The sequence below is a fragment of the Streptomyces sp. NPDC006326 genome (genome assembly GCF_040612915.1).
GTDB lineage: Bacteria > Actinomycetota > Actinomycetes > Streptomycetales > Streptomycetaceae > Streptomyces.
In genome coordinates this window covers 54,157-99,165 of the sequence record NZ_JBEXRC010000029.1, presented here as the reverse complement: position 1 = coordinate 99,165, position 45,009 = coordinate 54,157, and the positions used below count along the sequence as shown (strand labels likewise).

At 72.9% G+C, this 45,009-nt stretch carries 37 protein-coding genes and 4 pseudogenes (1 of these 41 only partly in view); 26 read left to right on the top strand and 15 right to left on the bottom strand.

Annotated features, from left to right (window positions below; all coding sequences use genetic code 11):
* Positions 1–151 precede the first annotated feature (151 nt).
* Entirely contained in the window at positions 152–847 is a 696-nt protein-coding gene (locus tag ABZ128_RS22530) for a hypothetical protein (RefSeq protein WP_356850565.1), read from the bottom strand.
* Between the two features lie 365 nt (positions 848–1,212).
* Between ABZ128_RS22530 and ABZ128_RS22525 the strand changes: the two genes are divergently transcribed.
* Positions 1,213–1,671: a ricin-type beta-trefoil lectin domain protein gene (locus tag ABZ128_RS22525; protein ID WP_356850564.1), complete on the top strand. Its 459-nt coding sequence runs from the start codon at positions 1,213–1,215 to the stop codon at positions 1,669–1,671.
* A 68-nt stretch (positions 1,672–1,739) separates the two neighbouring features.
* Here ABZ128_RS22525 and ABZ128_RS22520 read toward each other — a convergent pair whose 3' ends face one another.
* Positions 1,740–2,516: an SDR family oxidoreductase gene (locus ABZ128_RS22520; protein WP_356850563.1), complete on the bottom strand. Its 777-nt coding sequence runs from the start codon at positions 2,514–2,516 to the stop codon at positions 1,740–1,742.
* Positions 2,517–2,574: 58 nt separating this feature from the next.
* Positions 2,575–3,087 carry an SRPBCC family protein gene (locus ABZ128_RS22515; RefSeq protein WP_356850562.1) on the bottom strand — a complete coding sequence of 171 codons (513 nt, stop codon included), beginning with the start codon at positions 3,085–3,087 and terminating at the stop codon, positions 2,575–2,577.
* 64 nt (positions 3,088–3,151) lie between these two features.
* Here ABZ128_RS22515 and ABZ128_RS22510 point away from each other — a divergent pair, with 64 nt between their 5' ends.
* The 5 genes and pseudogenes from ABZ128_RS22510 (at position 3,152) to ABZ128_RS22490 (ending at position 8,573) form a co-directional block, all read left to right on the top strand.
* A complete protein-coding gene (locus tag ABZ128_RS22510) occupies positions 3,152–3,754 on the top strand; it encodes a TetR/AcrR family transcriptional regulator (RefSeq protein ID WP_356850561.1) in 603 nt (200 codons plus the stop codon).
* 102 nt (positions 3,755–3,856) lie between these two features.
* Positions 3,857–4,123 (top strand): hypothetical protein, encoded by a 267-nt coding sequence (locus ABZ128_RS22505; protein WP_356850560.1) that lies wholly within the window; start codon positions 3,857–3,859, stop codon positions 4,121–4,123.
* An 87-nt stretch (positions 4,124–4,210) separates the two neighbouring features.
* Positions 4,211–5,659 carry an amino acid permease gene (locus tag ABZ128_RS22500; RefSeq protein WP_356850559.1) on the top strand — a complete coding sequence of 483 codons (1,449 nt, stop codon included), beginning with the start codon at positions 4,211–4,213 and terminating at the stop codon, positions 5,657–5,659.
* Positions 5,660–5,680: 21 nt separating this feature from the next.
* A pseudogene (locus ABZ128_RS22495) lies at positions 5,681–6,055 on the top strand (hypothetical protein); the annotation flags it as partial.
* A gap of 163 nt (positions 6,056–6,218) precedes the next feature.
* Positions 6,219–8,573 carry an Orn/Lys/Arg decarboxylase N-terminal domain-containing protein gene (locus ABZ128_RS22490; protein ID WP_356850558.1) on the top strand — a complete coding sequence of 785 codons (2,355 nt, stop codon included), beginning with the start codon at positions 6,219–6,221 and terminating at the stop codon, positions 8,571–8,573.
* Here the strand turns inward: ABZ128_RS22490 and ABZ128_RS22485 are convergent.
* Entirely contained in the window at positions 8,570–8,821 is a 252-nt protein-coding gene (locus tag ABZ128_RS22485) for a helix-turn-helix transcriptional regulator (RefSeq protein ID WP_356850557.1), read from the bottom strand. The two genes, ABZ128_RS22490 and ABZ128_RS22485, sit on opposite strands and share 4 nt — an antisense overlap.
* Positions 8,822–8,886: 65 nt before the next feature.
* On the opposite strand from ABZ128_RS22485, the gene map reads away from it, so the two are divergent.
* Complete coding sequence (gene map / locus ABZ128_RS22480; RefSeq protein ID WP_356850556.1) at positions 8,887–9,660, top strand: type I methionyl aminopeptidase; 774 nt, start codon at positions 8,887–8,889, stop codon at positions 9,658–9,660.
* On the opposite strand, the gene helR is transcribed toward map, so the two are convergent.
* Entirely contained in the window at positions 9,641–11,794 is a 2,154-nt protein-coding gene (gene helR / locus ABZ128_RS22475; protein ID WP_356850555.1) for an RNA polymerase recycling motor ATPase HelR, read from the bottom strand. The two genes, map and helR, sit on opposite strands and share 20 nt — an antisense overlap.
* A 190-nt stretch (positions 11,795–11,984) precedes the next feature.
* Positions 11,985–12,172, bottom strand: a pseudogene (locus ABZ128_RS22470) (class I SAM-dependent methyltransferase); the annotation flags it as partial.
* Positions 12,173–12,174: 2 nt separating this feature from the next.
* Between ABZ128_RS22470 and ABZ128_RS22465 the strand changes: the two are divergent.
* The 6 genes and pseudogenes from ABZ128_RS22465 to ABZ128_RS22440 all read left to right on the top strand — a co-directional run.
* A pseudogene (locus ABZ128_RS22465) lies at positions 12,175–12,276 on the top strand (TetR/AcrR family transcriptional regulator); the annotation flags it as partial.
* 229 nt (positions 12,277–12,505) lie between these two features.
* Positions 12,506–14,488: an amino acid transporter gene (locus ABZ128_RS22460; protein ID WP_356850554.1), complete on the top strand. Its 1,983-nt coding sequence runs from the start codon at positions 12,506–12,508 to the stop codon at positions 14,486–14,488.
* Between the two features lie 20 nt (positions 14,489–14,508).
* Positions 14,509–15,039, top strand: coding sequence for a GNAT family N-acetyltransferase (locus tag ABZ128_RS22455; protein ID WP_356850553.1), 531 nt, complete (start codon positions 14,509–14,511; stop codon positions 15,037–15,039).
* Positions 15,040–15,127: 88 nt separating this feature from the next.
* Positions 15,128–15,796, top strand: a complete 669-nt coding sequence (locus ABZ128_RS22450; protein ID WP_356850552.1) for an O-methyltransferase — start codon at positions 15,128–15,130, stop codon at positions 15,794–15,796.
* A 146-nt stretch (positions 15,797–15,942) separates the two neighbouring features.
* Positions 15,943–16,383, top strand: a complete 441-nt coding sequence (locus tag ABZ128_RS22445) for a CU044_2847 family protein (RefSeq protein ID WP_356850551.1) — start codon at positions 15,943–15,945, stop codon at positions 16,381–16,383.
* Positions 16,352–20,602 (top strand): trypsin-like peptidase domain-containing protein, encoded by a 4,251-nt coding sequence (locus ABZ128_RS22440; RefSeq protein WP_356850550.1) that lies wholly within the window; start codon positions 16,352–16,354, stop codon positions 20,600–20,602. Before ABZ128_RS22445 ends, ABZ128_RS22440 begins: the two co-directional genes overlap by 32 nt.
* 21 nt (positions 20,603–20,623) lie before the next feature.
* On the opposite strand, the gene ABZ128_RS22435 is transcribed toward ABZ128_RS22440, so the two are convergent.
* The 4 genes from ABZ128_RS22435 to ABZ128_RS22420 form a co-directional block, all read right to left on the bottom strand.
* Positions 20,624–22,438: an ABC transporter ATP-binding protein gene (locus ABZ128_RS22435; protein WP_356850549.1), complete on the bottom strand. Its 1,815-nt coding sequence runs from the start codon at positions 22,436–22,438 to the stop codon at positions 20,624–20,626.
* Between the two features lie 125 nt (positions 22,439–22,563).
* On the bottom strand, positions 22,564–22,983 hold the full coding sequence (locus tag ABZ128_RS22430; RefSeq protein ID WP_356850548.1) for a hypothetical protein: 420 nt from the start codon (positions 22,981–22,983) through the stop codon (positions 22,564–22,566).
* A 41-nt stretch (positions 22,984–23,024) separates the two neighbouring features.
* Complete coding sequence (locus ABZ128_RS22425; RefSeq protein ID WP_356850547.1) at positions 23,025–24,218, bottom strand: acyltransferase; 1,194 nt, start codon at positions 24,216–24,218, stop codon at positions 23,025–23,027.
* Positions 24,219–24,491: 273 nt separating this feature from the next.
* The gene (locus ABZ128_RS22420; protein ID WP_356850546.1) at positions 24,492–25,460 is read right to left on the bottom strand and encodes a TetR/AcrR family transcriptional regulator C-terminal domain-containing protein; all 969 of its coding nucleotides are present in this window, start codon (positions 25,458–25,460) and stop codon (positions 24,492–24,494) included.
* A gap of 166 nt (positions 25,461–25,626) precedes the next feature.
* On the opposite strand from ABZ128_RS22420, the gene ABZ128_RS22415 reads away from it, so the two are divergent.
* Together ABZ128_RS22415 and ABZ128_RS22410 are read left to right on the top strand one after the other, a co-directional pair.
* Positions 25,627–26,736 carry an FAD-dependent monooxygenase gene (locus tag ABZ128_RS22415; RefSeq protein WP_356850545.1) on the top strand — a complete coding sequence of 370 codons (1,110 nt, stop codon included), beginning with the start codon at positions 25,627–25,629 and terminating at the stop codon, positions 26,734–26,736.
* 137 nt (positions 26,737–26,873) lie between these two features.
* The gene (locus tag ABZ128_RS22410; protein ID WP_356850544.1) at positions 26,874–27,824 is read left to right on the top strand and encodes an NmrA/HSCARG family protein; all 951 of its coding nucleotides are present in this window, start codon (positions 26,874–26,876) and stop codon (positions 27,822–27,824) included.
* A 68-nt stretch (positions 27,825–27,892) separates the two neighbouring features.
* Here the strand turns inward: ABZ128_RS22410 and ABZ128_RS22405 are convergent, their stop codons facing one another.
* Positions 27,893–28,105, bottom strand: coding sequence for a hypothetical protein (locus tag ABZ128_RS22405; RefSeq protein ID WP_356850543.1), 213 nt, complete (start codon positions 28,103–28,105; stop codon positions 27,893–27,895).
* A gap of 324 nt (positions 28,106–28,429) precedes the next feature.
* Here ABZ128_RS22405 and ABZ128_RS22400 point away from each other — a divergent pair.
* The 4 genes and pseudogenes from ABZ128_RS22400 (at position 28,430) to ABZ128_RS22385 (ending at position 31,903) form a co-directional block, all read left to right on the top strand.
* Positions 28,430–29,173: pseudogene (locus tag ABZ128_RS22400) on the top strand (alpha/beta hydrolase).
* 48 nt (positions 29,174–29,221) lie between these two features.
* Entirely contained in the window at positions 29,222–29,941 is a 720-nt protein-coding gene (locus tag ABZ128_RS22395) for a hypothetical protein (RefSeq protein WP_356850542.1), read from the top strand.
* Positions 29,942–30,075: 134 nt separating this feature from the next.
* Entirely contained in the window at positions 30,076–31,275 is a 1,200-nt protein-coding gene (locus tag ABZ128_RS22390) for an amidohydrolase (protein ID WP_356850541.1), read from the top strand.
* A gap of 139 nt (positions 31,276–31,414) precedes the next feature.
* Positions 31,415–31,903, top strand: a complete 489-nt coding sequence (locus ABZ128_RS22385; protein ID WP_356850540.1) for a DUF5709 domain-containing protein — start codon at positions 31,415–31,417, stop codon at positions 31,901–31,903.
* Here ABZ128_RS22385 and ABZ128_RS22380 read toward each other — a convergent pair.
* Positions 31,852–34,089 carry an efflux RND transporter permease subunit gene (locus ABZ128_RS22380; RefSeq protein ID WP_356850539.1) on the bottom strand — a complete coding sequence of 746 codons (2,238 nt, stop codon included), beginning with the start codon at positions 34,087–34,089 and terminating at the stop codon, positions 31,852–31,854. The two genes, ABZ128_RS22385 and ABZ128_RS22380, sit on opposite strands and share 52 nt — an antisense overlap.
* A complete protein-coding gene (locus ABZ128_RS22375; RefSeq protein ID WP_356850538.1) occupies positions 34,086–35,696 on the bottom strand; it encodes a hypothetical protein in 1,611 nt (536 codons plus the stop codon). Before ABZ128_RS22375 ends, ABZ128_RS22380 begins: the two co-directional genes overlap by 4 nt.
* 179 nt (positions 35,697–35,875) lie before the next feature.
* On the opposite strand from ABZ128_RS22375, the gene ABZ128_RS22370 reads away from it, so the two are divergent.
* From ABZ128_RS22370 to ABZ128_RS22355, 4 genes are all read left to right on the top strand, one after another.
* Positions 35,876–36,868, top strand: a complete 993-nt coding sequence (locus tag ABZ128_RS22370) for an SDR family NAD(P)-dependent oxidoreductase (RefSeq protein ID WP_356850537.1) — start codon at positions 35,876–35,878, stop codon at positions 36,866–36,868.
* 57 nt (positions 36,869–36,925) lie between these two features.
* A complete protein-coding gene (locus tag ABZ128_RS22365) occupies positions 36,926–37,477 on the top strand; it encodes an SRPBCC family protein (protein WP_356850536.1) in 552 nt (183 codons plus the stop codon).
* Positions 37,474–39,060, top strand: coding sequence for an NAD(P)/FAD-dependent oxidoreductase (locus tag ABZ128_RS22360; protein ID WP_356850535.1), 1,587 nt, complete (start codon positions 37,474–37,476; stop codon positions 39,058–39,060). Before ABZ128_RS22365 ends, ABZ128_RS22360 begins: the two co-directional genes overlap by 4 nt.
* 102 nt (positions 39,061–39,162) lie before the next feature.
* A complete protein-coding gene (locus tag ABZ128_RS22355; RefSeq protein WP_356850534.1) occupies positions 39,163–40,521 on the top strand; it encodes an NAD(P)/FAD-dependent oxidoreductase in 1,359 nt (452 codons plus the stop codon).
* 47 nt (positions 40,522–40,568) lie between these two features.
* Here ABZ128_RS22355 and ABZ128_RS22350 read toward each other — a convergent pair whose 3' ends face one another.
* The gene (locus ABZ128_RS22350) at positions 40,569–42,077 is read right to left on the bottom strand and encodes an alpha/beta hydrolase (protein WP_356850533.1); all 1,509 of its coding nucleotides are present in this window, start codon (positions 42,075–42,077) and stop codon (positions 40,569–40,571) included.
* Between the two features lie 307 nt (positions 42,078–42,384).
* Here ABZ128_RS22350 and ABZ128_RS22345 point away from each other — a divergent pair, with 307 nt between their 5' ends.
* From ABZ128_RS22345 to ABZ128_RS22335, 3 genes are all read left to right on the top strand, one after another.
* Positions 42,385–43,338: an aldo/keto reductase gene (locus ABZ128_RS22345; protein WP_356850532.1), complete on the top strand. Its 954-nt coding sequence runs from the start codon at positions 42,385–42,387 to the stop codon at positions 43,336–43,338.
* Positions 43,339–43,394: 56 nt separating this feature from the next.
* Positions 43,395–43,820: a VOC family protein gene (locus tag ABZ128_RS22340; RefSeq protein WP_356850531.1), complete on the top strand. Its 426-nt coding sequence runs from the start codon at positions 43,395–43,397 to the stop codon at positions 43,818–43,820.
* 106 nt (positions 43,821–43,926) lie between these two features.
* Positions 43,927–44,748: a hypothetical protein gene (locus tag ABZ128_RS22335; RefSeq protein ID WP_356850530.1), complete on the top strand. Its 822-nt coding sequence runs from the start codon at positions 43,927–43,929 to the stop codon at positions 44,746–44,748.
* Between the two features lie 58 nt (positions 44,749–44,806).
* On the opposite strand, the gene ABZ128_RS22330 is transcribed toward ABZ128_RS22335, so the two are convergent.
* On the bottom strand, positions 44,807–45,009 hold the 3' end of the coding sequence (locus ABZ128_RS22330) for an MSMEG_1061 family FMN-dependent PPOX-type flavoprotein (RefSeq protein ID WP_356850529.1). It continues 463 nt past the right edge of the window; only the last 203 of its 666 coding nucleotides appear in the window; the start codon falls outside the window, past its right edge; the stop codon is at positions 44,807–44,809.

Sequence of the window (45,009 nt, the reverse complement as noted above, 5' to 3'; positions counted from 1 at the left end):
CACCACAACCCCCCAAACCAAAAATACGACACAGCTACTGTAGTAACGACTTTTGCTCATCCGAACCCACCGCCCGTCTGCCCGGCCCCCGCGGGGCCGGGCAAGACGGCATGTGCGGATCTTCCCGGCCGTACGCGCGCAGGCCGGCTCGTCAGCGCCGGGGGATCGCTCCGACGGGGGTGCCGAGCAGGGCGGTGAAGCCCGGCGAGCAGGAGGCGGCGATGGTCGACGGGGCGAACGGCGTCTCGGTGGTGTCGCAGACGGCCTGCCAGATGGTGCCGTTGTGGGCGAGGAGGGAGATGTAGAGGTGGCCGGGGATTTCCTCGGTCGCCGCGACGGAGGCGTCGTAGACGCACGAGGGTGCGCCGGGGACGAGGGCGAGGTTGATCCACACGCCGGGGTTGCGGCTGTCGTTGAGGAAGGCGTGCCCCTCCCGGTCCGTCGCGGCCCGGAACACCGTGTCGACCAGGGGCTCCACCCCCACGTACACCGCAGCGGAATCCACGTCCCGGCTGGTCTCGCACTTCTTGTTCGACGCGATCCCGTCGGTGGTGACAGGGGTCTGGCTTTCGGTCTTCTTCTTGTCGTCGTTCTTCTTGTGCCCGCTCTCCTTGCGGGTGTCCTTCTTGTGCCCGCTCTGCTTGTCGTCCTTCTTCTTGTCGTCCTTGTCCTTGTGTCCGCTCTCCTTGCGGCTGTCCTTCTTGTGGCTGTCCTGTTTCGAGGTCTTGGCCGGGGGCTTGGGGTCGGTGCCGGTGTGTGCGACCGCTGACGGAGCGACGAGCGCCCCCGCGAGCACGGCACCCGACACTGCCGCGACGCCCCGCGCCGCCCAGGCGAGCTTCCTCATGTGATTCCTCTCGTACTGGCCCCCGCGGCGTCCGAGATGCACACGGTGAGGCGGTGGCGTCACGTCGGCCCGGCAGCTGCTTGTCCGTCGCGACCGAAGATCGCACGAGTTTCCTCCGTTAATCGGTCCACCATTCCGGCCCGTCACCCTCCGGGGTGCGGCCTGCTTCCGAATGGAGGCAGGGGGCTGCCCTGCCGGTGGGCGGGGGCGGTTCGCAGGCCCGCGGGCGCTCTCCGGCCGGGGGAGCGCGCCGGCCGCCGTCCGGAATCGTTGATCGTTTCTGCGGTGAACCGGCTGGTCCGAACGGGTGAGTTGCCGTGTCCGTCCCTGGCAGCGGACCGGCCCCGGCCACTACACCCGTGGACATGATCAAGCACCTGCTGCGCGGCCTGCCCGCGCTCGCCCTGGCGGTCCTGCCCCTGCTCACCACGGCCCCGCCGGCGCACGCCGCCACCACTTTCGAGATCGTGACCGCGCTGAACGCCAAGTGCCTCGCCTCCAACGGCGACAACGTCGAGGTCCAGACGTGTCGCGGCACCGGCAACCAGCTCTGGTACTGGGACGGGAACAAGCTCCGCAACCTTGCCGAGCTGCACTGCCTCGACGTCCGCAACGGCGAGGTCGACGCCGCGGCGCAGGTCGTCGGCGACTGCCACGGACTGCCCAACCAGCGGTGGCGGACCGAGGGCGAATGGCTGCGCACCGAGGTCAACAACCAGTGCCTGAGCATCCAGAACAACGGTGACCCGAGCGAGCACGCGGGCGTCAACGTCCGCAACTGCGGCCCGTTCGCCTGGCAGTACTGGCGTCTGCGGGCGAACTGACCCCTTCCCCTCCCGGCCGGCCCGCCGGCCCGTCCGGCTCGGTCGGGCGCGCTCGGCGGGGCGGGGCTTCAGTGGACGGAGAAGCCGCCGTCGACGAAGATCGACTGCCCGGTGACGTAACCGGAGGCGCGGCCGGCCAGGAACACCGCCGCGCCGGCGAAGTCCTCGGCCAGGCCGTTGCGCCCGGCCATCGTGCGCGCCGCCAGCGCCGCCACCTTCTCCGCGTCGGACGAAAGCCGCGCGTTGAGCGGCGTCATGACGAAGCCGGGCACCAGCGTGTTGCAGGTGACGCCGTGAGGAGACCAGGCCTCGGCCTGTGAGCGGGCCAGCGACTCCAGCGCCCCCTTGGAGACCCCGTAGGCGCCGCTCTGGACGAACGCCCGGTGCGCCTGCTGCGAGCTGATGTGGATGATCCGCCCGAAGCCCCGCTCCGCCATACCGGGCCCGAACCGCTCGCCCAACAAGTACGGGGCCTCCAGGTTCACCGCCATCGTGGTGTCCCACACGTCCTCGCCCAACTCGCCCATGGGCGGCCGCAGGTTGATCCCGGCGCTGTTGACGAGGATGTCGGGCTCGCCGAACACCGCGGCTGCCTGCTCGGCCGCCGCGCGCACCCCGTCGCGGCTGCCCAGGTCGGCGCTCACCCAGGCCGCCCGGCAGCCCCCGGCCGTCAGCTCGTCGACGGTGGCGGCCAGCTCCGATTCCCTGCGCGCCACGACCACCACCCCCGCCCCGGCTCGTGCGAGGGCCCCGGCAACGGCTCGGCCGATGCCGGAGCTGCCGCCCGTCACCACGGCGACCCGGCCGTCCAGCGAGAACAGTTCGGAGAGGTAGTCCGAGATCATGTCCGCACCCTAGACGCCCCGTCCCCACCGCCGGTGCCCGGGGCGGGGCAGGGGGCCGTCACCCGGAGGACCGGCGGGCTCCCGCTCGGCGGGCCAGGGCGTGGAGGGCGCGGACGTACGGGGACCAGCGGGCGGGGCGGGCCGGGGTTCCGGTGCAGGCCTGCTCCGCCCGGTCCAGGCTGTCCTCCAGGCAGGCGTCGTGCAGGGGGCGCCAGGAGAGGGGCCAGGTGAGGCGGGCCGGACCGCGGGCGTCCATGGCCAGGGTGTGCCGCAGCACGGTGTGCCCGGGGCCGTCCGGCAGGACCGCGAACTCGTGGAAGCCGTGGAAGCCCCGCGGTCCGGTGAAGGCGAAGCGGACCCAGGTGCCCGGCACGTACGCGGCCACGGTGTAGCGCACCGGCCCGTGGCCGCCCTTGGCGCCGACCGCGAGCGGGCCGTCGAACTCCATCGGGGGCCAGCCTCCGACCGGCCAGAGCCGGTCCTTCGCCCCGCTCGACAGTGAGTCCAAGAGCGCACCGACGCGGCTCCCGTCTGCGGCCAGGCGGCGTTCGTGCACGTTGTAGACGCCCATGGAAGTCTCCCCTCCGTAGTTTTAGAGGCGCTCCTCTAATAAATTGGAGAGTACTCTCTGATTCATGGCGCGACCACCCCGCTTCACCACCGACCAGCTGCTCGACGCCGCCGTGGGCCTGGCCGCTGCCGGCGGGCCGGCCGCGGTGACCATGTCCGCCGTCGCCCAGGCCGTCGGCGCCCCCAGCGGATCCGTCTACCACCGGTTCGCCGGGCGCACGGCCCTGCTCGCCGAGGTGTGGCTGCGCACCGTCGAGCGTTTCCAGGACGGGTACTTCACCGCGCTCGACGGCGCGGACGACCCGTACCGGGCCGCGGTCCGCGCCACCCGGCACGTCGTCGCCTGGAGCCGGGCCCACCCGCAGGAGGCGGCCCTCCTCCTCTACGGAGCCGCCGAGTTCGGCCGCTCCGACTGGCCCGAGGCGTACACGGTGCGCGCAGACGCCGGCAACGGACGCGTCCTCGCCGCCGTCGCCGCCGTCGCCGACGCCCTCGGCGCGACCGGGCCGCAGGACCGCGACCGGATCGCCCTCGCCCTCGTGGACCTGCCGCTCTCCGTGGTCCGCCGCAATCTGAGGGCGGGCCTGCCGCTGCCGCCGCACGCCGAGGACCTCACGGAACAGTGCACGGCCGCCCTGCTGGGCCCGCCCCTGCAGCCGCGTCACTGACCGAGCCGGGCGGGGAACGGCCCCGCAGCCATGTGAGCCGGGCGCAGGCGTGTCGCCCGCACCCCGCCGCAGCGGCGCGGCCCGAACGCCTACCGTGGGGCCATGAGCGAGATTGCCGTGGTGTACGAGCTGGGCCGGCCGGTCACGGCGCACACAACCGCCGAGCGGCCCGTCCTCCGCGTGCACGCCGCCCCGGCCGCCCCGGACCGGCCCTCCGTGCCCGGCCCCCGTACCTTCTGCGGCCGGGACACCTTCGCGATGGAGCGGTCCCCGTACGTCCCCGCCGAACACCCCGGTTCCCCGTGGTACCCGCCCCAGTACGCGAACCTCGTCTGCCCCGCCTGCGACGACGTGGCGGACAGCGGCTGAGCGAGGACTCCCGGAGCGCCTAGTTCCGCAGCCCTGCCCGCTCCGCCATCATGAGTGCCCGTCAGCCATCTGCGGAAAGGACAGGACATGTCGAGGCTGCGGATGGGAGAAGGCGTACTGCGCCGCAAGCCGATCGAGCACATCGAAGAGGCCGAAGGCGCACCCAGCGAACAGCTCACACGCACGCTCGGCCTGTGGCAGCTCACCGCGATCGGCGTGGGCGGCATCATCGGCGCCGGCATCTTCACCCTCGCCGGGACGGTCGCCAACGGCATCGCGGGACCGGCGGTGCTGGTCTCCTTCCTCATCGCCGGTGTGGCCAGCGCAGCGGCGGCCTTCTCCTACGCGGAGTTCGCCGGCCTGATCCCGAAGGCCGGTTCCGCCTACACCTACGGCTACGCCGTCCTCGGCGAGCTGGTCGGCTGGTTCATCGGATGGGACCTGCTGCTGGAGTACACGGCCATCGTCGCCGTCGTCGCCATCGGCATCTCCGGCTACTTCAACTTCCTCCTGACGGACACGGGCGCGGGCCTGCCCACCTGGATGCTGGGCGCGCCGGGCACGGGGGAGGGCCACCGCGTCGACCTGATCGCCGCGGTCCTGTGCCTGTTCACGGCCTACCTGCTCACCCTCGGCATCAAGAACGCCGCACGCTTCGAGACGGCCGTCGTCGTGCTCAAGGTGCTCGTCGTGCTGCTGGTCATCGTCGTCGGCTTCTTCCACATCAACACCGGCAACTACACGCCCTTCTTCCCTTACGGGGTGGGGGGCGCGTTCACCGGTGCCGCCACGGTCTTCTTCGCCGTCTTCGGCTACGACGCGATGAGCACGGCGGCGGAGGAATCCAAGGACGCGCAACGTCACATGCCCAGGGCGATCATCTACTCGCTCGCCATCGCCATGGTGCTGTACGTGCTCGCCTGCCTGGTCCTGACCGGCATGCAGCGCTACACGGACATCGACCCGGAAAGCGGATTCTCCACCGCATTCAAGTCGGTCGGGCTCGGTGTGGTCGCCGACATCATCGCCGTCGGGGCGATCATCGGCATCCTCACGGTCATGTTCACGTTCATGCTCGGCGTGACGCGCGTGTGGTTCTCCATGAGCCGCGACGGGCTGCTGCCCCACTGGTTCGCCAAGACGCATCCGACCCGGCACGTCCCCACCCGCGTCACCTGGATCGTCGGTGTGGCATCGGCCCTCATCGCCGGTTTCGTGCCGATCGGCGAGGCGGCGGAACTGACCAACATCGGCATCCTGCTCGCCTTCGTGGTCGTGTGCGCCGCCGTCATCGTGCTCCGCTACCGGCATCCCGAGCTGCCGCGGGAGTTCCGCGCTCCGTTCATGCCCGTCACCCCGGCCATCGGCGTGATCGCATCGATCTGGCTCATCACCTACCTGCAGGTGGAGACATGGCTCCGCTTCGTGGTCTGGTTCCTGATCGGTCTGGTCGTCTACTTCGCCTACTCCTACCGGAACTCGGAGCTCGCCAAGGACGCCCGGCGCGGAACCGCGGACCGGCCGCCCTCCCCGTAACGACCGCCGGGCGGCGGGGCCAAGGCCGAACCGCCCGTCGCGGAGGGTGCGCATCTCGCCGACTCCCCGCGGAGCGCTGCGGGACGCCGACGTGGTCCGCACGACGGTGCACGACGGCCCCGCCGCCTGGAACGCGCGGGAGCAGCAGCTGCTGTTCTTCGACGCGCCGGTTCTCGGCACCCGGGAGCCGGCGGAGGCCGGCAGCCGCCTCAAACCCCGGCCGCCTGCGCGGTGACCACGGCGGAGAAGGACGCGCGTCCGATCGTCGAGGCCGCACGACAGCGCGGCATCCGCCTCGACGGGGCAGCGGCCGCCGCGGCACGCCTCCACCGCGCCGAGGCCCGGGGCCGCGGCGCCGAGGACATGGCCGCCGCCTACGACGCCGGCTTCGAGGACGCGCCGGTTCCCTGCCGTCGGACCACCCCCGACCTCTCCGAACGCGGCCTTCCGGGGCGGCTCCTCGTACGGGTGAGTGGCCGCCGGTTCCGCCGCGGCACCCCGGTGCTCCAGCCGACACTTGGCCGGTCAGGCGGCTTGGAACCAGGCTCATGGGAGTGTCATGGCGAACGGCAGTGTCCTGCTGGCATTGTGCGAGGACCCGTTGGGCGGCGGGGTCGGCGGCGACCAGTTGCGCCGTATCGGCAAGGAGTTGGAGAACCACGGTCTGGAGGTGCGGTGGGCCCGGACGGCCGGGGCGGCCTGCGCGGCTCTGCGCACCGAAGCGGGCCTGACGGCAGCGGTGGTCGCCTGGGACCTGCCGCCCGAGACCGGCGCGGACCCCGGAACCGGCGAGGCCGCCGAAGGCGGGGGCGCCACCGTCCTGCGGCAGATCGCCCGCCGGTTCAAGGACCTGCCGGTCTTCGTCGTGATGTCCGAGGAGTCCGACCACGGCCTGGACCGGCTGCCCCTGTGGGTGGCCGAGACCGCCATCGGCTACATCTGGCCGCTGGAAGACACCCCTTCCTTCATCGCCGGCCGTGTCTTCAGCGCGGCGCGCGCCTACGGTGACGCCGTCCTGCCCCCGTTCTTCAAAGCGCTGCGCCGGTTCGACGACGCCCACGAGTACTCCTGGCACACCCCCGCGCACTCGGGCGGAGTGGCGTTCCTGAAGTCGCCCGTCGGCCGGGCCTTCTTCGACTACTACGGTGAGCGCCTCTTCCGCACCGACCTGTCGATCTCCGTGGAGGAGCTCGGCTCCCTCTTCGAGCACAGCGGCCCCATCGGTGAAGCCGAACGCAACGCCGCCCGCATCTTCGGCGCCGACCGGACGTACTTCGTGCTGCACGGGGACTCCACCGCGGACCGCATGGTCGGCCACTACTGCGTCACGTCCGACGAGATCGCCCTGGTCGACCGCAACTGCCACAAGTCGGTCCTGCACGGGCTCGTGATTTCCGGAGCCCGCCCGGTCTACCTCGTCCCGACCCGCAACGGATACGGACTGGCCGGCCCGCTCCCCGCCCAGGACACCGCGCCCGCCGCGGTGGCCGCCCGGATCGCAGGCCACCCCCTGACACCGGGCGCCGTCTCCCCCGCCGCCCAGTACGCGGTGATCACCAACTCCACGTACGACGGCCTGTGCTACGACACGGTGCAGACGGCACGCGCCCTGGCACCCAGCACCCCCCGTCTGCACTTCGACGAGGCCTGGTTCGCCTACGCCCGCTTCCACCCCCTCTACGCCGGCCGCTACGGCATGGCGGTGGGCCCGGACACCTTCGAAGGCGGGGAACGGCCCACCGTCTTCGCCACCCAGTCCACGCACAAGCTGCTGGCCTCGCTGTCGCAGACCGCCATGGTGCACGTGAAGTCCTCACCGCGGGCGCCGGTGGAACACCACCGGTTCAACGAGGCGTTCATGATGCACGGCACCACCTCGGCGCTGTACCCGGCGATCGCCTCGCTCGACGTGGCCGGGGCCATGATGGACGGGCCCCAGGGGGAGTGGCTGGTCAACGAGGCGGTCGCCGAGGCCATCCGGTTCCGGCAGGCCGTGGTCCGGACCGGCCGCAGGATCGCGGCCGCAGGGGACCGGCCCCCGTGGTTCTTCGGCGTGTGGCAGCCCGACACCGTCGCCGACCCGGTCGGCGGCACCCCGGTCCCCTTCGCCGACGCCTCGCCGGCGCTCCTGGCCGCCGACCCCACGTGCTGGCAGCTCGATCCCGACGCCGACTGGCACGGCTTTCCCGGACTGAGCCGGGGCCAGTGCATGCTGGACCCCGTCAAGGTCACGCTGACCTGCCCCGGCGTCACGGCCACGGGGGAGACCGAGCCGTGGGGCGTTCCCGCCCGCATCCTCACCGCGTATCTCGCGGGCCGCGGCATCGTCGTGGAGAAGACCGACACCTACACCACGCTCATCCTCTTCTCGATGGGCATCACCAAGGGCAAGTGGGGCACGCTGATGGACGCCCTCATGGACTTCAAAGCCCTCCACGACGCCGACACCCCCCTGCGCCAGGTGCTTCCGGGCCTGGTCGAGCGCCACCCGCAGCGCTACCGGGACACCACCGTGCGCGGCCTGTGCCAGGAGATGCACGAGCACCTCACCCGCGCGGAACTCATCGAGGCCCTGGACACGGCCTTCCGGGAACTGCCCGAGCCGGTCGTCCCGCCCCGGCGCTGCTACCAGCAGCTGATCCGGGGCGGCACCGAACGCCTCCGGCTGGCCGAGGCTTCCGGACGGGTGGCCGCCGCCATGGTCACCGTGACACCGCCCGGCATCCCCGTCCTGATGCCGGGAGAAGCCGTCGGCGCCCCCGACGGTCCGGTGCTGCGCTACCTCGGTGCCCTGGAGGCCTTCGACCGGGCCTTTCCCGGCTTCCACAGCGAGGCGCACGGCGTCACCGTCGACCCCGACACGGGCGACTACCTCATCGAGTGCGTACGCCAGGACAGCCCCATCGGGACCTAGACCGGCGCGGGGGCGCAGCGGCGCATGACGTCGTCCAGCGAGAGCCCGAGCGCCTCGGCGAGGGCGGCGACCGTGAAGAAGGCCGGGGTGGGGGCCCGGCCGGTCTCGATCTTGCGGAGGGTTTCGGCGGAGAGTCCGGCGCTGGCCGCGACCTCGACCATGCTGCGGCCGGCGCGGGCGTCGCGGAGCAGGGCGCCGAGCCGCTCGCCGCGTTCACGCTCTTCGGGCGTCAAGGGGGTACGGGCCATGCCGCCATCCTACCCCGGCGCCCCAATAACTATCCCGGTAAAGTTATACCGGTATAGTTATTGGCATGGTGGAACTGAAGACGGAACAGTCGATCGAAGCAATGCGCGAAGCCGGACGGGTCGTCGCCCGCGCCCTGGCCGCCGTACGGGAGCGGGCCCGGGTCGGGGTCTCCCTGCTGGAACTGGACGGGACGGCCCGTGCGGTGCTGCGCGAGGCGGGAGCGAGCTCCCCCTTCCTGGGCTACCGGCCGCGGTTCGCGCCGGTGCCCTTCCCCGCGGTGATCTGCGCCTCGGTCAACGACGCGATCGTGCACGGCATCCCCGACGGCTACCGGCTGCGCGACGGAGACCTGGTGAGCATCGACCTGGGCGCGAGGCTGGGCGGCTGGGTCGGCGACGCCGCCGTCAGCTTCACCGTCGGCCGGGCCCGCCCCGCCGACCTGCGGCTGATGGAGACGGCGGAGGCGGCCCTCGCCGCGGGCACGGCCGCCGCCGTCCCCGGCAACCGGATCGGTGACATCGCCCACGCCATCGGCACCGTCTGCCGGGCCGCCGGGTACGGCATCCCGGACGGCTTCGGCGGCCACGGCATCGGCCGCAGCATGCACGAGGACCCGGGCGTGCCCAACGAGGGCCGCCCCGGGCGCGGCATGAAGCTGCGGCCCGGCATGGTGCTGGCGATCGAGCCGATGCTGATCGCGGGCGGTACGGACGACTACACCTGCGACGGCGACGGCTGGACCCTGCGCACCGTCGACGGCAGCCGCGCCGCGCACGCGGAGCACACGGTCGCGATCACCCCCACCGGCCCGAGGATCCTCACCGCGCTCCCGTGGTGAGGATGACGAGTTGCCGGGTCGCGCGGGTCATCGCGACATAGCGGTCGACCGCTCCTTCGACGCCCTGGCCGAACTCCTGCGGGTCGACGAGCACCACCAGGTCGAACTCCAGCCCCTTCGCGAGCGTCGGGGTGAGCGACCGTACCCGGGACGTCGCCCGGAACGCGGGATCGCCGATGACGCAGGCGATCCCGTCGGAGTGTTCGGCGAGCCAGGTGCCGAGGACCGCGTCCAGGTCCGCAACGGCCCCGTGGACGACGGGGATGCCGCTGCTGTGGATGGAGGCCGGCACATTGGCGTCCGGGAGCTCGGCCCGGATGACCGGCTCGGCTTCCGCCATGACCTCTTCCGGTGTCCGGTAGTTGATGCCCAGGGAGGCCACGGTGATCCGGTCGAGCCCGACCCGCTCCAGCCGTTCCTGCCACGACTCCGTGAAACCGTGCCGGGCCTGGGCGCGGTCCCCGACGACGGTGAAGCTGCGGGACGGGCAGCGCAGCAACAGCATCTGCCACTCCGCTTCGGTGAGTTCCTGGGCCTCGTCCACGATGACGTGGGCGAACGGGCCGGCGAGCAGGTCCGGTTCGGCGGCGGGCAGGGCGCTCTCGTCGATCAGGGTGTCCTGCAGGTCCCGTCCGCGCAGCATCGTCACCGCACCTTCACCGTCGTCGTCGGCCTCCAGCAGGCCGTCGATGACATCGGCCCGGCGGGCACGTTCGGCGGCGACGGAGGCCTCGCGGCGACGCTCGCGTACGGACGCCTCCGGGTCGCCGAGTCGCTGCCGGGCCGCGTCCAGGAGCGGCAGGTCGGAGACCGTCCAGGCCTGGGCGTCCTCGCGCTGCAACGTGCGAACGTCGTCAGGGCCGAGCCAGGGAGCGCACTTGCGCAGGTAGGCGGGCACCGACCAGAGGTCTGCGACGAGGTCAGCCGCTTCGAGCATCGGCCAGGCACGGTTGAGGGTCCTGTTGAGCTCCCCGTCGTGCAGCAGCGACCTCCGGAGCAGCTCCGGCGGGGCGTCGCCGTCGTCCTTGTCCATCAGGATCGTGACCAGCTCCTCCCGGATCTGGTCACGCGCCTCGTTGTGCGGGGTACCCGGTTCCACTCCTTCGAACGCCGCCGCCCAGTCGTCGGCGCTCAGCCGGATGTCGGACCAGGGGGTCGAAATCGTCATCCCCTCCGTGGGCGGCTCCTCGTAGATGCCGACGGCCGCCTCGATCGCCTTCACCAGGTCCGCGGACGACTTCAGCAGGGCCACGCGCGGATCGGTCTCGACCGCTGCTCCGGCTCCCTCGGCGACGAGGTCGCGCAGGGTGCAGGTCTGTACGCCCTCCTCTCCCAGGCTGGGCAGGACATCGGCGACGTAAGCGAGGTAGGGCTGGTGCGGACCGACGAACAGGACGCCGCCCCGGCGGTGCCCGAGGCGGGGGTCGGAATAGAGGAGGTGCGCGGCGCGGTGCAGGGCGACGACGGTCTTGCCCGTACCCGGACCGCCGTCGACGACGAGGGCGCCGCGGGATCCCGCCCGGATGACGGCGTCCTGGTCGGCCTGGATGGTGGCGAGCACGTCCCGCATCCGTGCCGAACGGTTGCCGCCCAGGCTCGCGATGAACGCGGACTGGTCGTCGAGCGCGGCGTGCCCGTCGAGCCCGTCCGCGGTGAACACCTCGTCCCAGTAGTCGCTGATCCGGCCGCGGGCCCACCGGTACCTGCGGCGGCTCGCCAGGCCCATCGGGTGGGCGTGGGTCGCCGCGAAGAACGGCTCGGCCGCCGGGGAGCGCCAGTCGAGCAGCAGCCGGCGTCCTTCGCTGTCGGTGAGGCCGAGGCGGCCGATGTACACGGGCTCGGAACGGTCCGTGGGGACGATGTGGCCCAGGCACAGATCCAGCCCGAAGCGGCGCAGGGCGCGCAGACGGCCGGTCAGCCGGTGGATCTCCGCGTCCCGGTCCATCGCCTCCCGGCCGACGCCACCGGGCGCCCTGCGCTCGGCGTCAAGACGGTCGGACAGTTCGGCGATCGCCTGCTCAAGGCATTCCGAGATGGCTGCGAAGTGCCGTTCGTCGCCGTCGATCAGCGCCGGGTCGGCCTTGGGGGAGAGGTGGTCGGGAAGGTCGAACGCGCTGGTGGTCAGGGGGTTCATGGCTCAGCTTTCTGCCGGTTGCGACCTCGGCCCGCGATTCTGGCCCACGACGGGGGCCTTGCCGCAAGGCCCCCGGTGCGTTATAAGTTGAGAGTGGCCAGGAGTGTGTTCTCCTCTTCGCCTTCTCCTGCCGCTCCCCCTGTGTCTTCGCCGCTCGTTGTGGACGGAGCCGCGTCAGACGCCGCCGGTTCGCGTCGAACTCCCGGCCGGCCGGGTCCCAGGTCTCGAACGACGACACCTCGACGTCGAGTCCGCGCGGACGCGCCAGTTCGGCCATCCGGGCGTCGACGTCGACCCCCAGCACGCGGCAGCCGGCCGCTTCGAACTGCCGGGCGAGATGCCGGTGCCGCAGCCCACGTCGAGGACGTCCGGACCGGGGCCGGGCCGTCACCACGGAGGCCGGGTGCGTCAAGGGCGTCCTGCACCGGCACTTCACCGACTTCGACGCCTCCCTGGCCGAGCTCGTAGGGGACCGCACCGCCGTCCTCGCCGGCGTCGAGCGGTGACCGCGGTGGGAAACGGCCGTCCGCGGGCACACCGGGGCAGGGGCGTCCCCGGGCGGCGCCGGGTTCCGCCACGGCCGCCGCGTGTCCGTACCGGTGTTGCGCACCCGTGCGCCTCAGGCCCCATACTCGGTGATCATTGCGTCGCCGTTGCCGCGGTGACCGCCGTGACGGGCGTACCGAACAGGTGGAAGGGCTGATGGGGGATATGGCGGATGCGAATCGTCCGGTGATGCCGGAGGTGGTCGACAGTCCTGCTCTGCGGGCCCAGCCGACCGGCAAAGTGGCTCAATGGCTGCTTCGCCACCGGGTGCAGCCGGTCGGACCGGCGGCCGGAGAAGGGCACGCCGAGCCCCACGCCTGGTGGAAGGTGATGTGCCTGACCGGGGTCGACTACTTCTCCAGCCTCGCCTACGTACCCGCCATCGCCGCGCTCGCGGCAGGTGCGGTCTCGCCGCTGGCGACCCTGCTCATCGTGGCGCTGACGCTGCTCGGAATGCTGCCGATGTACCGGCGGGTGGCCAAGGAGAGCCCCCACGGTGCCGGATCGGTGGCGATGCTGGAGGACCTGCTGCCGTTCTGGTGGGGGAAGCTGTTCGTGCTGGTCCTGCTCGGCTTCGTGGCGACCTCGTGGATCATCACGATCACCCTGTCCACCGCGGACGCCTCCGTCCACGTCGTGGAGAACCCCTTCTTCCCCGCTGCCCTGCACGGACACGAAGTCGCCCTCACCGTGGTCCTGTTGCTCGTACTCGGCGGGGTGTTCCTGCTCGGGTTCAGCGAAGCGGTGAGCGTGGCCATCCCCCTGGTCGCGGTCTTCCTCGCGCTGAACGCCCTCGTCATCGCGGTGGGCCTGGTCCACGTGTTCACCACCCCCGGAGCCTGGTCGGCGTGGACGGACGCCCTCGTCGAAGGCGGGGGCGGGTTCGGCGACCTGATGGGACCGGCCCTGCTGGCCTTCCCCCTGCTGGTGCTCGGCCTGTCGGGCTTCGAGACCGGCGTGAGCATGATGCCGCTGGTCTCCGCCGACGGCGCCGACGAGGAACAGCGGCTGCAGTCACGCATCCGCAACACCCGCAAACTGCTGACCACGGCCGCCCTCATCATGAGCGTCTACCTGCTGGCCGCGAGCTTCGTGACGACCGTCCTCATCCCCCACGAGCAGTTCGAGCCCGGAGGGGCGGCCAACGGCCGCGCCCTGGCCTGGCTGGCGCACGAACACGTCGGCGAGGCGTTCGGGACCGCCTACGACATCAGCACGATCCTCATCCTGTGGTTCGCCGGCGCCTCCGCGATGGCGGGACTGGTCAACATCGTCCCCCGCTACCTGCCCGACTACGGGATGGCCCCCGAGTGGGGACGCGCCGTACGCCCCGTGGTCATCGTCTACACCGCCCTGTGCATCCTCATCACCATCGCCTTCGACGCCGACGTCGACGCCCAGGCAGGCGCCTACGCGACCGGCATCCTCGCCATGATGGTCTCGGGCGCCTTCGCCGTCACCTTCTCCGTGGCGCGCGGGCGACGGCGTGCGGCCACCATCGGCTTCGGGCTCCTGACGGCCGTCCTGTTCTACGCACTCGTCGCCAACATCGTCGACAAGCCCGACGGCATCGCGATCTCCGGCTTCTTCATCGCCGGCATCATCATCGTCTCGCTCGTCTCCCGCGTCTCAAGGACCACCGAGCTGCGCGCCGACCGCATCGTCTTCGACGCCGACGCCCGCCGTTTCATCCACGACACCCTCGCCCACGACAACGCCATCAACATCATCGCCAACCGCCGCCAGGCCGGCGACGCCGACGAGTACAGCGCCAAGGAACGCGAACAGCGCGGCACCAACCCGGTGCCCGGCCCGGCCGACGTGCTGTTCCTCGAAATCGACGTGGTCGACCCCTCCGACTTCAGCGACACGCTCGCCGTCCGCGGCGTCGAGGTCGACGGCTACCGCATCCTGCGCGCAGCGGCCCCGGCCGCACCGAACGCCATCGCGGCGGTCCTGCTCGCCCTGCGCGACGCCACCGGCGTCCAGCCGCACTGCTACTTCGCCTGGGCCGAGGGCAGCCCCCTGGTGCACATGGTCCGGTACTTCCTCCTCGGCCGCGGCGACACGGCACCGGTCACCCGCGAAATCATCCGCAGCCACGAACCAGACCCCGAGCGCCGCCCGGGCATTCACGTGGGCGGCTGACGGCACTCTAAGCTTCCGCCGTGAACGACAGCACAGGGGACATACGGATCAGACCGGGCAGCCCGGCCGACGCACCGGCCATGCTGGACATGCTCGACTCGGCGGTGGCCTGGATGAACGAGCGTGGCAACACCGAGCAATGGGGTACGACGCCGTACTCGCAGAAGCCCGGCGGGGTGGCACGGGTCGAGCGGTACACGACCGAGAACACCCCCTACATCGCGGAACTCGACGGAGAGCCGGTCGGAGCCATGGTGCTGGACTCCGGTCCCAGTCCGCAGATGCCGATCGCGCCGGCCGGGGAACCCGAGCGGTACGTGCGGCTTCTGGTATCCCACCGGCGGTACGCCGGTCTGGGCATCGGGGCGGCGCTGCTGGCCCATGCCGTCGAGGAGACCCGGCGGGCCGGTGTGGAGCTGCTGCGGGTCGACTGCTGGGCGGGCGGCGGGGGTGAACTGGTGGCGTTCTACGAGCGCAACGGCTTCACCCGTACCGACCGTTTCCTGTCCGAGGCCTGGCCGGGGCAGGTGCTGGCCCGGCGGGTGGACTGACCGTTCGTCGGGCGCCCGTTGACAGCCCCCGGGGCACCCCTAGTAGGTTCCCTTTCGAAACTTAGTAAGCGTCGAAAGGGAACCCGCTGTGCCTCAGCAGACCTGGACCGCCGTCGACGACTACTTCAACGGTCTGCTCGTGGAGGAGGACACCGCCCTCCTCGCGGCCGCCACGGACAGCGACGCCGCGGGCCTGCCGCCGCAGCAGGTCGCCCCGAACCAGGGGAAGTTCCTCCACCTGCTCGCCCGCATCCAGGGCGCCCGCACCATCCTGGAGATCGGCACCCTCGGCGGCTACAGCACCATCTGGCTCGCCCGTGCCCTGCCCGAGGGCGGACGGCTGGTCACCCTGGAGGCCGACGAGCGCTACGCAGCCACCGCTGCCGCCAACATCTCCCGGGCCGGGCTCGGCCGGACCGTCGACATCCGCGTAGGCAAGGCCCTGGACACCCTCCCCCTGCTGGCAGAGGAGGGGCACGGCCCCTTCGACCTCGTCTTCATCGACGCCGACAAGCCCTCCAACCCCGACTACCTGCACTGGGCCCTCAAGCTCACCCGCCCCGGCAGCGTCATCGTCGGCGACAACGTCGTCCGCGACGGCGCCGTCACCGACCCCGCGGACACCGACCCGCGGGTCCAGGGAGTACGCCGCTTCACCGAGCTCATCGCCGAACACCCCCGCCTGACGGCCACCACCCTCCAGACGGTCGGCGCCAAGGGCCACGACGGCTTCACCCTCGCCCTCGTCACCGCGTAGCAGGCCGCCGCTGCGCACCCGGCCGGGGCAGGTCCGCGCTGTGGCCCGCGACCGTATCCAGGGCCCCGGCATCGGCATCGGCATCGGCCTTGGCCGACAAGGCGGTTAGCCTGCTGAGGTCGGTGGTGCCGAGTGCTGGAGGATTCATGAGTGACCGTCTGGTGCGCACGGTCGAGGTGCCCGTGGGCGAGGACAGCGACGAGTTCGTCCGGGTGCAGATCCACGAAGTGGACGAGAGCCTCGTCCGGGTGGGCCGCGGCAGCCGGTCCATCGCGCGGGCCGAGCAGTCCCTCGACGCGATGCTGGACACCGTACGGCCCGTGGCGGACAGCTTCGTGAGCAGGTTCCGCGGACTGGTCCACGCGCCGGACGAGATCACGCTGGAGTTCGGCGTCTCGCTGTCCGCCGAAGCAGGCGTCGTCATCGCCAGCACTGCGACCGTGGCCAATTTCTCGGTCAGTTTGACCTGGAACCGCAGTGACGCACGGGGCGCGGCTGAGGACAATCCGCAGGGAAGTCCCGCGGGGGACGGCCGAGAGCACGGGGGACAGCACGATGACGTGGGAGTTGCGGACGGGAGCCCGTAGTCCTGACGCGGCACTGGCGGCAGCCGCCGTACGCGTCACGGACGAGGACGGGAACGTGGGCGGCGCCGGCTTTCTCGTGGCACCCGACCTGGTGCTGACCTGCGCCCACGTGGTCTCCGACGCCCTGGGGCGGCCCCGCGACGAAGAACAGGCCGGGTCCACGGTGACCGTGGACCTCCCGCTCGACGAGAACGCGGCCGCCGCGGACGGGCCGCGCCGGTGGCCGGCCGTCGTCGAGCGCTGGGTGCCCATCCGCCCCGGCCGGATCGGCGACATCGCCCTGCTGCGCCTGCGGGAACCGGTCCCCGGAGCGCAGCCACTGCGCATGGCCGACCCGCACAGCGTCCTCGAACACGGGGCGCTGGCCGTCGGCTTCACGGGCGGCGAGCCCGCCGAGACCTGGTTCCGGGGCCGGTTCGGCGGAGCCACCAGTGAGGGCTGGCTCCAGCTGTCCCGCGCCGACGGCGAATCGGCTCACATCAGGCGGGGCTTCAGCGGCAGCCCGGTCTGGGACGGTGAACTGGGCGCGGTGGTCGGCCTGATGGTCGCGGCCCAGCCGGAGCAGGACGCCCAGCTGGGCTACGTCCTGCGCACCAGGGCGATCCTGCGGGAGATCCCCGAGCTGGCCCGGATCGTGCTCCCGCCCTCGCCCTTCCCCGGCCTGGAGCCCTTCCGCGAGTCGGACCAGGACGCCTACTTCGGCCGGTCCGAGGACGTCGAAAGCGTGGTCACGGCCCTCAAGGGCGACCAGCGGGTCGTCGCGGTGTACGGGCCGTCGGGCTGCGGCAAGTCCTCACTGGCGCTGGCGGGAGTGGTCCCCCGCATGCGGGCGGACGGGTACGAGGTGCTGACCCTGAACGCCGGGCAGATCTCCTCGCCGCGCGCCGCGCTCGCCACCGAACTGTCCAGGACGGCGCCCGCAGCCGACCCCGACACGGTGACGCGCTGGCTCGCGGACATCGGCCTCGCGGACACCTACCACCGAGTCGGAGACCGGACGGACGGCAAGCTGCTCGTCGTACTCGACCAGGCCGAGGCGCTCCTTGGCGACGACTCCGAAGCCAAAATGGACGAGTGCGCCGACCTGCTGTTCGCACGGCGCTCCCCGGGCAGTGCGCTGCGCGTCCTGGTGGTGCTCCGCTCCGACTTCATGGACGCCGTGTTGAAGCACCCCCGCCTGGGCCCCGCACTGCACGACGGCACGGCGGTCCCGCTCACCCCCATGACGCGGGAGCAGCTCGAAGAGGCGATCACGAAGCCGCTGGAGCGGATCCCGGCCGTGGCCTACGATCCGGGGCTCGACCGCCGCATCCTCGACGACACGGGCGGCGACCCCGGCATCCTCCCCCTGCTCGGCTTCGTGCTGCGGCAATTGTGGGAGCGGCAGGCCGGCGGGCGCCTGCCGGCCGCCGCGTACGAGGCGATGGGCGGGGTCTCCGGCGCGCTCGAAGCCCACTCCGAGGCCGCCTGGAAGGCGTGCGTGGAAGGCCGGGAGGAGGTGGAGCAGGAGGCCTTGCGGCTCCTCACCGGCCTGGTACGGATGCTCCCCGGCGGCACGATGCCGCTGCGGCGCCGCCTCTCCCGGCAGGAGGCGGGCGAAGCGCGCTGGCGGATCGCCCAGTCGCTCGCAGAGCGCCGCCTGCTGGTCCTGTACGGGGGCAAGGGCGAGCCGGAGACCGCCGAACTGGCCCACGAGTCCCTGATCAGCACCTGGCCGACCCTGCGCCAACGGGTCCAGGAGGACGCCGAGTTCCTGGCGGCCCGGGCCGAGCTGGGTCACGACCGTGACCGCTGGGAGCGGGACGGACGGCCCGTCGGGCTGCTGCCGACGGCCCGGCACCTGCTCGTCCTGGGCAGTCGGCTCCACGGCCGTGAGAGCGAACTCGGCGGTGGGGACCGCGAGTTCCTGGACCTGGCTCGACGCCACCGCCGGCGCCTGCGCAACCGCGTCGTCGCGGCATGGATCGCCGCGTCCGTGGCGCTCGCGCTGCTCGCGGGACTCGGGACCTTCCTCGTCTACCAGTCGGGCGTTACCGCGCTGCGGACCGCCGAAGGGCGCTCCCGTAGCCTGGCCGCCCTCTCCGACGGACTGGTGGAAACCGACCCCGGGCTCGCCTCCCTGGCCTCCCTCGCCGCGTACCAGGTCTCGCCCACGCAGGAGGCACGGAACGCGATGCTGCGCCGGTACGACGCCCTTCAGGACGTGGCATGGGTGCTGACCGGATCCCAGGGCGGCATCGCCACGGTCGCGATGAGCTCCCGGGGCGAGGTGACGCTGCTGACCTCGGACCGGGGGCGGGCGACGCTGTTCGTCCGGACGCCCGACGGGAGGACCACGGTCCGACAGCTCAACCTCGCCGGCAACGCCACCTCGCCGGCGGTCAGCAGGGACGGGCGCAGGATCGCCTACGTGTCGGAGCAGACCGGCTCCCTGGTCTGGCACGAGGTGCACCCCGGCGCGGCCGACGTCCTCGGCCCCGCGCACCCGCTCCGCGGCGGCGAGATCAAGGAGGTCACCCTGGGCGTGACCATGGGGGAACACCACAACGCGGCCTTCTCACCGAGCGGGGACCAGGTGGTGGTGCTGGCGTCCGACCGGCGGCCGAGGGTGTGGGACCTGAGGACCGGACAGCTGCGGAAACTGCCGGACGCCATGCCCGCTCTGCTGCAGGTGTGGTTCGGGCCGGACGAGGACACGCTCGTGGCCCAGGAGGACTCCCGGCCGCAGGAGCTCTACCACCGCAGTCTCGCGGTCGACCTGCGCACCGGCACGGTGCGGGGTCTCACCGAACCCGGCCACCTCCAGGACATCGCCGTGTCGGAGAACGGCAAGGTCGTCGCCGTGTGCCAGCGCGAGGGCAAGGACACCGACGGGGACAAGGCCGTCTACCGGATCGTCGACGTCGCCGACGGGCGGGAGCTCAGCCGGTACACCCCCTCGGGCTCCTACACCAGCTGCGAGAACACCGCCTTCGACGCCACGGGGGAACACATCGCGGTACGAGACGCCGGCGACTGGACCCTCCTCGACACGCGGTCGGGGAAAGCCGGGAAGCACCTCTCGGGGCCGACGGAGAAGGCAGCCGCCCACCTGGCGCTGATGGGCAGCCCGGACGAGCCGGTGCTGGTCACCAGGACGAAGTCCGCGGTGACCGGGTCGCGCCTGTGGGAGTCGGACGGTGCGACCACCTTCAGTCCGCCGCAGCTCCTCGACCACGGCAACGCGATGGTGGTCCGCGTGGGAAGGGACGGCGACCGGCTCCGCATCCTGGAGACCAGCGCGCGCGGCAAGACCCTGGCCGAGGTGAAGACCGACGCGAAGACCCCTCCCTCCGCGAAGCAGGTCCTCCAGGTCAACCGGGCGCAGACGCTGGTCGCCGACGTCGCCGACACGAACCGCATCGTGCTGAGGGCCCTCCCCGATCTGCACAAGGTGGCGGAGTTCAAGGCGGCCGAGCCGCCGGCCGGCAAGGACGGCAAGCCGGCACTGCTGGACTTCGCCTTCCTCGGGAACAGCGACATGGTGACCCGCTCCGGCACCCTGATCGAGCACTGGAACGCGGAGAACGGGCAACGCCTGGCCCCGGCACTCGACGTGGGCGACCTGCTGCGCCGGGACGGGGGCGAGCCGGCACAGTTCTTCATCGGCCGGCACCCCCGGCCGGGGTTCGTGCAGGTCGTCGTGGAGAACGACCCGGTCGCCCACGCCTTCGACCTGCGTACCGGCAAGGAGGACAAGGGCCTGCGGATCGACATGGACCGCAGGGACGTCCTCACCCTGGCGCGGGACGCGGACGGCCAGCACGCCATGGTGCTGACCAGCGGTTCCCTGATCGAGCTGTGGTCCGTGCGGGACGGGCAGCGCGCGCACCGCGTGCAGGGCCCGTTCGGGCCGCTGGTCTCCAACCGGTGGACGGCGGGCGGCCTGCCCGGCTCCGGATTCTTCCTCGCCAACGGGACCTCCGTCCTGTTCCTGCACGGAGACGACCCCGTCCGCAACGACTCCTACGACCTGGGCAAGCAGCAGGGCTTCCTCAGCGGAACCGACGGCGGGCGGGCGATCCTGCTGAACCCCGTCGACGGCGGGCAGATGCGCCTGCTCCGCCTGGACCCGGAGCTGTGGAAACGCCACCTGTGCGCGGTGCTCGGGCGCGACCTCGCCCAAGAGGAGCGCACCGGCCTTCCCAAGGGCCTGCCCCGGCACGTCTGCCCGGCCTGAGCGGGAGTTCGCCCTCCTCCCTCAGTGCAGGTCGGACCCCGCCCGGCTGTCGTCCAGGAAGCCGCCCGACTGGTGCTGCCAGAGCTTCGCGTACGCGCCCTCGCAGTCGAGCAGTTCCCGGTGCGTGCCCTGTTCGACGATCCGTCCGCGGTCGAGGACGACGAGCCGGTCCATGTGGGCCACCGTACTGAGCCGGTGGGCCACCACCAGCGCCGTCCGGCCTTCCATCAGGCGCCACAGCGCCTCCTGGACGAGGATCTCGCTCTCGGAGTCCAGCGCGCTGGTCGCCTCGTCGAGCAGCAGGATCGGAGCGTTGCGCAGGATCGCCCTGGCGAGCGCGACCCGCTGCCGCTGCCCGCCGGAGAGCTTGACGCCGCGCTCGCCGACCATGGTGTCGAGCCCGCAGGGCAGGGCGTCCGCGAACTCAGTGACGTGTGACGCCTCGGCCGCGCGGCGGATCTCGGCTTCGGTGGCGTCCGGCCGGGCGAAGGCTATGTTCTCCCGCAGCGTGCGGTGGAACATGGCCGGGTCCTGCGGTACGTACGCCGTCAGAGCGCGCAGGTCGCTCTGGCGCAGCCGGGTGATGTCCTGGCCGCCGATCAGGATCCGGCCCGCGTCGATGTCCGTCATGCGCAGGAGCAGCCGGGTGAGCGTGGTCTTGCCGCCGCCGGACCGTCCGACGAGCCCGATCTTCGCCCCGCTGGGCACGTCGAGGTCCAGCCCTTCGAAGAGCGGGTCCGCGCCCGCGTGGGCGAAGGTGACCTGCTCGAAGCGGATGTCGGCGCTCCGGGTCGGCGGCGGCTCCGGCAAGGGCGGGTCGACCACCGTCGGCGGCTTCAGCAGCAGCTCCGTGAACTGCGCGGCCTCCGTCATCGAGCTCTCCAGACGGCGGTAGATCTGGTTGAACTCGAACATGATCCGTGTGGCGTTGGAGTAGTAGGTGAAGGCGACGACGACGCCCTCCACACCGTGCCCGTCTCCCGCGACCGCCACCGCGATCAGCAGGCCCAGCGCGTTGGTGAGCACGGACATGGGCGCGACGATGGTGTCGATGCGCAGGTTGCCGTAGTCCCAGGACCGCAGCATGAGCCCCCGTGACCGGGCCACCCGGGAGCGGTGCTCGGCGGCTTCGCGCTCCTCGGCGGCGAACGCCCGGACCGTGTCCATGTTCATCAGGCTGTCGGCGACGTGCCCGGACACCCGGGCGATCGCCTCCTCGCGGCGGTCGACGAGCGCCTGACGGCGGCGGATGAGGGGCAGGACGCACACCGCCGTCACCGCGATCAGGACGAGGAGCGCCACCACGAGCAGTGGTTCGTAGCGCCAGAGCACCACGGAACCGAACAGCAGGGGCACGAACCTGCCCACGACCGAGAAGACCAGCGTGTCGACGAACTCCTCGAAGCGGGAGGCGAAGCTCAGCACGCGCTTGGTCAGCGATCCGGCGAAGTTGTCGTGGAAGAACGCGGCGTCCTTGGCGAACAGCTCGTCCATGCCGATCACGTACAGGCGCTCGATGCCGAGGGCGTCGAGGCGGTTCAGGCAGTGCAGGCCGAGGCGCCACATGCCCTCCGAGAGCAGCAGGACACCGGCGAAGGCGAGGACGTACGGGAGCATCGGGCCGATGGCGGGTACGGCGCCCGAGGCGATCCGCCCGACCAGCTTCGCGACGACCAGCGGGGCGATGTAGCTGATGCCGATGTTGCCCACGGCGGGCAGCAGCATGGCGGGCAGGGTGAGCCACCGCAGCCGGACCAACTCCCGGCCGTAGTGGCGGAACGCGAGGAGAAGCGGGCCCTTGCCGGGCGGGTCCTCGGGTAATGCGGACGGTCCCATGGCAACCCCGTGATCTCGTGCGGAAGACCGGGAACCGCAGTCTCCCGCGAGCGCGCCCGCGCCGTCCAAGCGTTTTCCGTGTGGGCGACCTCCCGTACGCACGCCCGAACGGACTGCGAACGGTCCTACGGGGATGCGTGGCCGGGGACCGTCCGGTGCAGGCCGGAGCAGTCGTGGCCGCCGCTCGGGTCCGGGGCGTACAGCCAGTAGACCGAGAGGAGCAGCACCGGCGCGAGGACCAGGGCGAGGAACGCGCACACCGCCGCGGACCGCCGCTGCCATGCCGCTTGTGCCGGCGGCCCGTACCGGCGCGCGGCGCGGGTCAGGGCGACGTGGAGCAGCAGGGCGCCCAGGGCGCAGAGGAGACCGGACCACGAGGTGACGTACATCCGCGCGGAGGGGCCCAGGTAACGGCAGTGCCGGAACGTGTCGGAGTCGAAGGCCACGCGGGCGGCCAGCAGCGCCGCCGAGGCGGCCGACAGCAGGGGGACGAGCAGCGCGAGGCGGCGCCGGCCGGCGGAGCCCGCGGGGTCGGTCGTGGTCATCGGTACCCCTTCGGGTCGGTCCGGGCGGGGCCCGGGCGGGTTCAGCGGCCGGCGGATATCTGCTCCGCGTCGGGGGCCGAGGCCTGGGCGGGGATTGCGGGCAGCGGTGCCCGGCGCGGCGTACCCGCCCGGATGTCCTCGATCCCACGGCGCAGGCCGGCGCCCAGCAGGCGGCCCAGCGGGCGCTCGACCAGGCGGTGGATGACCCAGGCGAGCACCAGCATGAGGGCGGTGACGGAGAGGGCCAGCGGCACGGGCGCCACCGTGGTGCGGAAGTGGTGGATGATCGTCAGCCCGGCCATCATGTGGATCAGGTAGAGCGGGTACGTGAGGGCCCCGGCGTACGGGAGCCAGCGCCAGCGCATGCCGTCGAAGACACCCAGCGCGATGGCCGCCATGGCGAGGAAGCCGAGCGCGATGACGGTGTGGGCGGGCCAGGCGGGGGTTTTCAGCGCGAGGCCCGGGCCGAGGTTGGAGATCATGCGACCGTGTACGTAGTTCTGCGCGAGCAGGAACTGCACGCCCACGATGCCCCACAGAACGGCGTTCGGCCCGAAGCGCCGCATCAGGTGGAAGGCGATGCCCCCGATGAAGTAAGGGGAGCAGGACGAGACCGCGAAGAAGGACAGCACGCTGTTGTCGATGGCGGGCGCCACGGCAGAGCCCAGGGTCCAGATGCCGCAGAAGAGGACGCAGTTGCGGTACGTCACGCCCCGGGCGACGACGAGCGCGAAGAGCGCGTAGAACTTCAGCTCGGCGAACAGGGTCCAGTAGGCGTCGTCGAGGTCGGGGATCCCGATGCCGTGCTGGAGCATCGACAGGTTCACCACGACGTTGCTGAAGGGGCCCATGGCCCGCACCTCGGGCCAGGTGAAGAGCACCGTGGCGGTGAACGCCACGGCCGCCCAGTAGGCGGGGAAGAGGCGGGAGACGCGGGAGACCGCGAAGTCGCCCAGGGTTCGGCCCCAGGCGCTCATGCAGATCACGAATCCGCTCACCAGGAAGAAGATCTCGACTCCGAGCCAGCCGTACACGGCGAATCTGCCGGCCAGGGGGAAGAGGGTGCTCGGCGGGGTACCCCAGGCGCTCTGGAGGGCCGCGTAGTGGTAGAAGAGCACGGACAGCGCGGCGACCATGCGCACGCCGTCCAGGACCACCAGCCTGTCACCGGGACCCGCACCGGGGGAGCGGCTGCCGCTCGGCTGCCGCTCTCGGGCGGAAATGTGTGCGCCCATCCCTGGATGCCCCCTAGAAATGTGTGACTGCCTGATGATCGCCAAAACGTCAGCGGAACTGTACAGCTCACACCCGGGAAGGCGGCGGTGCCCGCGGAGGTGACCCCGGCCATGTTGTGGCGGGAGCCGGCGAGGTCGGGTGGATCGCCGACCAGCAGGAACGGATCGAGAAGAGCTTCGGCCCCGGCTGGTACGTCAACGAACGGGCTCCCGGACGGCCGGCTTGAGGAGCACTACGTGGTCGACCTCAGCCTCGCCGTCCGGTCCGCGTGATCAGCGGTCGCCCTCGACGAGCGGGGTCAGGCCGTCGAGCAGTGCCTTGAGGCCGAACGTGAAGAGAGCGTCGAGATACATGTCGTAGCCGTCGTCGAAGGCTCCGACCACCCTGGCGAAGGTCGGGAACCGGCCGGATTCCACCAGCTCCCGAAGGACGGGAGCCCGGCTGTCCATCCACTGGTCCTCCGACTGGCCGGTGGAGGCTTCGGCATGCGCCTCCCATTCCAGGTGCACGGCCAGGCCCTGGACGTGGCTGTAGAGCAGGAGGTGGATGTCGAACAGCTCGGTGGTGTCGAGCCCGTGGCCGTCGAGGGCGCTGAGCACCCATTCGGCGTGGACCATCAGGCCGGGGATGAGCAACGGACGGGTGAGGGAACCGAGCTGGGCCAGCCAGGGGTGCCTGCGGTACAGGGTCCACAGCGTCCTGGCGCCGAGCTCGATGCGGGAGCGCCATCCTTCAGGCGCCTCGGCGGGGTACGTCTCCTCTCCGTATGCGGTGTCGGCCATGAGCAGGACGAGGTCGTCCTTGCTGGGGACGTACCGGTAGGGCGTCATGGCGGCGACGCCGAGCCGGGCCGCCACGCCGCGCATGGAGAGCGCCGACAGGCCTTCGGCATCGGCGATGTCGATGGCCGTGCGGACGATCCGGTCGAGGGTCAGCTCCTGCTCGGGAGCCGGAGCCGGAGCCGTAGGCGGCGATGCACGTCTGGGGCCGGGCGGCCCGGTGGGAACGGCTCCCGCGACGACGGTTCCCGTACGCGGGCGGGTCTCGACCAGTCCCTCCAGGCGCAGGGTGGTCAGCGCCTTGGTCGCGGTGGCCAGCGCGACACCCCGTTCCCTCGCGATCTGACGGGTCGACGGAACCCGGTCTCCGGGCGCCAGTTCCCCCTCGCTGATGCGCCGGCGGATTTCGGCGACGATCCGCAAATAGGGCGGCTGACCGGCTGGGCCTGTGGGCTTCGTCACGGGGTGCCGCCTTTCTGTCCTGTACTAGTGCAGAGGCTGGCAGCGGAAACAGCGGGCCGGCCGAGAACTGCCCTAGTACAGGCCGCTTTTGACTCGGTTGAGCGTCCTGCGCGTACGTCGTACGTTCGGTGCGCGTACAGCGTACCGAGCAGTTCGAGGAGCCTCCATGCAGACCGTTCTCATCTCCGGCGGCGGGATCGCCGGCCCCGTACTCGCCTACTGGCTGCACCGCCGCGGCTTCCGGACCACCGTCGTCGAACGCGCCCCCGGGCCCCGCCCCGGCGGTCAGGCCGTGGACGTCCGGGGCGTCGCACTCGACGTGGTCGAGCGGATGGGCCTGCTGGAACAGGCCCGACGCGTACGCACCCGGATGCGCGGCATGTCGGTCCTGGATCCCGACGGCCACGAGATCGAGCGCTCCACCGACGCGACGTTCAGCAGCGGCCGGCTCGACAGCGAGGACATCGAGCTGCTGCGCGAGGACCTGGTACGGCTGGTGTACGAGCACACGCGAGCCGATGCCGAGTACCTCTTCGGCACCGGCATCACCGCCCTCCACCAGGACGAGACCGCAGTGCACGTCGACTTCACCGACGGGGCCTCCCGCACGTACGACCTGGTGATCGGGGCCGACGGTCTGCACTCGACCGTACGGCGGCTGGCCTTCGGTCCCGAGGAGCGCTTCGCCCATCACCTGGGCAGCCACCTCTCGGTGTTCGGCGCGGACAACTTCCTCGGGCTGGAGGACTGGCAGGTGTGGCTGCGGGACGGCGATGCGGGCTTCGGCATCATGCCCGTGCGCGACAACACCGAGCTCAGGATCGCCTTCGGATTCCGGTCCGGGCCCCTCGGCCCCGACCTCCGCGGCGACGGCGCGCTGCAGCGCCTCGTCTCCGACAAGCTCGCGTCCCTGAACTGGGAGGGGGAACGTCTGGCCAAGGCCGCCCGTGACGCCCCCGACTTCTACTGCGACGCCATGGCCCAGATCCGGATGGACCACTGGTCGCGGGGCAGGGTGGCCCTCCTCGGCGATGCCGGCTACTGCCCCTCCCCGCTCTCGGGGCAGGGCACCAGCCTGGCCCTGGTGGGCGCCCACGTGCTGGCCGACTGCCTCGCCCGGGCCCACGGCGACCACCGCGCCGCCTACTCCCGCTACGAGCAGCGGATGCGCCCCTTCGTCACCCTCAACCAGGCCCTGGCCACGGAGAACCCCGGCGGCCCCGCCTCCGAGGCGTCCGTCGGGCACGCCAAGAACGCCCTCTCCTTGGACGGCTGAACCCGGCGGGCCTCAGGGCCGCGCATCCGGGTGCCGCGGGGGCCTGTCGGCGTGTACGGCAACTGCCGCGGCGGCCCCGGCCGTAGGTTCGCTACCAGGCTTTTTCCGGGTGGCTGCGGCAGGGAGAGGTACGGGCGATGGCGGACGGCAGGCGGATCATCACCGTGTTCGGTGCGACGGGCCAGCAGGGCGGGGCCCTGGCCCGGGCGGTCCTGGAGGACAAGGACGGCGGTTTCTCGGTGCGGGCGGTGACCCGCACGCCGGATTCGGACCGGGCCAGGGAGCTGGAACGGCTCGGTGCCGAGGTCGTCCGGGCCGACATGGATGACGAGGCCAGCCTGGGACCGGCGCTGGAAGGGGCCTACGGTGCCTTCCTGGTGACCAATTTCTGGGAGGACATGTCCGCGGCGCACGAGAAGGCGCAGGCCGCGGCACTGGCCACGGCGGCCGGGCACGCCGGGGTGCAGCACGCGATCTGGTCCACGCTGGACGACACGCGCGAGTGCATTCCGCTCGACGACGACCGGATGCCGACGCTGCAGGGTTCCTACAAGGTGCCGCACTTCGACGCCAAGGCGGAAGCCGACCGGTTCTTCACCGATGCAGGCGTACCGACGACGTTCCTGCGGGCCACGTTCTACTGGGAGAACCTGCTGGGCGCGTTCGGCCCCCAGCGCGGCGAGGACGGCGCCTTCGAACTCGTCTACCCGATGGGCGACAGCAGGCTCGCCGGCATCGCCGTCGACGACATCGGCAGGATCGCGCTGGCCGTCTTCCGGGGCGGCACCGACTTCATCGGCGCCACCGTCAGCATCGCCGGCGAGCACCTGCCGGTCGCCGAGATGGCCGCGGCGATGACCGAAGCCCTGGGCGAACCGGTGCGGTACCGCCCCCTGCCCCCGGACGCCTTCCGCGGGCTCGGCTTCCCCGGTGCCGACGAGGCGGGGAACATGTTCCAGTACTACGCCGACTGCGAGCGGATCTTCACCGCCGCCCGGGACCTCGACGCCCTCCGCGCGCTCCACCCGGGCCTCCAGGACTTCCGTACGTGGCTGGCCGCCCACCGCGGCCGGTTCCACCTGTCCTGAGCGGCACGCCGTCCCACGGGCGGCCCGTCCCGGCCGAGCCGGACGGCCTCCGCGGTCGGAGAACCCGGTCAGAGGGCCTCCGCTGCGACGTCCTCCGCCGCCCGGGCCTCGGCGGCGTGCGGGTCGAGTTCGCTCACCGTCAGGAGGGAGACGTCGTCACTGAGCCGCCTCTCCCACTCGGCGGCCAACGCCTCCTGCCGCTCCCGGGGCAGCTGTTCGACGGCCTCCCGCCTCGCGGGGGGAAGTGCCTGGAGGAACCGGGAGAGGGGATCGGTGTCCATGGGTGCGTCTCCGGAGTCCGAGTCGGGTGACTGAGAGGGGTCTGGCACATTCTGACCGGGCACCTCGCCCGGAGGCGTGTCCCGCGCTGGCGGGTCACCCTCCGCGGCGGCCCGGCGGTGTGATGGACTACGCCGTATGGGCGTCAGGCGAGCGTTCCCCGGGTGCACGCGCCTGCCTCGGGACGGTGCCGGCGGGAACGCCGGGCCGTGCTCCGGTGACCGGCCGGGGGTGGGCCGTGAGTGACCGCCCCGCACCCCCCGGGGCCGGCCGTGTTCCGGCGGCGCGGGCGGTGCCCCCCCTTCGACCCCGAACCGGCCGCCGTGCTGGCCGCCCTGGGCGAGGAGTCGAGGGAGCCCGTGACGCCGGAGACCCTTGCGGCCCGGCAGGAGCGGGATGCCGCGACCCGGCCCAGGCCGACGGCCGAGGAGCTGCGCGCCGACGGCCGCTTCGAGGTGACGGAGCTGCAGGTGCCGGGAGCGCCGGACGGGCCGGACGTCACGCTCGTGAGCGGCGCGGCCGGCCGGGCTCGCCGGGCCGCTGCCCCTGCTGTACTACATGCACGGCGGCGCCATGATCATGGGCAACGCATGGTCGGTGCTCCCGCGGATCCTCCGCGAGGGGGTCCTCCCGCTGGAACTGGCCGTCATCTTGGTGGAGTACCGCCTCGCGCCGCAGGCGCCGTACCCCGGGCCGCTGGAGGACTGCTACGCCGGACTCGCCTGGGCCGCCGCCCACGCGGCCGAACTGGACGTCGACGCCTGGAAGGCCCTGCTGGGCGACCGCTACGGCGCTGCGGACCTGCCGCCCTACGCGTCCCCCTCGCGCGCCACGGACCTTTCCGGGCTCCCTCCTGCCTTCGTCGAGGTCGGGTCGGCCGAGATCTTCCGGGACGAGGCCGTGGCGTACGCGAACGCGCTCTGGCAGGCCGGAGGCCAGGCCGAACTGCACGTGTGGCCGGCGCCTACCACGGCTTCGACGGGCTGGCACCGCAGGCCGCCCTCAGCCAGGACGCCCGCAACGCCCGTACGCGCTGGCTCCACCGCCTCCTGGCGCAGTCCGGCGGATGAGCCCGTGTGACCATGACGGTCGGCAATTCCGCATCTCATGGGGGGCCCATGTACACCCGCACCACCACCACCACCACGGCCGGCCTCGCCGCCGCGCTCGCGGCGCTGCTCGTCCTGACCGGCTGCACCACACCGGCCGGGAACCGGCCCAAGGCGGCGCAGTCCCCCGCCTCCGCGCCCGCATCGCCCGCGCACGGCGGCGGGTCCGGGTACGAGGGGCCCCGGCCGCAGGACCAGAACCTGCTGGCATGGACCGGCGACCCCAATGACGCGGGACACGTCACCGCCCAGTCGGCCGCCGGGGTCGGCGGCCGGATCACGCTGGTGCGCATCGTCCTCCGCGAACAGATCACCTGGTCGAACATCTGGCTGGGCCTGGCCGGCATCGACCCGAACGCCCAGCTCACCAACTGCTACCTCGGCGTGTACGACGCCTCCGGAACCCTCCTCGCGGCCAGCGCGGACATCTCTCCCCAGCTGATGACCGACGCGATCGCCAAGCCGCTGCCCCTCGGCAAGCCGTTCACCGCCGCCCCCGGCACCTACTTCATCGCCCTTCTCCTCAACGGCAGCTGGGCCACCAACGCCCTCACCCTGAAGGCCACCGGGGCCGGCATCTCGGTCAATGCCGGTCTCACGCCACCGAGCCTCCGGTACAGCACCCTCCTGACGGGGCAGAACGCACTGCCGGCCACCGTGAACCTCGCCGACCAGTCCACCAGCACCATCAACACGGGCTGGGGCAGCCAGTGGTACGCCATCTCCTGAGCCCCGCTCCGGCCCGTCCGCGGCCGGAGCGCCAGGGCGCGGGGCGCGGCCGCTGGAAGGCATGACCATGCAGGGACGGGACAGGAGCACCTGCGACACCGGCACGAGCAGCAGCGTCGCGAAGAGGAGGGTGCATGTCCCGTCGGCCCGAGGACCTGGATGGCCTGTACGAACGGATCCGGCGGGAGTGCGCCTCGCGGGCGGAGCGCCTGTGGGAGGTGAGCCGCACGCTGCACGCCGACCCCGAGCCGGCGTACGAGGAGCACCGGGCGGCGCGGCTGCTCGGCGGCGAGTTGGAGCGGGCGGGATTCCGCGTCGAACGGGAGGCGGCGGGACTGGAGACCGCCTTCGTGGCCCGCTCGGGCGCGGGCGGCCGCTGCGTGGCGCTGCTGATGGAGTACGACGCGTTGCCCGGGCTCGGACACGCCTGCGGTCACAACCTGATCGCCGCGGCCGGGCTCGGGGCCGCGCTGGCCCTGCGCGGCGTACTCGGTGAGGACGCGGGCCGGGTCCTGGCCGTGGGCACACCCGCGGAGGAACGCGGGGGCGGCAAGGTGGACCTGGCCGCCGCCGGCGTCTTCGACGGTGCCGACGCGGCGCTGATGTTCCACCCCGGGGTCCACGACTGGTCCTGGGCGCCGCTGACGGCCCAGACGCAGGTGCAAGTGGCCTTCCACGGCCGTGCGGCGCACCCGACCGGCGACCCCACCCGCGGCATCGACGCCCTGGCCGGCCTCGTCCAGCTGTTCAACACCGTCGCGGTGGTGAGCAGGCGGCTGCCGCCCGGTTCCCACGTCCAGGGCATCGTGACCCACGGCGGCACCGCCACCAACATCGTGCCGGACTACGCCGAAGGACTGTTCGGGCTGCGTGCGGCCACCACCGCGGCCCTGGACGAACTGGTCCGCGAGCTGGGTGTCTGGGCCGCGGGCGTGGCCGCCGCGACCGGTACCACCGCGGACGTCCGACGCATCGGGAAGGGCTACGCGCACTTCCGCGACAACGATGTCCTCTCGGAGCGCTTCACCCGCCACCTCGCCCGCTCCGGCATCACCCTCACCCAGCCCGTCCCCGGCACCTACCTGGGCTCGTCCGACATCGGGGACGTCAGCACCCGGGTCCCCGCCATCCATCCCTTCGTCGCGATCCTGGGCGAGGAGGCGTCGGACCACACTCCGGCGTTCGCACGGGCGGCGGACTCGGAGCGGGGCCGCGCGGTGATGCTGGCGGCCGCCGAGGCATTGGCCTGCACCGCCGCCGACGTCCTCCTGCGGGACGACCTGTCCGCCCGGGCCTGGGCCCGACTGCGCGAGAAGGAGGCCGCAGGGCTCTGAACCGCCGCACGGGCTGTGAACCGCCGCAGGGCTCAGACGGCGACCGGGCGGGGTTTGCCGGGCCCCCAGCCGGTTAGGCGCCTGGTGCGCCTCGTCCTCGACGGAGGACCTGACCGTGCATGCCCGGAGGGAGGACCCCATGAGCGACACACCGATGGCGGACGACGTGTACCAGCCCACCGGTACCAACGAGGAGCAGGCCGACGCAGCACCGTCCGACCTGCAGGACGCCCTGGACGAGCGGACCTACGACGACATGCTGGACGAGGGGTATTCGCCGCCCGAAAAGCCGCTGGGCGTCACCAAGCACGGGACCACGGCCGCCGAGCAGCTTGCGGGCGAGACCCTCGACGAGAGGCTGGCGCAGGAAGAGCCCGATCTGGAGGTGCCCCCGGGCAACGGCGTCGGGGACCTGCCCGACGGTGAGGGCGAGCCGGTCGATCCGGAATCCGGTGTCGGCAGGGCCGGACGGCTGGTCGCCCCGGACGAAGGCGCACACTCCGACACGACCAAGGAGCTCACCGCTCAGGACCGGGGCATCGACGGAGGCGCCGCGAGCGCGGAGGAAGCAGCCGTTCACGTCATCGAGGCGGAACCGGACGACACCGCGGACCCCGACGCGTTCTGACGGACGTCCGCGTCCCCGGGGGTCGCCGCCTCCACCCCGACGCCCCGGCGTCCCCCGCTGTCCCGCCGCAGGAACCGCGGGCTCCACCAGTTGACGTCACGCAGCAGCGTCATCGTGGCGGGCACGAGCAGACAGCGCACCAGCGTCGCGTCGACCACGACCACGAGGGCGAGCGCGACCGCCAGCTGCTTCATGACCAGCACCTCGCCCATGGCGAACCCGATGAACACCAGGCACATCAGGGCCGCCGAGGAGCTGATGATGCGGGCGGAGCGCTGGAGGCCGAGCTCGACCGCGCGGTCGTTGTCCACCCCGGAGTCGTACAGCTCCTGGATCCGGCAGAGCAGGAACACCTCGTAGTCCATGGACAGGCCGAACGCCAGCGCGAACACCACGACGGGCAGCCAGTACCCGAGCCCGCCCAGGGTGTGCACGCCCAGCAGCCCCGCTCCCCACCCGTCCTGGAACACCAGCACCAGCGCACCGAACGACGCCCCCAGGGACAGCGTGTTCATCACGACGGCCTTCAGGGGGAGCAGGACCGAACCGGTCATCAGCATCAGCAGCGCGCACGTGGTCAGCGCGATCAGGCCGGCCGCGCGCGGTGCGTACTCCACGACCTCGGCCCGGAAGTCGAGGTCCGCGGCGCTCCGCCCCGTCACCCAGACCGGGAAGCCGGTCGGCCGCTCGGCCCGCAGCCGGCGCACCAGCCGCTCCGCCGAGGCGCTCCCGTCGTCGGCCACCGGCACGAGCTTGACCACCGCGACCCCCGGACCCGTGGCGGTGGCCGTGCCCACCGCCTCCGTCCCCGGACGGCCGGCGAACCGGTCGGCCCACGCCTGCAACCTGCCGGGGTCCGTACGTCCCACCACGACCACCGCGTCGGCCCGGTGCTGCGGGAACCGCTCGGCCACCAGCTCGGCGTAACGCCGGGCCTCGGCCCCGGGCGGCAGCTGCCGCTCGCCGACCGGGCTGACCAGGTGCACATGGAGGAACGGAGCGGCGCAGGTGACCAGCAGCGCCGCGACGCCGACGGCGACCGGAAGGGCGCGGCGCCGGGTCCACCGGGCCAGCCGCGCGAACCCGCCGTCGCCGTCGCGCGCGGGGCCGGCCGCACGCGCACCGATGCGGTGGGGGAACGCCGCCAGCAGCGCCGGGGTGAGGGTCAGCGCGGCGGCCAGCGACAGGCCGACCGTCCCCGCCGCGGCCAGCCCGATCGAGGCGTAGAAGTCGCTGGGAAAGGCGGCGAGTCCGCACAGCGCGGCCGCGACCACCAGGGCCGCGAAGGCGACCGACCGCCCGGCGGTGCCCATCGTCCGGGTCACGGCCTCCGGAACCGGATGCCCCGCGGCCCGCTCCTCCCGGAACCGGCTCACCGTGATCAGCGCGTAGTCGACGGCCAGACCGAGCCCGATCATCGCGGTCGTCGACAGGGTGGGCGAGGTGATGTCGTACCAGCGCGACAGCAGGAGCAGCCAGAGCATGCCCGTCACCACCGTGCCCACGGCCGCGAGCAGGGGGACGGACGCCGCCGCGAACCCGCCGAAGAGCAGGTGGACCACCACCAGCGTCACCGGCAGTGTGATCAGCTCGCTGCGCCGGGTGTCGGTCACCGACTGCGTGGCCACGGCCCGGCGCGCCCGGTCGCTGCCGCCCAGGGTCACGCGGACCCCGGGCACGTCCTGGGCGATCTGCCGCAGCCGGGACTCGACCGCGGCCTCGGCGCGCCGGCGCACGCCGTCGGGGAGGTCCCGCCGGAACCGTACGCAGACCAGGGCCGCTCGCCCGTCGGCGGAGACGGCCGCATCGGTGCCACGGTCCGTCCCGCCCCCGGTCTGCCCGCCCGGATCCGCGCCCGCGTCCGGGGGCGCGGCCGGGATGCCGACCGCCTGCACACCGGTGACGGCGGAGAGGTCGCGCCGTGCCGCGGCCAGTGCGCGGCGGAATCCCGGACCGTCCACCGGTGCCCCGTCCGCCACGGCGTCGATCTGCCCGCCCCGCCGGCCGGCCCCGTCGATGAGGCGGTTGCCCCGTACCGACTCGTGCGGGGCCACGCTCCAGGCCTGCCGGTCCAGGCGGTCCACCACCGGCCCCACCGCGCCGAGCCCGGCGACCACGAGCAGCAGCCAGACCAGCAGGACCAGCCGGTGGCGGCGGACGCAGAGGAGGGCGAGCCGAGTGGTCACGCCGCGCACGGCCGGGCCCGTCCGCCGGTGTACGAGGACCCGATGGTGATGTCGCCCGGCCCGCTCGCGGTCAGCCGGGTCAGACCGCTGCCGCCCGCCCGCTCCAGGCATCCGGCGTCCGCCCGCAGCCAGGGCGAGTGGACGATCCGCAGGGTCACCGTGCCCGCCGTCGGCATGTGGACGACGACCTCGGCGCCGTCCGCGCGCACCACGGACGCCGGCGGGTCGACCAGCGGCACCGCGGACCTGACCCGGTAGACCTGCCAGTTCGCGTCCCGCCACACCGGTTCGAGGTAGTCCGGCCGGCTCGACACCAGCCGGTACTCCGGCTCCGAGGCGCCGTCCAGTGCGCCGCCGTGCACCGCCACGAACCCCACGGCCCAGCGGTCGAGCCAGGCCCGGTACGCCCGTGGCGTAAGGGCTTCTGACGCACCGTAGAAGAGCGGCCCGCGCTCCACGTCGGCCTGGCGGTTCCAGCCGCGCGCCAGGGTGAGGCGGGGAGCCAGAACGGCCGCCTCGCGATGGCTGCGGGCCATGACCACCTCCACCCGGGTGCGGTCCGCCCCGAGCCGCTCCAGGGCGCGGACGACGCCGTCGGTGTCCGCGGCCCACGCCGGCACCGCCGCCGTGTCGCGCAGGTGCGCCGCGGTGTTCCCGCCCACCCACGCCAGTCCGAGGGCGAGCACGGCCGTGCACGCGAGCCGCCGCGCGGCCACCGTACGGGCGCCCCTGGCGGGCAGGGCGGCGACCAGCACCGCGGGCGCGGCCAGATGGGCGAGCCGCTCGATGTTCGTCCCGACGGGGGAGGGGACCGCGTACGCCAGCAGCACGCCGACCGCGTACACCGCCCCGGCCCGCCGTACCGTCCGCCACGCCGGCGGCGCCGCCGCGACGGCCGCCAGGGTCATCACGAGCGGCGGCCACACCCGGACGAAGTCCATCGGCTGCTCGCCCCCGAAGGGGAACAGCCAGGCGGCCAGGCCCAGGACGGCCGCCGGCGGCGCCGCGAGCGCCGCAGCCTGCCCCCACCGGCCGGTCAGCAGCCGGCCGGCGCCCACGACGCCGAGGAACAGGCCGGCGACCGGGCTCGCGAGCCCCGCGAGCGCCGCGCACACCACGACGGCCGCGCTGCTCCGCCCGCTCAAGAGGACGACCAGTGCCCCACAGGCGAAGACCACGCCCAGCATGAACGTCGTACGCCCCGACGCCACCTGGCACCAGAGCACCAGCGCCAGCGTCAGCGCGGGAGCCAGGGGCCGGCGCAGACCGCTGCGCACGCACAGCATCCCGGCCAGCCACGTGGCACCGAGCCCGCAGGCCACGGAGACCGGCCGCACGCCCAGCGCCGCCATCGCGTAGGGCGACAGGACGCTGTAGCCCGCCGTGTGCAGCCCGCCGTGCCAGGACAGGTTGTACGGCGCCCCCGGGTGCAGGGTCACGAAGCCGGCCCAGGCCTCCTGCGCCGCCAGATCACCACCACCGGTCGCGAGCACGGCCCCCCATACGGCGTACAGCGGCGCGGCGGCCGCGGTGGCGGCCAGCGGCACCCGGTGGCGCGCCGGCCACGCCACCGCCCCGGCGTACGGGCGGGCTTCGGCACAGGTCACGTCGGGGATGTCCGTTCGGTCGGGGGGACGGGCCGCCCGGTTAACGATCGAGAACGCCGCGCGTGACTGCCCGTCAGCAACGACCGCAACCCCGCCCGCCTGCCCGCCCCGCCGACCGGGCCGCGCGGCCGATGTGCCGTCACCGGCATGAATCGCGTGATCCTGGTCAGACGCCCCGCGTGAACCTGCAAGGCCGGGTCGTCGTCGTCACCGGCGCCTCCAGTGGCATCGGCAGGGCCACTGCGCTGGCGTGCGCGCGCCGCGGGGCCCGGCTCGTCCTCGCGGCCCGGAGCGTCGGCGAGCTCGAACACCTCGCCCGCATCTGCCGCAGCCGCCACGGAGCGAGCGCCGTGCCCGTCCCCACGGACGTCACCGACGCCCGGGCCGTGGAGGCGCTCGCCGCCGAGGCGGTCGCGCGGTTCGGCGCCATCGACGTCTGGGTCAACGCGGCCGGGGTGGGCATCCTGGGACGCTTCGACCAGGTCCCGTCCGAAGAGCTGCGCAGGCTCCTGGACGTCAATGTGATCGGCGCCGTGCACGGGGCGCGCGCCGCCCTGCCCGTCATGTGCCGGCAGCGCCACGGCATCGTCATCGACGTCTCCTCGATGCTGGGTGCGGTCGTGGAGGCCCCGTACATGGCGGGGTACGCGATGTCCAAGGCGGCGCTGGCCATGTTCGACGCCGTACTGCGCCAGGAACTGGCACTGACGGGTGCCGACGGCGTCCACGTGTGCACGGTGCTTCCGGCCGGCGTGGACACGCCCTTCTTCCGGCACGCGGCCAACCACACCGGGCGTGACCTGCGCGCCCTGCCCCCCGTGGCCACCCCCGAGCGGGTGGCACGCTCCCTCACGGCCCTGATGGGCCGCCCGCGCCCGCGCACCCTGGTGGGCCCGTACGCACGCTCCCTGGCCCTCGCCCACGCGGTCGCGCCCGGCCTGACCCGCAGGACCATCGCATGGCGCGTGGAACACCGCTACCTGGGCGGCGACGGCAGCGCGCGCGGGAGCCAGGGCATCCTCCACCTGCCTTCCGAGGCCACCGCGGCCGTACGCGGCGGGCGCGGCAGCGGCTGGCGCGCGGCGCTGCGGGGCACGGGGACGGCGGCCGGGTGCTGCTGCCTGGCGGCCCTCGGAGTGCGGGCGGCGGCGCGGCGCAGGAGAGGCGTATGAGGGCGCCCGCCCGGGGTAGGCGCCCGGCACCGAACGGCCCGAGGCGGGAGGATTGCCATGGCAGTGCAGCACCGGCTGGTCCGATGCCGGCCCGACCGGGTGTGGGAGGTCCTTGAGGACGGCAGTCGGTACGCCGACTGGGTCGTCGGCACCCATGACTCCTGGGAGGACGACGAGCGGTGGCCCCAGGAGGGCGCGGCCCTGCGCTACCGGATCAAAATCGGTCCGTGGGCGTACGAGGGCCGGACCATCGTGCGCGCCTACGAACCCCCGCACCGGCTCGAACTCGAAGCCATGGCCGGCAGACGGGTCAGCGCCCGGATCGCGATCGAAGTGCGGCCCTGGGGCGAGTACACCCTGATCATCCTCGACGAACATCCGCTGCGGGGCAGGGGGAACAACTTCCACCACGCGGCCATAGACGCCGTCGCGCAGGTGCGCCACCGCGCGATGCTGGCGCGCTTCGCCCGCGTCGTCGAACCGGAGGACCCCGGTCCGGAGAGCACCGGGCCCCGCAGCACCGGGACCCGGGGGCGCGAAGGACGCCGGGGGCTCCGGGCGCGCGGACACCCCGCGCGGGGCCACTCGGCGCGAGGACATCCGGCGTGACGACGGCCCGGACGACGGCCCCGGACGCGGTGGTCATCGGAGCCGGCCCGAACGGACTGGTCGCCGCCAACCTGCTCGCCGACGCCGGATGGCGGGTGGTCGTCCTGGAGGCCCAGCCCGAGCCGGGCGGCGCGGTCCGCAGCGATAGCGGACTCCACCCGGCCTACGTCCACGACCTGTTCAGCGCCTTCTACCCGCTGGCCGCCGCCTCACCGGTGATCGGGCAGCTGCACTTGGAGAGGGAAGGCCTGCGCTGGAGCCGGGCCCCCGCGGTCGTCGCCCACCCGCTTTCCGACGGGCGCTGCGCGGTCCTGGCGTCCGACGTACACGACACGGCCGCCTCGCTGGAGCGGTTCGCGCCGGGGGACGGCGCCGCCTGGGAGCGGCTGTACGGGCTCTGGCAGCGGATCGGCGACGACGTGCTGAGCTGCCTGTTCACCCCTTTCCCGCCCGTCCGCGCCGGGCTCCGGCTCGCCGCCCGGCTGCGGTACGCCGAGGGGCTGCGCGTCGCGCGGACCATGCTCCTGCCGGCGCGTCGCCTCGGGGAGGAGGAGTTCGCGGGTGACGGCGCGCGCCTGCTGATCGCGGGCAACGCCCTCCACGCCGACCTGGGACCCGAATCGGCCCTGGGCGGCGGCTTCGGATGGCTGATGTGCATGCTGGGGCAGGCGTACGGCTTCCCCGTGCCCGAGGGCGGCGCCCGGGCCCTGAGCGCAGCGCTCGTACGGCGGCTGACGGCGCGCGGCGGCAGCGTGCGCTGCGGGCAGGCGGTGGCCGAGGTCGTGGTGCGCGGCGGCCGGGCCGTGGCGGCGCGCACCGAGGACGGTACGGAGGTGCCGGCCCGGCGGGCCGTACTCGCCGACGTGCCGGCCCCGCTGCTCTACGGACGCCTCCTGGCGCCGGAGCACGTGCCCGCCCGACTGCGCTCGGACCTGCGGCGCTTCCAGTGGGACTTCTCGACCGTCAAGGTGGACTGGGCCCTGTCGCGCCCGATCCCCTGGAGAGCGCAAGGGGCGGCCACCGCCGGAACGGTTCACCTCGCCGAGGGCCTGGACGAACTGACCCTCTTCGCCGCCCAGATCGCCATGCGCCGGGTGCCGCGGACCCCCTTCGCCGTACTGGGCCAGATGACCACGGCGGACCCGAGCCGTTCCCCGTCGGGCACCGAGTCCGCCTGGGCCTACACCCACGTCCCGCAGGAGATCGTCGGCGACGCGGGGGAGGACGGCCTCACCGGCCGGTGGGACGAACGGGAGAAGGAGGCCATCGCCGCCCGGGTGGAAGCCCAGGTGGAGCGCTACGCCCCCGGTTTCCGCGCCACGGTCCGGGCCCGCCGGGTGCTGGCCCCGCCCGATCTGGAACGTCTCAACCCCGCGCTCGTCGGTGGCGCGGTCAACCAGGGCACCACCAACCTGCACCAGCAGCTGGTCTTCCGGCCCGTACCGGGAACCGGCCGTCCCACCACGCCCGTACGGGGCCTCTACCTCGCCTCGGCCACGGCCCACCCGGGAGGCGGCGTACACGGCGCGCCCGGAGCCAACGCGGCCCGGACCGTGCTCCGTTCCCTCCACCGGCTGCACTGACGCGGTGTCCGATGCGCGAAATCGAGGCCCGGCGGCCGTGCAAGAGCCGTCGGACGGGGCAGGCGCGTCACGACCTGGCAGGCCCGAGAAGGGACGTGGACCGTGACACCACCGAGGATTCTTGTTGTCGGCGCAGGCTTCGCCGGAGTCGCATGCGTACGCCGCCTCGAACGCACCCTGTCACCTGCCGAGGCGGAGATCACCCTGGTGACCCCGTACTCGTACCAGCTCTACCTGCCGCTCCTGCCCCAAGTGGCCTCCGGTGTGCTCACCCCCCAGTCCGTCGCCGTCTCGCTGCGGCGCAGCCGCAGGCACCGCACCCGGATCATTCCCGGCGGCGCGATCGGCGTCGACACCAAGGCGAAGGTCTGCGTGATCCGCGAGATCACCGGCGAGATCGTGGACCAGCCCTACGACCACCTGGTCCTGGCTCCCGGCAGCGTCACCCGCACCTTCGACATCCCCGGCCTGGCCGAGCACGGCCGCGGCATGAAGACCCTCGCCGAGGCGGCTTACCTGCGCGACCACGTGATCGCCCAGCTCGACCTGGCGGACGCGAGCCGTGACGAGGCGGAGCGGGCGTCCCGCCTCGGCTTCGTCGTGGTCGGCGGCGGCTACGCCGGAACCGAGACGGCCGCCGCCCTCCAGCGGCTCACCCTGCACGCCGCCGCACGCTACCCCCGGCTGGACCCCGGCCGGATCACCTGGCACCTGGTGGACGTCGCGCCGGGGCTCATGCCCGAACTCGGCGACCGGCTGGGGCGGGTGGCCCTGGACGTCCTGCGCCGGCGCGGGATCGAGGTCTCGCTCGGGGTCTCGGTCGCCAAGGCCGGCCCCGAGGAGGTCACGCTCACCGACGGCCGGGTGCTGCCGTGCCGGACGCTGATCTGGACCGCCGGGGTCGCCGCCAGCCCGCTGATCGGCACGCTGGACGCCGAGACGGTCAAGGGCCGCCTGGCGGTCACCCCCGACCTGCGCGTACCGGGGGTGGACGGGGTCTTCGCGCTGGGCGACGCAGCCGCGGTCCCCGACCTCGCCAAGGGCGAGGAGGACGCCGTGTGCCCGCCCACGGCCCAGCACGCCCAGCGGCAGGGCCGGGTGGCCGCCGACAACGTCATCGCGGCGGTGCGGGGCGGGCCGCTGCGCCCCTACGAGCACAAGGACCTGGGACTGGTGGTGGACCTCGGCGGCCGGGACGGCGTCTCCCGGCCCCTGGGCATCGAGCTGCAGGGGCTGCCCGCCCAGGCCGTGGCCCGCGGTTACCACTGGGCCGCGCTGCGCACCGGCGCCGCGAAGACCCGCGTCCTGACGAACTGGCTCCTGAACGCCGCAACGGGAGACGACTTCGTCAGGACGGGTTTCCAGTCGCACAAGCCCGGCACGCTCCGGGACTTCGAGTACACCGACGCCTACCTGTCACCGGAGGAGATCCGCGCCCGGACGGCCCGCTCCCGCACCTGAAGGGGTCCCGGGACCGAAGGGCTCCCCGGGACGGGCGGCGTGCCCGTTCAGCCCGCGCAGGACGTGTCGTGCTGCGGGCGCCGGCCGGTGGTGAGGAAGGCCGTCACCGTCCGGTCGCCGCAGGCGTTGCCGTTGCCCAGGTACACGCCGTGGCCACCGTGGTCGACGGTGACCAGCCGGGCCCGTCCGCCGAGCGCCTCGCGCATCTTCAGCGCGCCGGAGTACGGGGTGGCGGGGTCCCGCAGGTTCTGGATCATCAGGATGTTGGACGGGCCCTGGGCGGTGATCCGGGTGGGCCGCTCCGCCGGTGCGTCCTTCCAGAAGGCGCACGGGGTGATGTTCGCGGGCATGCCGGCCGTGAGCGGGTGCGCCGCCCGGTCCGCGGCCGCGGCAGCCCCGTACGCCCCGACCCCTTCGGGCCAGCGCACGTCATTGCAGATCACCCCGACCGCCACCGCGGCGTCCGTGTCGGGGAGGGGGCGGGCGAGCTCGGGCGGCAGGACGGGCACGGCAGCGGGGTCCTGGGCCGCCAGGGCGAGCCGCGCGACGACGGGGAACAGGGCGTCACCGTAGAGGCCGTTCTGCAGTGCCTGGCGCAGCCGGTTGCCGTTCAGCGGCACGCCCGGGACGTTCGACTCCCGGGGCTCGCGGTCCAGCTTCGCCGCCAGCTCCAGCAGCAACGGGCGCACGTCCTCGGGGCGCTCGGCGACGCGCAGCCCTTCGGCGCTCCGGGCCGGGTCGGCCGCCCAGGCCGCGAAGTCGGGGAACCGGTCGTCCGCGCCCCGGGACATGTTCGCGAGCCAGCCCCGTGCGAGGCGGGACGGGTCCGGGTCGCCGCTGCTGTCCATCACCCAGCGGTCGGTGTGCTGCGGGAACTTCTGCGCGTACACGGCGGCCACGTACGCTCCGTACGAGGTGCCCCAGGCGGACAGCTTCCGCTCGCCCAGGGCCCGGCGGAGGCGTTCGATGTCGCGCGCCTCGTTGGCGGACGTGAAGCTGCGCAGCACCGGGCCCCCGTGCTCGGCACAGGCCTCGGCCGTCCGGCGGGACCGTGCCACGTTCTGAGCGATGCCGCCGTCCGGGGCCGGCCAGGAGCGCAGCGTCTCCAGGTGCCGGTCCTCCTCGGAGAGTGCGCAGGTCGCCGTCGTGCTCCCGCCCACCCCGCGGGGGTCGAAGGCGACCAGGTCGTATGCGCCCGCCATCTCCTTGGCCAGCGCCCTCCCCTTCGAGGTCAGCCGCTGGACGCCGGAACTGCCCGGGCCCCCGGGAACCAGCAGCAGCGCCCCGCGCCGCGCCTGCGGGCGGTCGCTGCGCAGGCGGGAGACGGCCAGGGTGATCTGGCGGCCCTGGGGGTCGTCGTAGTCGAGCGGTACGGGCAGCTGCGCGCACTGCTGCCCGGGGAGGGCGCCTGCGTGGACGCAGTCCTTCCAGTCGAGCGCCGGTACGCCGACGGGCTCGGCGGCGGATGCGGTCGGGCCGGAGATGCCGGTCAGTCCGGTTGCGACGGCTGCGGCGGAGAGGACGAGGACAGTGGCCTTGCGGCGCCAAGTGGTCATGCGGACATGGTGGTTGAACGGGCGTCCGGCCCCCATCCGGCAGCCGTGACATCCGTACGGGGGGTAGCCCCCGGGCCCCCGCACCGGCAGGCAGGGCGCCCAGCGGCCGGGAGGCCCTCGCCCGGCTCACGGAGCGAGCCGTCGCGCAGCAGCACGCTCTTCGCCGAGCTCCGCGAAGCGGACCTCCCCGCCGCACGCCGGCTGCCGCGCCGGCTGCCGGCGGAACCCGACCGCAGCGAACCGCGACCCGGCGCCGGTGCAAGGGCCCCGTCGTTCCCACCCGGGCGGCCGTCGTTAGGCTGACGGGATGACGACGGGCCTCGACGCACACAGACTGCTGTACGGATGCATGGGACTGGGCGGTGCCTGGGACGACGCCCCGTACGGCGTGGCGGACGTCGCCCAGGCCGAGGCCGTGGTCGAGGCCGCGCTCGACAGCGGCATCACCGTGTTCGACCACGCGGACATCTACCGCCACGGGAAGGCGGAGGCCGTCTTCGGAGAGGTACTGGCCCGCGCGGGGGACCTGCGGCAGAGGATCGTCATCCAGACCAAGTGCGGTATCCGCCTGGGCGACGGCGTCCGGCCGGGGATCTACGACCTGCGCGGGCAGAGCATCCTCCGCAGGGTCGAGGAAAGCCTGACCCGCCTGCGCACCGACGTCATCGACGTGCTGCTGCTGCTGCACCGGCCCGACCCGCTCGCCGACCCGGCGGACGTGGCCGCGGCGCTGATGTCCCTGCACCGGCAGGGGCTGGTGCGCAGCTTCGGCGTCTCCAACATGGGCGCGGCGCAGGTCCGGGAACTCCAGGGCTTCCTCGACGTTCCCCTGGTCGCCAACCAACTGGAGATGAGCCTGGCCCGGAGGGACTGGCTCGAAGCGGCGGTCCTGGTCAACACCGCCGCCGGCGCCGCGAACGGGTTCCCGCCGGGGACCATCGAGTACTGCCGCGAGAACGGCCTGCAGCTCCAGGCCTGGGGCGCGCTGGCGCAGGGACGTTACACCGGCCGGCCGGAGACGCCGGAGCAGGAGCGGACGGCGCAGCTCGTCGGCACGCTGGCCGAGGCCAAGGGCACCACACCGGAAACCGTCCTGCTGTGGTGGCTCCAGCGCCATCCGTCCCGGATCGCCCCCGTCGTCGGCAGCACCCGTCCGGCCCGCATCCGCGCCTGCGCCGACGCGGCCGCGCGCGAGCCGGAGCTGAGCCACGAGGAGTGGTACGACCTGTGGCTCACGGCCCGGGGCGCCCCGCTGCCCTGACACCCCTGGCCGTCCGCCTCGCGTGATCCGGCCACTGCGCGTGGCACAGTGGAGGAATGAACGCCGACGAGAGCAGCCTGCTGGGCCGGGGGCGCGTGGCGACCAGGCTGCCCGCCCAGGACCTGGACCGGGCGCGGCGCTTCTACTCCGAGCGGCTCGGCCTGGAGCCCGTCGACGAGCGGCCCGGCGGACTGTTGTACCGGTGCGGGGGCGTGGAGTTCGCCCTGTTCGCTTCTACGGGAGCCTCTCCCGGCACCTTCACCCAGATGGGGTGGGTGGTCGACGACATCGAGGCGGTCGTGGCGCAGCTGAGGCAGCGCGGCGTGGTGTTCGAGGAGGTCGACGTACCCGGGTTCCGGACGGTGGACGGGATCGCGGAGATCGAAGGGAACTATCCGAGCAAGGGCGCACGCGGTGAACGCGCCGCCTGGTTCCGTGACAGCGAGGGGAACCTGCTCGGGGTCGGCCAGCCGGTCCTCTGACACCGGCCTGCCGGGCGCGCCGGACCACGACTGCCGTTTCGCCACCCGCGCCCCACACAACTCACTTCCCTGGACGGGCGGTTGAGCCGGTACTAGCCTCCGCCACGTGTCCCTGGAATGTGTGACCTCCTGTCCTGCTCTGGTCAGGTCGTACTACGACGCGGCCTACGCGCTGGAAGTCGGCCTGAAGACCAACATCACGAATCTGATCCCGCCCATGTGGCCCGTGTCCATGATCGGTCTGGACCGGCTCAACCGCGCCATGAACGGCGTGGAGCGGGCGCTGTGCCCCACCACCCCCGGTATCGCGCCCATGGACCCCCGGGCGGCCGCAGCCCTGCTCGACGCGTACGACAGGGTGGGCACCTGCCCCGGACCGCAGGCCGGCGTGAAGACCGTCCCGCGGTGCTTCTCCAGGACGCTGCGGGCGTTCGGAGCGGCGGACACGAAGGAGGTTCCCGCCCCCTCCTGCCCGGCGAGCTCCGCGCAGGCCGCCGGCGTCCTGCCCAGCCAGTGCCCCGAGGTGCAAAAGCACGCGGCCATCGTGACCGAGAGGCTGGTCAAGGCGGCGGACACCGACGGGCTGGTTCCGTCCGTACGCAAGGCGATCATGGGCAAGATCGACGGCAAGGCATTGGGCCACGCCAAGAGCACGGCGCAGGCCCTGCAGGAGGAACTTCCCCGACTGACGGGCGACGCGCGCAAAGCGGCCGAGCGGGCGGTCCTGGCGGGAAAGGTGGTGCGCTACGCGGGTATGGCGACCAAGACGGTCAGCAGGGTCGGCAACGGTGTCGGGGGAGTGCTGTACCTGAGGGCCGCCCACAGCCTGGACCAGTTGGTCCTCCACATCGCGGATCCCGACTACACCTGTCCGGACACGACCGGCACCTGCAACCGTCCACCCGTGGCCCCCCGGCCCGCCGGCTGACACCCGGACAGCGTCACCCGGCGGTTGCAGGCCGCCGGGGACGGCGCGTCCGCCTCCGTCACTCGTAGCGGTGGAGGAGCGACTCGCGCTCGTAGGCACGGATCTGATCGAGGGTCAGCTCGGGGATCCCCAGGTGCGAGAGGGTGATCTCGGCGGAGCTCGGCACCGCGTCCTCCGCGAGCCACTGCTCGGGATTCCAGGCATTGCTGCGCAGGAAGGCCTTGGGGCAGTGCTGGTACGCCTCTTCCACCTCGATCACGA

Excerpts from the sequence above, each read along its gene's own strand:
- ABZ128_RS22350 (WP_356850533.1), bottom strand. The coding sequence starts at position 42,077 with ATGACCACTTGGCGCCGCAAGGCCACTGTCCTCGTCCTCTCCGCCGCA.
- ABZ128_RS22460 (WP_356850554.1), top strand. The coding sequence starts at position 12,506 with ATGGCGGATGCGAATCGTCCGGTGATGCCGGAGGTGGTCGACAGTCCT.
- ABZ128_RS22490 (WP_356850558.1), top strand. The coding sequence starts at position 6,219 with ATGGCGAACGGCAGTGTCCTGCTGGCATTGTGCGAGGACCCGTTGGGC.
- ABZ128_RS22385 (WP_356850540.1), top strand. The coding sequence starts at position 31,415 with ATGAGCGACACACCGATGGCGGACGACGTGTACCAGCCCACCGGTACC.
- ABZ128_RS22485 (WP_356850557.1), bottom strand. The coding sequence starts at position 8,821 with ATGGCCCGTACCCCCTTGACGCCCGAAGAGCGTGAACGCGGCGAGCGG.
- ABZ128_RS22345 (WP_356850532.1), top strand. The coding sequence starts at position 42,385 with ATGACGACGGGCCTCGACGCACACAGACTGCTGTACGGATGCATGGGA.
- ABZ128_RS22365 (WP_356850536.1), top strand. The coding sequence starts at position 36,926 with ATGGCAGTGCAGCACCGGCTGGTCCGATGCCGGCCCGACCGGGTGTGG.
- ABZ128_RS22435 (WP_356850549.1), bottom strand. The coding sequence starts at position 22,438 with ATGGGACCGTCCGCATTACCCGAGGACCCGCCCGGCAAGGGCCCGCTT.
- ABZ128_RS22425 (WP_356850547.1), bottom strand. The coding sequence starts at position 24,218 with ATGGGCGCACACATTTCCGCCCGAGAGCGGCAGCCGAGCGGCAGCCGC.
- ABZ128_RS22500 (WP_356850559.1), top strand. The coding sequence starts at position 4,211 with ATGTCGAGGCTGCGGATGGGAGAAGGCGTACTGCGCCGCAAGCCGATC.
- ABZ128_RS22510 (WP_356850561.1), top strand. The coding sequence starts at position 3,152 with ATGGCGCGACCACCCCGCTTCACCACCGACCAGCTGCTCGACGCCGCC.
- map (WP_356850556.1), top strand. The coding sequence starts at position 8,887 with ATGGTGGAACTGAAGACGGAACAGTCGATCGAAGCAATGCGCGAAGCC.
- ABZ128_RS22415 (WP_356850545.1), top strand. The coding sequence starts at position 25,627 with ATGCAGACCGTTCTCATCTCCGGCGGCGGGATCGCCGGCCCCGTACTC.
- ABZ128_RS22445 (WP_356850551.1), top strand. The coding sequence starts at position 15,943 with ATGAGTGACCGTCTGGTGCGCACGGTCGAGGTGCCCGTGGGCGAGGAC.
- ABZ128_RS22390 (WP_356850541.1), top strand. The coding sequence starts at position 30,076 with ATGTCCCGTCGGCCCGAGGACCTGGATGGCCTGTACGAACGGATCCGG.
- ABZ128_RS22395 (WP_356850542.1), top strand. The coding sequence starts at position 29,222 with ATGTACACCCGCACCACCACCACCACCACGGCCGGCCTCGCCGCCGCG.
- helR (WP_356850555.1), bottom strand. The coding sequence starts at position 11,794 with ATGAACCCCCTGACCACCAGCGCGTTCGACCTTCCCGACCACCTCTCC.
- ABZ128_RS22525 (WP_356850564.1), top strand. The coding sequence starts at position 1,213 with ATGATCAAGCACCTGCTGCGCGGCCTGCCCGCGCTCGCCCTGGCGGTC.
- ABZ128_RS22515 (WP_356850562.1), bottom strand. The coding sequence starts at position 3,087 with ATGGGCGTCTACAACGTGCACGAACGCCGCCTGGCCGCAGACGGGAGC.
- ABZ128_RS22530 (WP_356850565.1), bottom strand. The coding sequence starts at position 847 with ATGAGGAAGCTCGCCTGGGCGGCGCGGGGCGTCGCGGCAGTGTCGGGT.
- ABZ128_RS22520 (WP_356850563.1), bottom strand. The coding sequence starts at position 2,516 with ATGATCTCGGACTACCTCTCCGAACTGTTCTCGCTGGACGGCCGGGTC.
- ABZ128_RS22340 (WP_356850531.1), top strand. The coding sequence starts at position 43,395 with ATGAACGCCGACGAGAGCAGCCTGCTGGGCCGGGGGCGCGTGGCGACC.
- ABZ128_RS22410 (WP_356850544.1), top strand. The coding sequence starts at position 26,874 with ATGGCGGACGGCAGGCGGATCATCACCGTGTTCGGTGCGACGGGCCAG.
- ABZ128_RS22405 (WP_356850543.1), bottom strand. The coding sequence starts at position 28,105 with ATGGACACCGATCCCCTCTCCCGGTTCCTCCAGGCACTTCCCCCCGCG.
- ABZ128_RS22505 (WP_356850560.1), top strand. The coding sequence starts at position 3,857 with ATGAGCGAGATTGCCGTGGTGTACGAGCTGGGCCGGCCGGTCACGGCG.
- ABZ128_RS22430 (WP_356850548.1), bottom strand. The coding sequence starts at position 22,983 with ATGACCACGACCGACCCCGCGGGCTCCGCCGGCCGGCGCCGCCTCGCG.
- ABZ128_RS22440 (WP_356850550.1), top strand. The coding sequence starts at position 16,352 with ATGACGTGGGAGTTGCGGACGGGAGCCCGTAGTCCTGACGCGGCACTG.